The following is a 56,229-nucleotide window of genomic DNA, read 5'->3' as shown; positions in this document are numbered from 1 at the left end:
AGGACGTACCGGTCGTCGCCGTGCTGGTCGCGGTGGGCGACCGGGTCGAAAAGGAAGACCCGCTGATCGAACTCGAATCCGACAAGGCCACGATGGAGGTGCCGTCGCCCAATGCCGGCACCGTGACCGAGATCCGGGTCAAGGAAGGCGACGCCATCAGCGAGGGCGACGTGATCCTCGTCATGGACGTGTCGCAGGACGCCGACACCCCAGACAGCGGCGCCCCCGAGGGCGGCGCGGTCAAGCCCGATGCCCGCGACGAGGATCACACCCCCGCACCCATCGCCAGCGACGGCATCCGCGCCACGGGCGAGGGCGATCTGCATGGCGAGGTGGTCGTGCTGGGCTCGGGGCCGGGCGGCTATACCGCCGCCTTCCGCGCGGCCGATCTGGGCCGCAAGGTCGTGCTGATCGAACGCTACGCGTCGCTCGGCGGGGTCTGCCTGAACGTGGGCTGCATCCCCTCCAAGGCCCTTTTGCACGCCGCGCGCGTCGTCTCGGAAACCGAGGAGATGTCCGATCACGGCATCTCGTTCGCGGCGCCCGAGGTCGATGCGGACAAGCTGCGCCGCTGGAAGGACGGGGTCGTGGGCCAGTTGACCGGCGGGCTTGCGGGGCTGGCGAAACAGCGCAACGTGACGGTCGTGCAGGGCGAGGGACGGTTCACCGGGCCCAACGCCATCGCCGTGACGGGCGAGGGGGGCACGCGCAACGTGACCTTCGACCAGTGCATCATCGCCGCGGGCAGCCAGGCGGTGAAACTGTCCTTTATTCCGCATGACGATCCGCGCGTCGTCACCTCGACCGGCGCGCTCGAACTCGACCCGATCCCCGAGACCATGCTGGTGCTGGGCGGCGGGATCATCGGCTTCGAGATGGCGACCGTCTACCAGGGGCTCGGCGCGCGCGTCACGGTGGTCGAGATGATGGACCAGATCCTGCCCGGCGCCGACAAGGACATGGTCAAGCCGCTGCACAAGCGGATGGAGAAACGCCTTGCCGCGATCCGGCTCAAGACAAAGGTGACGGCGGTCGAGGCGAAATCCGACGGGCTGCACGTCACCTTCGAGGACGAGAAGGGCGACACCAGCACCGAGACCTTCGACAAGATGCTGGTCGCCGTCGGCCGCACCCCCAACGGCGGCAAGATCGACGCCGAGCGCGCGGGCGTCGCCGTGACCGACCGCGGCTTCATCGAGGTGGATCACCAGCAGCGCACCAACGTGCCGCATATCTTTGCCATCGGCGACGTGGTCGGTCAGCCGATGCTGGCGCACAAGGCCGTTCACGAGGGCAAGGTCGCGGCCGAGGTCGCCGCCGGCGAGAAACGCGCCTTCGACGCGCGGGTCATCCCCAGCGTCGCCTATACCGACCCCGAGGTGGCATGGGTCGGCCTGACCGAGGCGCAGGCCAAGGCGCAGGGGATCAAGTACCACAAGGGCGTCTTCCCATGGGCGGCCTCGGGGCGGGCGCTGTCCAACAGCCGCTCCGAAGGCGTGACCAAGCTGCTCTTCGACCCCGAGGACGACCGCGTGATCGGCGGGGCCATCACCGGCACCAGCGCGGGCGACCTCATCTCCGAGGTGGCGCTGGCCATCGAGATGGGGGCCGATGCGACCGACCTGGCGCATACGATCCACCCGCACCCGACCCTGTCCGAGACGGTGAACTTCGCCGCCGAGATGTTCGAGGGCACGATCACCGACCTCATGCCGCCCAAGCGGAAATAGACGCGCATCGGGCGGGCGGGGGGCAGCCCCGCCCGCCCGCCTTGATCGGCGCCGCCGAGTCCCTAGGATGTCGCGACAGGCGCGGGCACGACGCCCGCCGATGATCGGGAGATCGAGATGGCGCAGAACAACCCTTGGGACATGACCGAGATGATGAAGGCGTTCGACCCCGAGCGCATCGCCCGCATGTGGAACCCGCAGGCGATGATGACGATGTTCCAGCAGCCGCAGGCGCAGATGTTCGACCTCGAAGGCGTGATCCGCGCCAACCAGCGCAATTTCGAGGCCATGCAGGAGGCGAACAAATCCGCCGCCGAGGCCTACAAGGATCTTCTCGACAAGCAGATGGAGATCTTTGACAAGATGACCCGCGCCGCGCGCCAGCAATACGAGTGGGCCGAGGAAACCGCCGGCCCCGAGACGATGACGGCGCGCACCAAGGCGATGAACGACGCCGTCGAAGAGGCGCTGGGCCTCATGCGCCGCATGGCCGAACAGGCGCGCGAGGCCAATCGCGAGGCCTATGCCCAGATGCAGGGCCAGATCGACGAGACCGTGTCGCGGGTCGAACGGCAGGCGCAAAAGACCGCGCAGCAGGCAAAGGGCGCGACGGGGGGCTGAGCGCCCCGCGCCTGCGGCATATCGCGACCCCGCGCCGATGGGCTGGCCCGGCGCGGGAATTGCCGGTAACGCGGATGTGTGGCAGACTGGGCCGCGCCCTGCCGGAGGGGCTTCATGCCCGCGATCACCGACCATCCGCTGCGCTACATGCTCGCCAACGAGTTGCACGCGCGGCCTTTTCCCTCGCTCGCCGCGCCCTGCTTTGCCGCCTATCTCGCGCTCAAGCCCGCGCAGGACGCGGCGCGGCGCGACCGCGGGGCGGACCGGGCGCATCTGATCGCGCTGCTCGACCGGTTCGGCGCGCAGCACCCGCAGCCCGACGCGACCCACTGGTTCGGCGAGATCGGGCGCTATCGCCTCAAATGGGAACAGCATACCGAGTTCACGACCTATACCGTGTTCGGCGACGGCGTGGGCGAACGGCCTTTCGATCCCGATATCTTTGCGGTCTTTCCCGATGACTGGCTCGAACGGGCGAACGGGGTGCGCGTCACCTCGGCGCTGATCCGCGTCGAACGGCGGCCGGACGACGCCACCGTCGCGGCCGCCCTGTCGGACTGGTTCGTGCCCGAAAGCCTGGCGGTCAGCACGGTGCTCGACGACAGCGCGCTCGTGGCCAGCGATTTCCGCATCGACCCGGCGGGGCACATGCGCATGGCGGTGTTCCTGTCCGACGGCACGGGCGAACGGCGCACCGGGCGCATCGTGCAGCGCCTCTGCGAGATCGAGACCTACAAGGCCATGTCGATGCTGGGGCTCGCGCGGGTGCGCGATCTAGGCCCCAAGATGGCCGCGCTCGACGTCGATCTGGGGCGGCTGATGGATGACATGGTGGCCGCCGAGGCCCAGCCCGAGGAAACGCTGCGCGCACTGCTCAAGGTCTGGGCCGAGCTCGAGACGGTGCTGGCGCAATCCTCGTTCCGGTTCGGCGCGACCGAGGCCTACGAGGCGCTTGTCGACCAGCGCATCGGGGTGCTGCGCGAATGCCGCTTCGAGGGGCGGCAGACCTTTGGCGAGTTCATGACGCGCCGCTACGAGCCGTCGATGCGCACGGTCGTGTCGACCCGCCAACGCCTGCGCGAGATGTCCGACCGGGCGCTGCGCGCGGGCGACCTTCTGCGCACGCGGGTCGATGTCGCGCGTTCGGCCCAGAACCAGGAATTGCTGGCCAGCATGGACCGGCGCGCCGATCTGCAACTGCGCCTGCAACGCACGGTCGAGGGGTTGTCGGTCGTGGCGATCAGCTACTACGCGGTGAGCCTCGCGACCTACGCGCTGGCGCCCGCGATGGGCATGGCGGGGGTGTCGAAACCCGTCGGCACGGCGATCCTGACCCCGATCGTCGTCGGGCTGGTCTGGTATCTCGTCCGCCGCATCCGCAACCGCATCGAGTGACGCCTCACTGCCCGGTCAGCCGCCCCAGCCCGCGGGCCGGCGCCTCGGCCGGGCCGGGCAGGCGGCCCAGCAGCCCCACCGCGCGCACCGCGATCACGGCCGCCAGCGCCGCGCCGACATTGGCGACCGCCGCGGCGATGGCGATGCCGGTGAACCCCATCGCGAAGACGAGCGCCCAGGCCAGCGGCAGATAAAGTGCAAAGATCCGGCCGAGGCTCAGCCACATCGACCACACGGCCCGCGACCGGGCGTTCATCGCCGCGTTGCTGGTGATGACGACACCGTAGCCGAAAAGGGTAAAGCCCACGATCCGCAGATAGGTGGTGGCGATGGCCGCATCCTCGGGGCCCGAGGCGATGAGCGCGCTGATCTCGGGCCCGAAGACCAGCAGCACCAGCCCCACCGCCGTGCCGTAGCCCGCGCATAGCGCAAAGGTAAAGCGCAGCGCGCCCGCGGCCCGGTCGGTGCGGCCCGCGCCCCAGTTCTGGCCAATCACCGGCCCGATCCCCGAGCTCAGCCCCAGCAGCGGCACGATGGCGAGCGTCTGGATGCGCGTCGCCGCGCCGAACCCAGCCACCGCCGCCTCGCCCAGCGTCGCGACCGCCGCCGTCACCGCCGCCATGCCGGCGGGGTTGATCGCGTTCGAGAACGCCGCCGGAAGCCCCACCCCCCCGATCCGCCGGACCGAGGCGATCACGCCGCGCCACACGTTGGCGCAGGGCGTGAGATAGCCGCAGCGCCACGCCCAGAGCAGCCCGCCCACCGCCGCGAGCACCCGCACGATCAGCGTGGCCAGCCCCGCGCCGCCCGTCGACATGGCCGGGATCGGCCCCATGCCGAAGATCAGGACCGGGTCGAGCGCGATGTTCAGCACCGCCTGGCTCGACATCACGACCGCCGCCGTCACGCCGTCTCCGCGCGCCCGGAACAGCGCGCCGATCAGCATGACCAGCACGAGGAACGGGAAGGATATCGCCCAGTAGAACACGTAATCGGCGATCTCGGGCAGCACCTCTTCGCCCGCGCCGATCAGCCCGAACAGCGGGAATGTTACGGCCCAGAGCCCGACGCCCATCAGCGACCCCATCACCACCCCCAGCGCCAGCGCGTGCAGGCCGGTGCGCTCGGTCTCGGATTGCGCCTCGCCGCTGCCGATGCCTTGCGACAGCGCCGCGTTGGCCCCCGCCGACAGCCCGATCGACAGCGACGTGACGGCCGTGGTCACGGGATAAATATAGCCCACGGCGGCCAGTTCGGTCTGCCCGACGCGGCCGAGGAAATAGGCATCGGCCAGACCGACGGCGATCACGCCCAGAATGCCGATCACCATCGGCGCCGACACGGCCAGCACGGCCCGCGAGACCGGGCCCTCGGTAAGTTGACGTTCGCTCATCGGGGCCGAGATAGCGCCCCGCGCCGCCGGGGCGAGCGGGCTGCGGCGAAATCGCCGCGGGCGGGCGGCTTGACCTTACCGCGCGCGCGTCGGATCGTCGCGCGCCAGAACCGGAGAGACCGCCCATGCCCGTCCGAAACCGCTTTGCCGAGTGGCTGCCCGAACTGACCGAATGGCGGCGCGATTTCCACGCCCATCCCGAACTGCTCTACGACACCCACCGCACCGCGGCCAAGGTGGCCGAACGGCTGAGGGCCTTCGGCTGCGACGAGGTGGTCGAGGGGATCGGGCGCACCGGGGTCGTGGGCATCATCGAAGGCCGCGCCAAGGGTCCGACCGTGGGGCTGCGCGCCGATATGGACGCATTGCCCATCGCCGAGGAAACCGGCGCGCCCCATGCCTCGACCGTGCCCGGCAAGATGCATGCCTGCGGCCATGACGGCCACACGACCATGCTGCTCGGGGCCGCGCGCTACCTGGCCGAGACGCGCAATTTTGCGGGTCGCGTCGCGGTGATCTTCCAACCCGCCGAAGAGGGCGGCGGCGGCGGCCTCGCCATGGTCGAGGACGGCCTGATCGAGCGGTTCGACATCGCCGAGGTCTATGGGCTGCACAACTGGCCCGGCATGGCGCCCGGCAGCTTTGCCATCCGTCCCGGTGCCTTCTTTGCCGCGACCGACCTGTTCGAGCTTGTCGTGCACGGGCGCGGCGGGCACGCGGCCAAGCCGCACGAGACGGTGGACCCGGTCTTTATCGCGTCTCAGATCGTCGCGGGGCTTCAGGGGATCGCCGCGCGCCAGACCGACCCGGTCGATCCGGTCGTGGTGTCGGTCACGTCGATCCAGAGTTCGTCCGAGGCGTTCAACGTGATCCCCTCGCGGGTGACGATGCGAGGCACGGTGCGGACCGTGTCCGACAGCGTGCGTGCCGCGACCGAGGCCGCGCTGGGCCGGATCGCGCGCGGCATCGCCGAGGCGCATGGCGCGAGGGCCGAACTCGATTACATGCGGGGATATCCGGTGATGGCCAATGCCGAGACCGAGACCGGCTTTGCCGCCGGGATCGCGCGCGAGGTGGGCGGCGGCTGCGACGCGGCGCCGATCATCATGGCGGGCGAGGATTTCGCATACATGCTGCAAAAGCGTCCGGGCGCCTATATCCTGCTCGGCAACGGCGATTCCGCGCCCGTTCACCACCCCGAATACGATTTCGACGACAGCGTGATGCCCGCAGGCTGCTCGTTCTGGGTCGAACTGGCCGAACGGCGCCTGCCCCTGGGCTAGGGGCGCGCCTCAGCCATCCAGCAGGTCGCGATAGACGCGGTCGAGCGCCTCTGCCTCGGCCTCGAGCGAGAAAACGGCCCGCGCCCGCGCCAGCCCCGCCGCGCCCATATCGGCGCGGTCCGGGGCATCCAGCACGGCGAGAATAGCCGCGGCAAGGGCATCGGCATCGCCGGGCGGGACCAGCCGACCGGTGCGCCCATCCTCGACGATCTCGTCAAAGGCGCCGGTACGCGTCGCCACCACGGGCAAGCCGGCCGCCATCGCCTCGAGCGGGGTGAGGCCGAACCCCTCCCATCGCTGCGGCGCGACATAGAGATCGAGCGCGGCGTAGTATCGCGGCGTCTGGTGGGTCTCGACCTCGGGCAGGAACACGACCCGTCCCTCCAGCCCCGCCTGTGCCACCCGTGCCACCAGGTCGTCGCGAAACGCCTCGTCCCGTCCGACGGCGCGCCCCATCACCAGCGCGGTGACGCCAGGCCGCGCGCGCGCCACGGCGATCATCGCATCGACGAAGATATCCGTGCCCTTGCTGGCCCTGAGCCGCCCGAAACAGCCCACGAGCTCGCCCTCGGGGGGGATGCCCAGCCGGGCGCGGACCACGTCACGCGCACCGGGCTCGGGGTGAAAGGCGTCGCAGTCGATGCCATGGCGGATCACCGTCGCGGGCCTCGCGAGATAGGCGGCTGACTTGTCCGAGGTCGCGACCACCCCGTCCATCCGCGCGATCAGCCAACGCGTGAGCCCGGTGTGATGCCGTTGCGAGGCCGAGGTGAACAGCAGCCTGAGCCGCCGCCGCGCGATCTGGCGCAGCGCCATACCGGCGATCATCTCGACATTGCGGCGCGCGTGCCAGACCCGCGTCATGTCGCGCGGCAAGAAGGCGAGGCGCCCCAACGGGATCTGCGGCACATGGGGCGGCAGGGCCGGACCCGAGGCGCGCACCGGCCGCAGCCGCGACTGCACCGGAACGAGCCGCACGACCGTCGCCGTCACGCCCGACAGCCGCCTCTTGAGGTTCGGCGCGAGGATCTCGGGCGGCGCGGGATCGTGCAGGAACGGCGCGATCCGCGCCGCGATATCGCGGGGGTCGGGCGCGAGGCCGGGCGGAAGCGGCGGTGCCGCACCCGCATCCAGCGCGTCGCGCAGGGCAGCGGCCAGATCGTCCGGGTCGGACACGACCCTCGCCCCGCCCGTCGCCTCGAGCGCGGCGTAGATATCGGTGAAATTCGCGATATCGGGCCCCGAGACGACCCGCAGCCCGGCCTGCGCGGCCTCGAACGGGGTATGCCCGCCGCGCGGAGCAAAGGACCCGCCGACAAAGGCCGCGCGCGCGATCCCGTGCCAAAGCCCCATCTCGCCCAGCGTATCGGCGAGGTATATCCGGGTGTCGGGCGCGATCGCCTCGCCCGCGGATCGGCGGGCGACGCGCCACCCGCCTTTCCGCAGATCGGCCGCGATGGCGTCAGCGCGGTCGGGATGGCGCGGCGCGAGGATCATCAGCGCATCGGGGATATCGGCGCAGATCCGCGCGTGGGCGGCGGCGGCGATGGCCTCTTCGCCCTCGTGGGTCGAAGCGGCGAGCCATGCGGGGCGCGACCCCACCGATGCGCGCAGCGGCGCAAGCGCGGCCGGATCGACCGGCCGGGGCGCGGACGCGAATTTCAGCGATCCCGTGACCTCGGCGCGGTCGGGGGGGAGCCCCAGCGCGACCAGCCCGTCACGGGTCCGCGCGTCCTGCGCAAGGACCAGCGCCAGCCGTTCGGTCATGTGACGCGCCAGCGGGGCGAGCTTGCGCCAACGCGCCAGCGACCTGTCCGACGCGCGAGCGTTGACGAGGATCACCGGGCATCCGCGCCAATGCGCGGCGGCGATCTGGCGGGGCCAGAGTTCGCTTTCGGTCAGCACCATGGCCCAGGGTTGCCAATGCTCGAGGAACCGCCGCACCGCGCCGGGCGTGTCGAGCGGGGCGAACTGGTGGATCGCGGCGCCGGGCAGCTCGCGCGACATGAGCTCGGCCGAGCTGGCCGATGTTGTGGTGACAAGCGGCGTAACGTCGTCCGGCAGCACACCGAGCAAGGGCAGGATCGACCGCGCCTCGCCGACGCTGACGGCATGGATCCAGATCAGCCGCCCCGCCGGACGGGGGCGCGTGGCATTGCCGCGCCGTTCGGCGATACGGTCGGGAGCGACCCCGGCCGCGCGCAGGCGGCGGGCGTCGCGGGTGGCAAAGATCGGCCCGGCGACTGCGGTCAGCCCGGCATAGATCGCGTAGGCGAGGCGCGAGGCGACGCTCATCCGGGGCGGGGCGCGGGACTAGCCGCCGGTATGGCTCATGTGGCGGGAGACCTGGCCCGCGACCTCTTGCCGGGAATAGTCGAAATCATGCCCCTTGGGCTTGAGCGAAATGGCGGCGCGGATGGCGTTTTGCAGGATCTCGTTATTGTCAGAGGCACGCAGCGGTTCGCGCAAATCGACCATGTCCTCCTGCCCGAGGCACATGAAAAGCTGGCCGGTGCAGGTCAGGCGCACGCGATTGCAGCTTTCGCAGAAATTATGGGTAAGCGGCGTGATGAAGCCGATATTCTGCCCCGTCTCGGCAAGGGTCACATAGCGCGCGGGGCCGCCCGTGCGCTTGGCCGAATCGATCAGCGTGTAGCGGGTCGCAAGATCGCGCCGCAGATCGCTGAGCGCCCAGTACTGGCCGATCCGGTCCTCTTCGCCCATGTCGCCCATGGGCATGACCTCGATGAAGGTGAGGTCCATGTCGCGGCCGGCGCACCAGTCGACCAACGTGAACAGCTCGTCCTCGTTGAAGCCCTTGAGCGCCACGGCGTTGATCTTGACCCGCAGCCCGGCATTCTGCGCGGCGTCGATCCCCTTCATCACCTGGGGCAGGCGGCCCCAGCGGGTCACGCGGGCGAATTTCGCCTCGTCCAGCGTGTCGAGGGACACGTTCACCCGGCGGACACCGGCGGCAAAGAGGTCGTCGGCAAAGCGCGCCAGCTGCGAGCCGTTGGTCGTCAGCGTCAATTCGTCAAGCGATCCATCCTCGAGATGGCGGGACATGGCGTGGAAAAACGTCATGATCTCGCGCCGCACCAGCGGCTCGCCGCCCGTGATTCGCAGCTTGCGCACGCCCATCCCGATGAAGGTCGAGCACATGCGATCGAGTTCCTCGAGCGTCAGCAATTCCTTTTTCGGCAGGAACTGCATCGCCTCGGACATGCAATAGACGCAGCGGAAATCGCAGCGATCCGTGACCGAGACACGGAGATAGCTGATGGCACGCTGGAACGGATCGACGAGCTTTTCGGTCATGTCCCGAACCTAGGCCCCGTTCGACCCCGCCGCAAGCCTCGCCCGCCCTTTTGGTTAAGGCCCCCGTTCATGATTCGTTAGCGAATCGGGTGCTATAGCGGTGGCCGGGCATCGAGCGATCGGAACCGGAAGAGGGAGGGTGCGATGCAATGACACGACAGGCCGTTCGGGCGGTGGCGAAAGGGTTTGGCAAGCGGTGGCGCCGTTCCTATTGTGGCGCCATGACATACCGTTTCGCGATCACCGCTCCCGTTTTCCTGCTCGCTGCACTGTCCGTCGCGGGTTGTGCCCAGATGCGCGGCGACATGGCGCCGCAGGGTGCCGAGGCAACCGCGCCGGGCGCGGCGCCGCATGCGCCGGGCGCGGCGCCGTCGGGCGCCCCGGCCGAGATCGCCGCGGTGGTCAGCGCGCCCGAACCCCCGGCCGCGGCCCGCACCGCCGCCGATTTCGACACCGTGACCGACGCGCAGAAAGCCGCGGCCACGGCCGCGCCGACCGGGGGCGAGGAACGGCTGGGCGAGGTGGTGGCGTCGCTCGGCGATCCGACCGAGCCGGGGCTGTGGCTCAAGACCGGGCTGGTGACGGAGCCGACCTCGGGCAGGGTCGAGGTGGTCGGATCGGGGGCGAGCGGCGTGGTCGAACTGCGCCCCGATCCGGGCGACGGCGCGCAGCTTTCCATCGCGGCGATGCGGCTCTTGAACCTCGGGCTGACGGACCTGCCCACCATCGCGGTCTATCGCAACTAGCCCGCCTGCCAACCTGCGCGGCGGTGCAGGACGGGGCGCCGGTCCGGGCTATTCGACCGTGACCGATTTCGCGAGGTTGCGCGGCTGGTCCACATCGGTGCCCTTTGCCACCGCGGTGTGATAGGCCAAAAGCTGCGCCGGCACGGCATAGACGATGGGCGCCCATGTCGGCGACAGCGCCGGCATCTCGACCGCCGCCCATGGCGCGGGCGCGGCGGAAAGCCCCGCGGCGTCCGAGATCAGGACGACCCGGCCGCCGCGGGCCATGACCTCCTGCATGTTCGAGACGGTCTTGCCGAAAAGCGGGTCCGACGGCGCGAAGACGATGATCGGCACATGCTCGTCGACAAGCGCGATGGGCCCGTGCTTGAGCTCTCCGCTGGCATATCCTTCGGCGTGGATATAGCTGATTTCCTTCAGCTTCAGCGCCCCCTCGAGCGCGAGGGGATACATCGCGCCGCGGCCCAGGAACAGGATGTCGCGCGCCTCGGACAGGTGGCGGCCGATCTCGCCCAGCCGGTCCTCGATGGCCAGCGCCTGCGAGATCATCGCCGGGACGCGGCGCAGCTCGTCCAGCCGCGCGGCGATCTCGGCCGGGGGCAGGGCGTCGCGGTCGCGTGCGGCGGCCAGCGCCAGCAGCGCCAGCACCGTCAACTGGCAGGTAAAGGCCTTGGTCGAGGCGACCCCGATCTCGACCCCCGCAAGGATCGGCAGGGCCGCGTCGGCCTCGCGCGCGATCGACGAGGTGGTGACATTGACCACCCCGAGCGTGCGCGCCCGCCCCGTGCAATAGCGCAGCGCGGCCAGGGTATCGGCGGTCTCGCCCGACTGGCTGACGAAGATGGCAAGCGTGCCGTCCTCGATCGGGGGTTCGCGATAGCGGAACTCGGACGCGACGTCGATCTCGCATGGGATGCGGGCGAGGGTCTCGAACCAGTATTTCGCCACCGCGCAGGCATAGAACGCCGTGCCGCAGGCGACGAGAACGATGCGGCGGACCCCGTCGAGCGTCCCGGCCGCCTCGGGAAAGGCGATGGCGCCGCCCGGCCCGATATAGTGGCGCAGGCAGCCGTCGACCGCGCCGGGCTGCTCGGCGATCTCCTTGGCCATGAAGTGGCGATACCCGCCCTTGTCGATCTCGCCCGCCCCGGCGGCGACGGCCACGGCGGGCCGCGCGACCGGCGCGCCCTCCGCATCGCGGATCGTCATCCCCGCGCGCGTCAGAACGGCAAGGTCGCCCTCTTCGAGATAGACGATCCGGTCGGTGAGCGGGCCCAGCGCGATGGCGTCCGACCCCACGAAGGCCTGCGCCCCGTCATGGGCGACCGCCAGGGGCGAGCCGCGGCGCGCGGCGATCATCAGGTCGCTTTCGCCCTCGAAGAGAAAGGCCAGCGCAAAAGCCCCGTCGAGCCGCGCCAGCGTGGCGGCCACGGCGTCCTCGGGCGCGGCGCCCGCATCCATGTGGCTTTGCACCAGCAGCGCCACGATCTCGGTATCGGTGGCCGAGTCGGGGACATAGCCGCGCGTGGCAAGCTCGGTCGCGATGGCGGCGTGGTTCTCGATGATGCCGTTATGCACGACCGCGACCGGTCCGGCGCGGTGGGGGTGGGCGTTGACCTCGGCCGGGGCGCCATGGGTGGCCCAGCGCGTGTGCCCGATGCCCGATTGCCCACGCAGCGGCTCGCGCACCAGCCGGTCCGAGAGGTTGACGAGCTTGCCCACCGCGCGCCGCGTGTCGAGCGTGCCGTGCTCGACCGTGGCGATCCCGGCGCTGTCGTAGCCGCGATATTCCAGCCGGCGCAGCGCCTCGAGGATCACCGGAGAGACCTCGTAACTGGCGAGGATGCCCACGATTCCGCACATCTCAGTTGGTCCTTTTCGCCTTGGCCGCGCGCAGCCTGTCCATCATCCGCCGCGCCAGCCCGTCCTTGACGACCTGTCGGGCGCGTCCGATCGCCAACGCGCCGTCGGGCACGTCGGAGGTGATGACCGAGCCCGATCCGGTCATCGCCCCGGCGCCGATGCGGACCGGCGCGACCAGCATCGTCGACGACCCGATGAAGGCGCCCGCCCCGATCTCGGTGCGGTGCTTGAACACGCCGTCATAGTTGCAGGTGACGGTGCCGGCGCCGAGATTGGCCGCCTCGCCCACCTGCGCGTCGCCGACATAGCTGAGGTGGTTGACCTTTGCGCCCTCGCCGATCTCGGCGGCCTTCACCTCGACGAAATTGCCGATCTTCGCGCCGTTGCCGATCTCGGCGCCGGGGCGCAGCCGCGCATAGGGGCCGATCACCGCGCGGGCGCCGACATGCGCGCCCTCGAGATGGCTGAAGGCGCGGATGACGGCGCCCGATTCCACGGTCACGTCGGGGCCGAAGACGACGTTCGGCTCGACTACGGCATCGCGGCCGATATGGGTGTCGTGGGCAAAGAACACCGTGTCGGGCGCGACCAGCGTGACCCCGTCCGCAAGCGCCTCGGCACGGCGGCGCGCCTGCCACAGCGCCTCGGCGCGGGCAAGCTCGGCGCGGGTGTTGATGCCCATGGTCTCGGCCTCGGGGCAGGTGACGGCGGCGGCGTGCAGGCCGCGCGCGCGGGCGATCCCGACGATATCGGTGAGGTAGTATTCGCCGCTGGCATTCTCGCAGCCGACCGCGTCGATCAGGTCGAACAGCAGCGCGGCATCGGCGCAGACGACGCCGGAGTTGCAAAGCGTGATGGCTTGCTCGGCCTCGGTGGCGTCCTTGAACTCGACGATGCGTTCGAGCGTGCCGCCCTCGACCACGAGCCGCCCGTAGCGCCCCGGATCGGCGGCCTCGAATCCCAGCACGACCACATCGGCCCCGCCCGCGCGGGCGGCGGCCAGCCGCGCCAGCGTCTCGGGCCGGATGAAGGGCGTGTCGCCGTATAGCACGATGACATCGCCGCCGGCGCCTTGCAGCGCGGGGCGGGCCTGGGCCACGGCATGGGCCGTTCCGCGCCGCTCGGCCTGTTCGACGATCTCGAGATCGGGCAGGGCGTCGGCGGCGGCGGCGCGCACCTCGTCGGCGCCGTGGCCCACGACCAGCACCCTGCGTCCCCCGTCCAGATCGCGCGCGGCACCCAGCGCGTGAACGAAGAGCGGCGCATGCGCGATCTCGTGCAGCACCTTGGGCCGGTCCGAGTTCATGCGCGTGCCCTGGCCCGCCGCGAGGCAGACGATATGCGTGGTCATGGCTGCTTTCCTTCTGCCTCGCGCCGTTCTACCCCCAAGAGCGCGGCGCGCAAGGCCGCGGCGCGGTCACATCGGGTTGCCGCGCGTTTCACTTCCTCGAAAGGATCGGCCGATGCGAATCGTCGTTTTCGACCTCGACGGAACGCTGGTCGATACCGGCGCCGACCTGATCGCCGCGGCCAATGCCTGTTTCGACGCGATGGGGGCGGGCCATCCGCTGGACCCGGTGGCGGACAAGGCGGTGGCGTTCCGCGGCGGACGCGCGATGCTGCGGCTGGGGTTCGAGCGGATCGGGCGCGGCGACGAGGCCGCGGTGGACGCGCATTACGGCCCCTTGCTGGAGCATTACGGCGCCAATATCGACACCCATTCGCAGGTCTATCCCGGCGCGATGGAGGCAGTGGACGAGATGGCGCGCGCGGGGATCGTGTCGGTCATCTGCACCAACAAGCCCGAGGGTCTGGCCGAGACGCTGATGGCGCGGATGGGGCTGCGCGACGCCTTTGCCGCGCTGGTGGGGGCCGACACGCTGCCGCTGCGCAAGCCCGACCCCGCGCCCTTTCGCGAGGCGGTGACGCGGGCGGGGGGCGATCCGGCGCGTGCGCTCATGGTGGGCGATACCGAGACCGATCATTTGACGGCGCGGGCGGCGGGTGTGCCCAGCGTGCTGGTGCGGTTCGGCCCCGAACCCGAGCGGCTGGCCGAGCTCGGCGCGGATGCGATTCTCGACGCCTATGCCGACCTTCCCGATTTGGCCGAACGGCTGCTCGGCCGGGGCTGAGCGCCGGTTCTTGCATATATCGCGCAATCTGGCCTCAAGGTGACGCAGCGTCCGCAGGGGTTTCCCCGGCGACGGCTTGCACAAAGGCGACATTCGGGGCGCCCCTGCCGATCTGGGCCGGAGGGTCTGGCCCGAGCGCTTGCCGGGGCGTTATAGCTGGGCCTGCGAGGATGCAGGGGGTGCCGTCATGAGCCGTCGGCTGCTGTTCGCGCCGGTCGCGGCGCTGATCGTCCTGGCGGCCGTGCTTGGGCTGCGCTGGGGCATGGGGGTCGCCCGCCTGGCCGAGGGCGACGTGGTCGCCGCCATGGCCCGCCGCTATGTCGCGGCCGAGCCGGCGGGCGACCCGGCCACCTGCGTCGCGCGCCCCGGCACCGGTCGGGCCTGGGTCGTCGTCACCTGTGGCGCGCAAGGCGCGCGGATGACGTGGCGGGTCGACCGGCTGGGCCGGGTGATCGCGCCGCGTGCGGGCGGGATCTGAGCGCGCGTTGCACGGCCCCGCCCCCGCGTCTAGGATCGCGCGCGACAGCGAACCGGATCGGGGCAGGGCCGCGCGGGATGGATGACGACTACGAGGATCTCAACGACACCTATCCGGGTGCCGGCACGTTCCGCTTCGGCGATTCGCGGGAGATGTGCCGCCGGCTGACGGCGCTGGTGATCGCGGGCAAGAAGACGGCGACCTGCGGCGCGCTGCGCGATTTCCCCGAGGGCGAGCCCGGCCGCCCCGAGGTCGGGCGCCGCGATATCGCGACGGATTGGGATGGCACGCCCCGCGTCGTGATCGAGACCACCGAGGTGTTCGAGAGCCCGTTCCGCGATGTGCCCGAGGATTTCGCCCTAGCCGAGGGAGAGGGCGATTTCGCGCGCTGGCGCGCCGATCACGCCGCGTTCTTTGCCCGCAACGGCGGCTTTGCCGAGGACATGCCGCTCTTATGCGAGCGGTTCCGCGTGATCGAGGTGCTGGAGTGAGGCGGCGCGGCGCGGCGGGACGCGCGCGGTGATCGTGCTGCATCATTGCCACGGCACGCGGTCGATGCGGGTGCTGTGGCTGCTGCACGAGCTGGGGGTGGAGTTCTCGCTCAGGGTGCGCCCCTTCGACCGGACGCTGCGCGATCCCGAATATCTCAGCATCAACCCCTCGGGGCGGGTGCCCGCGCTCGAGATCGACGGCGAGACGGTCTGGGAATCGGGCGCCATACTCGAGATCCTGTGCGAGCGTTTCCCCGAGCGGGGGCTGGGCCGGCCGCCCGGCGATATCGACCGCCCCGATTTCCTGACCTGGCTGCATTTCGCCGAGACGATCAGCCAGTCGAGCACGGCGCTGACGCAGCAGCATATCGTTCTGCGCGAGGATGCGATGCGCTCGCCCACGGTGATGCGGCTCGAGGCGGCGCGGCTGGGCAAGCTCTTTGCCGCCATCGAGGGGCGCCTTTCCACCCCGGTCGAGAATCGCGACTACCTGCTGACCAGCGGCTTTTCGGCGGCCGATATCGCGGTCGGGCAGGCGGTGTGGATGGCGCGCCATTTCGCGCCGCTCGACCCGTTTCCCGAGGTCGCGCGCTGGTATCGCGAGATCACCGAGCGCGAGGCGTTCCGCCGGTCGCTGCCGCCAGCGGATGCCGAGCCGCTTTATGCAAGCGATTTCTACCCCGCGTGGCCCGACGCGGACACCGTGCCGCGTTGACCGCGGGCGGCCGAGGCGGTAGCCCAAGCCAATCCCGACCGGAGCCGATGCGATGAACGACATTCTGCGCGACTACCTGCCGATCCTGATCCTGCTGGGCCTTGCCGTGGCGCTGGGCGTGATCCTGATCCTGGCGGCGGTGATCGTCGCCGTGCGCAACCCCGATTCCGAAAAGGTGTCGGCCTATGAATGCGGGTTCAACGCCTTTGACGACGCCCGGATGAAGTTCGACGTGCGCTTTTACCTCGTGTCGATCCTGTTCATCATCTTCGATCTCGAGATCGCGTTCCTGTTTCCCTGGGCCGTGACCTTTCACGCGATGACCGACGCGGCCTTCTGGTCGATGATGGCGTTCCTGGGCGTGCTGACCATCGGGTTCGCCTATGAATGGAAGAAGGGCGCGCTCGACTGGGAGTGACGCCCGCCGGGCGGAGCGCGCCCGCCCGACGCGAGGGGGCGCGCGTTGACGCCGGGCCGCGGCGATAATAGGTGAATGCGACGGTCCGGGCGCGCCCTTGGCGCCCCGCCGACCCATGAGGAGAATTCGTCATGTCCGTGACCCCCGGAGCGACCCCCTACGGTGCCCTGACGGCCGGCCCCGACCCCGAACACGCCACGCAGGCGCTGAACCGGGAGCTGACCGACAAGGGTTTCCTGCTCACCACGTCCGAGGACATCATCAACTGGGCGCGCACCGGCTCGCTGCACTGGATGACCTTCGGGCTGGCCTGCTGCGCGGTCGAGATGATGCATACCTCGATGCCGCGCTACGATGCCGAGCGGTTCGGCGTCGCGCCGCGCGCGAGCCCGCGCCAGTCCGACGTGATGATCGTCGCGGGGACGCTGACCAACAAGATGGCCCCCGCGCTGCGCAAGGTCTACGACCAGATGCCCGAGCCGCGCTACGTGATCTCGATGGGCTCCTGCGCCAATGGCGGGGGGTATTACCACTACAGCTATTCGGTGGTGCGCGGCTGCGACCGCGTCGTGCCGGTCGATATCTACGTTCCCGGCTGCCCGCCGACCGCCGAGGCGCTGCTTTACGGCATCCTCCAGTTGCAGCGAAAGATCCGCCGCACCGGCACCATCGTCCGCTGAGACCTCAACCAGGATTAGCCCATGCCGCTGACCGAACTGGCCGACCACATCAAGACCTCGCGGCCCGATTGCGTGCTCTCGACCGAGATCGCCTTTGACGAGCTGACGGTGAATGTCGCGCTGGCCTCGATCCCGTCGCTGGTCGAGTTCCTGAAAAGCGACCGCAACTGCCGCTTCACGACGCTGATCGACATCACCGCCGTGGACCGGCCCGAGCGCGAGGCGCGGTTCGACCTCGTCTATCACTTTCTCTCGATGCACGAGAACCAGCGCATCCGCCTCAAGGCCGAGGTGCGCGAGGACGAGATGGCGCCCTCGATCACTTCGATTTTCCCGGCCGCCAACTGGTTCGAGCGCGAGGTGTTCGACATGTTTGGCGTGCTGTTCACCGGCCACCCGGACCTGCGGCGCATCCTCACCGATTACGGTTTCCGCGGCTATCCGCTGCGCAAGGATTTCCCGACCACCGGCTATGTCGAGCTGCGCTATGACGAGACGGTCAAGCGCGTGGTCTACGAGCCCGTGAACCTCGTGCAGGAATACCGGCAGTTCGACTTCCTCAGCCCCTGGGAGGGCGCGGAATACGTGCTTCCGGGCGACGAGAAGTCCGGCGACGCCCCGGCCTGAGCGGGTGGAGCCGCGCGTCGACCCCGCGGGCGCCCTGCGCGTGATGATCTGCGCCGGCGCGACCAAGGCCGGTACGACCTGGCTTTTCGAGACGCTGCGGGGCCATCCCGAATGCCATTTGCGCGGCGTCAAGGAGCTGCATTTCTGGGATGCGGGGATCGAGGTTTCGCAGGCGTCGATGCTGGACCGGCTGGGCGCCTCGGCCGCGCGCAAGCTGACCCGCATCGCCGACGAGGGCGACCCCGAGGGGCGGCTTCGGGCCGAGTTGGCGGATATGGACGCGGTCGCGGCGCTGCACGAGGACGGCGCCACGGCGGATGACTGGCTGGCCTACCTGTCGCATGGCCGCGGGGGCCGCGCGGTGGTTGGAGAGGCCAGCCCCAGCTATGCGCTTTTGCCGCGCGAGCGGCTGGCCGAGATGGCCCGTGCGACGCCGGGCCTGCGGCTGATCTATCTGATGCGCGATCCGGTGGCGCGGCTCTGGTCGAATCTGCGCATGGTCGAAAGTGCCGGGCGGGACGGCGATGACGGGCTTGCCGCGCGGGTCGATCGCGCGATGCACGCCGTTTTCGCCGGCAAGCGGGCCGGCGTCGCGCGGCGCTGCGACTATCGCGGCGCGCTGGGCCGGCTCGATGCGGCGATCCCGGCCGGGAACCTGCTGGCCATGACCAGCGAAGAGGCGTTCACCGATGCGGGGCTCGCGCGGATCTGCGACTTTCTCGGCATTGCGCCCGTGCCCGCGCCGCCCACTCGCCATCACGAAGGCGTGGCCTTGCCCGCCACGCGGCAGCAGCGCGACGCCATGCGCCGTTTCCTTCGCCCGCAATACGAGTATATTCGCCTGCGCTTCGGATCGCTGCCCGAGGCATGGCTGCCCGAGACCCATGGGGACCCGAGATGAAAGACACGGCATTCGAAGACGCCCAGACGGGCGAGCAGAAGATCCGCAACTTCAATATCAACTTCGGGCCCCAGCACCCGGCGGCCCATGGCGTGCTGCGACTGGTGCTGGAACTCGACGGTGAGATCGTCGAGCGCTGCGACCCCCATATCGGGCTGCTGCACCGCGGCACCGAAAAGCTGATGGAGACGCGGACCTATCTGCAGAACCTGCCCTATCTCGACCGGCTCGACTACGTAAGCCCGATGAACCAGGAACACGCCTGGGTTCTCGCCATCGAGCGGCTGACCGGGACCGAGGTGCCGCGCCGCGGGCAGCTCATCCGCGTTCTGTTCTGCGAGATCGGGCGCATCCTGTCCCATCTGCTGAACGTGACCACGCAGGCGATGGACGTCGGCGCGCTGACCCCGCCGCTCTGGGGGTTCGAAGAGCGCGAAAAGCTGATGATTTTCTACGAACGGGCCTGCGGCGCGCGGCTTCATGCCAATTATTTCCGCCCCGGCGGCGTCCACCAGGATCTGCCGCCCGAGCTGATCGAGGATATCGACGACTGGATCGACCCGTTCCTGGGTGTGCTGGACGATCTCGACGGGCTTCTGACCGAGAACCGGATCTTCAAGCAGCGCAATGTCGATATCGCCATCATCTCGCAGCAGGAGGTGTTCGACTGGGGCATGTCGGGCGTCATGGCGCGCGGCTCGGGGCTGGCCTGGGACCTGCGCCGCGCCCAACCCTACGAGTGCTATGACGAGTTCGAGTTCGAGATCCCGGTGGGCGTGAACGGCGATTGCTACGACCGCTACCTGATCCGCATGGCCGAGATGCGCGAATCCGCCAAGATCATGCGGCAGGCGCTGAAAAAACTGCGCGACGAGCCCGGCCCCGTCATGCATCGCGGCAAGCTGAGCCCGCCGACGCGGCGCGACATGAAGACCTCGATGGAGGCGCTGATCCATCACTTCAAGCTCTACACCGAGGGGTTCCACGTCCCCGAGGGCGAGGTCTATGCCGCGGTCGAAGCCCCCAAGGGGGAGTTCGGCGTCTATCTCGTGGCCGACGGCACGAACCGGCCCTACCGCGCCAAGCTGCGCGCGCCGGGCTATCTGCACCTGCAGGCGATGGACCATATCTCCAAGGGCCACCAGCTTGCCGATGTGGCCGCGATCATCGGGACGCTCGACGTCGTGTTCGGAGAGATCGACCGCTGATCCGCAGCCCTGCGCGCGGCCCGACCGGCTGCGCGCGCGGCGGTCGGGAATGAGTATTTGAGGAAACAGAGACGGCAGGGCCGCGCAGCCGCAAGCGATCTTTCGCTTGGGAAAGCGATGCGCTAGGTGCTGCCGCGATCGAGACGAAAGAGGTCTGCCCATGCTGCGCCGCCTGTATCACGACCAGCCCGAGAGCTTTGCCTTTACCGAGGCCAACCGCGAATGGGCCGAGGCGCAGATCACCAAGTATCCCGAGGGGCGGCAGGCCAGCGCGGTCATCGCGCTTTTGTGGCGCGCGCAGGAGCAGGAGGGCTGGCTGACCCGGCCCGCCATGGAAGAGGTCGCGCGGATGCTGGGCATGGCCTATATCCGCGTGCTCGAGGTCGCGACCTTTTACTTCATGTTCCAGCTCCAGCCGGTTGGGCGCGTGGCGCATATCCAGGTTTGCGGGACGACTTCCTGCATGATCTGCGGCGCCGAGGATCTGATCTCGGTCTGCCGGCAGAAGATCGCGCCGCGCCCGCACGAGATCAGCGCGGACGGCAAGTTCTCGTGGGAAGAGGTCGAATGCCTCGGCGCCTGCGCCAACGCGCCGATGGCCCAGATCGGCAAGGATTACTACGAGGACCTGACGGCCGAGACGCTCGGGAAGCTGATCGACCGCATGGCGGCGGGCGAGGTGCCGGTGCCCGGCAGCCAGATCGGCCGCTTTGCCTCGGAGCCCGCGGCGGGGCTGACCTCGCTCGAGATGGAGCGGCATCACGAGGGCAATGCCAGCGTGAGGCTCGCCACCGAAATCGGCGATACGCTCAAGCGCATCGACGGCACCGAGGTGCCGCTGCGCGCGCCCTGGACGCCGGTCGCCGACAGCGCGGCGGCGGTGCCGCCCTCGATCAACGACGACCTGCTGCCGCCGCGTGGCGCGGTGGACAAGCCCACGCCAGGCGCGCAGCCCGGCCGGGGCAAGCCCGTGAGCCCCAAGGCGACCACGCGGCAGGAGACCGACGCCGACAACAAGGCCCGCCCCGACGAGGGCGAGGTGATGGGCGGCGACGCCACCATCGGCGAGGGGCAGGGCCGCACGCCCGGACATGCACCCGCGGGCGACACGGGCGATCACCAGGCGCCGGGCCGCGAGACCAGCAGCCATGACGGCGCGGGGCCCCTGTCGGGCGGGGATGACACCGAGGGCCGCGCCGCGGGCCAGCCCGCCCGCGCGGGCGACGATGCCGACCCGGCCAACGAGGCCGCCGCCGCCATCCCCGAGGGCGAGGAGCGGCGACCCGAGACGCTCGAAGCCCCGCGCGAGGGCGGGGCCGACGATCTCAAGCGGGTGCGCGGAATCGGCCCCAGGCTCGAAGAGGCGTTGAACGCCATGGGCATCTATCACCTCGACCAGATCGCAAGCTGGCAGGCGGCGGAGCTGGCCTGGGTCGACCGCAACATCGAGGGCTTTCGCGGCCGCGCGATCCGCGACGACTGGGTCGGGCAGGCCAAGGTATTGTTGCGCGGCGAGGAATAGCCCCGCGATAATCGCCACGCGATTGCAGACAAACCCCCATCGGCGCGCTAGGTTCGGGCGTAACGGGGGCGTGATGCCCCCTGTCTGACAGTGCGGGGGGCATGTCGGCCCCCCCTTTCAACGGGAAGGGTCGTCATGTCGAAACAATCTCAGGGCTCCATTTTGATCGTCGCGGCTATCGCCGGCGGCATCGGTTTCGTCGCCTTCGTCGCGCTGATGGTTGTCGGCGGGTTCAGCTTTTCGCCGGCGGCCTTCCTCGCGATCGTTGTCGCGGCGGCGGCGATCGCCTTTCTGTTCATCGGCTTCCACGAGCGCAGCCCGCGCGAGCGTCCCGACCTGTCGCCCAAGGACGGCAAGCTGGGCGACCGCACGGTTCCGGCCGGCACCGCCGGTGTGACGCCCGGCTCGGCCGGGGTGACGGGCGGCGCGGTCGGCGTGCCGATGGGGGCCGCTGGCGGCACGATGGCCGTGGCCCGTGGCGGCGCCGACGGCACGGGCGATCACGCGGGCACGGCCGGCCGCCCCGAGACCGGCGGGATGCCGACGGTGGGGCAGAAGGCGGATACGACCGAGCCCGAGACCGGCGCCTCGGCCCGGCCCGACGAGACGGGGCAGGGCGTGGGCGCGACCTATTCACGCGAGGGTGAGGGCGGCAGCGGCGCGCCGGTCAAGGATCACGGCGCGGCGCCGGGCCAGACCGAGGACGCGGCCCGCGCCAAGGAAGGCGACGACGACAGGTCGGGCGGGTCGGCCACGGGCGGCTCGGCCACGGGCGGGTCGGACACCGCGCGGGGCGGCGGCTCGGACACGCAGCCGGGCGGGATCGCCCATGGCAGCGACCTGCCCGGCGGCACGGCCGGCGCGGTGGGCGCGGGCTCGAGCGGATCGGGGTCGGGCGGCGGGACCGCCCACGGCGATGCCGGGGAGGACACCGCCTCGGGCGGGGCGCTGGCGGGGCGCAACTCGGACGCGGCGCGGGGCGGCGCGGCCGGGATCGCGGGCAATGCCGAGATCGCGGGCGGCACCGTGGTCGGCGGCTCGGCCGCCGATGCCGCCACGGATGCGGGGGCCGTCGCGACCGGCCCCGCGCCCGACACCGCCCCCGCGACGACGGCGGGCACGAACGGCGCGCCCGATCCGACGGTCGGCAAGCGGCCGCCGCTGCGCGACGCGCCGCGCGAGGGCGGTGCCGACGATCTCAAGCGGATCAAGGGCGTGGGCCCCAAGCTCGAGGATGTGCTGCACGGGCTCGGCGTCTATCACTACGACCAGATCGCGGCCTGGTCCGATGACGAGCTCGACTGGATCGACGAGCATCTCGAGGGGTTCCGCGGCCGTGCCTGGCGCGACGACTGGATCGCGCAGGCCGGTCGGCTCGCCCGTGGCGAGGATGCCGGCGACGCGTCCCAGGCCGATCGCGGCGACGCCGAATGAGCCCAGCCGCGAATGAGCGCGGGGCGGTGCCGCCGCCCCGCAGAGACGCCCGCGCCCCGGCATGAGCCGCGACGACAGGCAGCTTGCGCGCGCCCGCCGGGCGCGTAACGTGGGCGTCGTCATGGCGATCACGATGATCGCGTGGTTCGGCGCGCAACTGGTCGGCGGCGCGCTGGGATTGCCGCCGCGCGCGGTCTTCGTGGTGGACCTCGCGGCGCTGGCCGCGTTCGTCTGGGCGCTTGTCGCGACATTTCGCATCTGGCAAAGCGGCCGCGAAGACGACAGATAGTGCGCTACAGCCGAACCGAACCTGCCGAGGGGCCGACCATGCTGGACGACAAGGACCGCATATTCACCAATCTCTACGGGATGGGCGACCGCTCGCTCGCGGGGGCCAAGTCGCGCGGACATTGGGACGGGACGGGCGACCTCATCAAGAAGGGGCGCGACTGGATCGTCCAGGAGGTCAAGGATTCGGGCCTGCGCGGCCGTGGCGGCGCGGGATTTCCGACCGGGCTGAAATGGTCCTTCATGCCCAAGGAGTCGGACGGCCGGCCGTCCTACCTCGTCGTCAATGCCGACGAATCCGAGCCGGGCACCTGCAAGGATCGCGAGATCATGCGCCACGATCCGCATACGCTGATCGAGGGCTGCCTGATCGCGTCCTTCGCGATGAACGCCCATGCCGCCTATATCTACATCCGCGGCGAGTATATCCGCGAGCGCGAGGCGCTTCAGGCGGCCATCGACGAGGCCTATGACGACGGGCTGCTCGGCCGCAACGCCGCCGGGTCGGGGTGGGATTTCGACATCTACCTCACCCATGGCGCGGGCGCCTATATCTGCGGCGAGGAAACCGCCCTGCTCGAAAGCCTCGAGGGCAAGAAGGGCATGCCGCGGATGAAACCGCCGTTTCCCGCCGGCGCGGGGCTTTACGGCTGCCCGACCACGGTGAACAACGTCGAATCCATCGCGGTGGTGCCGACCATCCTGCGGCGGGGCGGGTCGTGGTTCGCGGGCTTTGGCCGCGACAAGAACGCGGGCACCAAGGTTTTCGCGATCTCGGGCCACGTCAACAATCCCTGCGTCGTCGAGGAGGCCATGTCGATCAGCTTCGAAGAGCTGATCGAGCGCCATTGCGGCGGCATCCGCGGCGGCTGGGACAACCTCAAGGCGGTGATTCCCGGCGGCTCATCGGTGCCCTGCCTGCCCGGTTCGGTGATGAAGGACGCGATCATGGATTTCGACTGGCTGCGCGAGCAGAAGTCGGGCCTTGGCACCGCGGCGGTGATCGTGATGGACAAGAACACCGATATTATCAAGGCGATCTGGCGGCTTGCGGCGTTCTACAAGCACGAAAGCTGCGGCCAGTGCACGCCCTGCCGCGAAGGCACCGGCTGGATGATGCGGGTGATGGAACGGCTCGTGCGCGGCGATGCCCACCCCGAAGAGATCGACATGCTGCTCGACGTGACCAAGCAGGTCGAGGGGCACACGATCTGCGCGCTGGGCGACGCGGCGGCCTGGCCGATCCAGGGGCTGATCCGGCATTTCCGCGACGAGATCGAGGATCGCATCAGGCACAAGCGCCCGTCCATGGCGGCCGAGTGACGGGCGGCGCCTTTCCCCAGCCGCCCGGCACGCATCTGGCACAGCTTAACGTGGGCGTGCTGGCCGCCGATACCGACGATCCGCGCGTCGCCCCCTTCATGGATGCGCTGGACCGCGTCAACGGCATGGGCAAGCGGATGCCGGGATTCGTCTGGATGATGGAGGGGTCGGGCGAGCCCGGTACCGGCAACACCGAGGCCAAGATTGACGGCGATTTGCGGGCGATCTCGAACCTGACGGTCTGGACGGATGTCGCCGCGCTCGAGCGGTTCGTCTGGGACACGGTGCATCGCCAGTTCTACACCCGCCGGGCCGAGTGGTTCACCGCGCTGGCCGAGCAGCACCTCGTGCTGTGGTACGTGCCGCAGGGCCATCGCCCGACGCTGGGCGAGGCGTTGGAGCGGCTGGACCTGCTGCGCCGCCTCGGCCCCACCGCCGAAGCCTTCGACTGGGCGGGCGCGGATGCGCGGCGCACCGCGGCCGAGCGGTGCGCGCCTGCCCTGGGCGCCTGAACCCGCAAGCCGCCGGGTTTTGCAGCGAAATCCCCCGGTTAAGCGGTCACACGGGGTTTGCCGGGGCCGGGTCGATCCGCTATAGCCGGACCGGGGACGCGGGGTTCCGGCGGTGTGGAGGGTGCAGTGCGCGCGGGCAGACTGGCAATCATGGCGATGGCGGGGGCGGTGACGGCCTCTTGCGGCAGCCTTCCCTCGATCCCCTATCCGGGCAGCGACCGCCTGCTGCGCATGGTTCCCGAACGGCAGCTGCCCTTTGCCGCCGAGATCGCGGCGGATCGCGCGCAGCCCGAGTTCCAGGTTCTCGTCGATGCGCGCGGGGCGGGCCTGCCCCAACTGCGCGAAAGCGTCCGCCACCCCGCGACCATGCATTGCATCCGCTATTTCGGCACCTCGGATATCGACTGGACCACGGTTGGCGGCCCCGACGACTGGAGCGTCGGTCAGGCGCCGGACGGGCGGCTGGTGTTCTCGGGACGCTGCACGGGGCGGTGAGTGAGCGGCCGCTCACCTCTTGGTGACGCTCTTTGCCCTGCGCCGCCTTGCCCCGAGGGGGCGGGCGCGACATATTCCCCCCGAGCGGGCCGCGTTTCCTGCGCCCGCGACCGGAGTTCTGACAATGCCGCGAAGCTCGATCCTTGCCGCCCTTCTTGCCCTGATGCCGACGCTTGGCGGGGCCGCGCTGGCGCAACATGCGCTGGTCAACGACCCGACCGTGCGGCAGGGGTTCTATGCCATCGGGCTGGCCGACGAGATCCGCAAGAACTGCCCGCAGATCTCGCCGCGGCTCGTGCGGGCCTATACCTTTCTCAAGTCGCTCGAAAGCTACGCACTCGAGGCGGGCTACAGCCAGGCCGAGATCAAGCAGCTGACCGATAACGATGCGGCCGAGGACGCGCTGCGCGCCGAGATCCGCGCCGACCTGGCGGCGCGCGGGGCGACGGCGGGCAACACCTCGGGGTTCTGCGCCGTGGGGCGCGAGGAAATGGCGCGCGGGACGCAGGCCGGCCGCCTGCTCAAGGCCAATTGATGCGCGGGGTCCTGATCCTCGCCGCGCTCGTGCTGGCCGGTTGCGCGTCGAACACGGTGCCGCCGATCCCGCCCGGCGGGCCGGTGCCCGACGGCCACCATCCGGGCTACATGCCCGATTTCAAGCCGGAACAGGCCATCATCGCGGCCGTTCCGGGCCAGAGGCTGACGGTTTACGTGGGCGAGAACATCGCCCCCTACGAGCCCGCGCTGCGGCGCGCGGTCGAGGTCACGTCGGCCTATTGCGCGCGCGAGACCGGCTATGCGGGCGCGCATCTCGACACGATCCGCCGCTATTCCGAGGCGGATCTGGCCTATTATGCCTTCGCGGGCCGCTGCGAACGCTGGTAGGCGCGGGGCCTCGGGGTCCGCGACAAAACGAACGGATTTCCGAAGAAGCGGTTTTCGCGGCCCGTCGATCGGTCTAGACGGGGCGCGATCTCAGACGAGCTACGGAGTGGCGCAATGGGCGATCTGCGTAAAATCATCATCGACGGGCACGAGGTCGAGGTCGATCCGGCCATGACGCTGATCCAGGCCTGCGAAGTGGCCGGGATCGAGATCCCGCGGTTCTGCTATCACGAACGGCTCAGCATCGCGGGCAACTGCCGCATGTGCCTCGTCGAGGTGGTGGGCGGCCCGCCCAAGCCCGCCGCGTCCTGCGCCATGCAGGTGCGCGACCTGCGCCCCGGCCCCGACAACGCGCCGCCGCAGGTGCGGACCAACTCGCCCATGGTGAAAAAGGCCCGCGAAGGCGTGATGGAGTTCCTGCTCATCAACCACCCGCTCGACTGTCCGATCTGCGACCAGGGCGGGGAGTGCGACCTTCAGGACCAGGCGATGGCCTACGGCGTCGATTTCTCGCGCTATCGCGAACCCAAGCGCGCGGTCGAGAATCTCGACCTCGGGCCGCTGGTGGGCACGCATATGACGCGCTGCATCTCGTGCACGCGCTGCGTGCGCTTCATCACCGAGGTCGCGGGCGCGCCCGAGCTTGGCCAGACCGGGCGCGGCGAGGATGCCGAGATCACGTCCTACCTGGGCGAGACGCTCGATTCCGAGCTGCAGGGCAATATCGTGGATCTGTGCCCGGTGGGCGCGCTGACCTCCAAGCCCTATGCGTTCACCGCCCGCCCGTGGGAGCTGACCAAGACCGAATCGATCGACGTTATGGATGCGCTCGGCTCGAACATCCGGGTCGACACCAAGGGGCGCGAAGTCATGCGCATCCTGCCGCGCAACAATGACGGCGTGAACGAGGAATGGCTGTCGGACCGCTCGCGCTATGTCTGGGACGGGCTGCGGCGCCAGCGGCTCGACCGGCCCTACCTGCGCGAAAACGGAAAGCTGCGCCCCGCCACATGGCCCGAGGCGCTCGCGGCCGCGGCCGAGGCGATCAAGGGCCGGAAGGTCGCGGGATTGGTCGGCGACCTCGCCCCGACCGAGGCGATCTTTGCGCTCAAGGCCCTGATCGAGGGGCAGGGCGGCCGGGTGGAGTGCCGCACCGATGGCGCCAAACTCCCGGCGGGCAATCGCGGCGGCTATGCCGGCACCGCCCGGATCGAGGATATAGATTTCGCCCGGCTCGTCGTGCTGGTGGGCGTCAATCCGCGCCGCGACGCGCCGGTTCTGAACGCGCGCATCCGCAAGGCGTGGCTGCGCGGCGGCGATGTGGTCGTCGTCGGCGCGGCCGAGAACCTGAGCTATGACTATGCCCATGCGGGCGACAGCCCGGCCGAACTGACGCGGCTGGCCGATGCCGGGGTCAGCGACGAGCTGCGCGAGGCGTCCTCGATCGTGATCGTGGGTCAGGAGGCGCTGCGCCGCGACGACGGCGCGGCCATCCTCGCCGAGGCGCATCGCTATGCCGAGGCGACCGGATCGGGCGTGCTGATCCTGCACAACGCGGCAAGCCGCGTGGGCGCGATGGATGTGGGCGCGGTCTGCGACGGCGGCATGGCGGCCGCGTTGGCCGGTGCCGAGACGGTGTTCTCGCTGGGGATGGACGAGGTCGAGATCCCCGCCGGCCCGACGGTGATCTACCAGGGCAGCCATGGCGACCGGGGGGCGCACCGCGCCGACATCATCCTGCCCGCCGCCTGCTACACCGAGGAAAACGGTCTTTTCGTCAACACCGAGGGGCGACCGCAGATCGCGCTGCGCGCCAGTTTCGCGCCCGGCGAGGCCAAGGAGAACTGGGCGATCCTGCGCGCGCTTTCGGCCGAGATCGGGGCGGTCCTGCCCTACGATTCGCTGCCCGCGCTGCGCCGCGCCATGGTCGCGGCGCATCCCGTTCTGGGGGCCGTGGACGATGTGCCCGAAAACGAGCTTCACCCGCTCGAGCCGGGCGAGATCGCCGATACGCCGCTCAAGGCGTCGTCGACATCGCATTATCTGGCCAACCCGATCCTGCGGGCCAGTGCGCTGATGGGCGAGCTGGCGCAGCGCGCGCGCGACCGCGCGGCGCCGCAACTGGCCGCGGAATAGGCGATTGCGGGGGGGGTGGGTCCTGGCGCTGGCGCTCGTCTCGGGCGGCTGCACGGCCGCGCCGCCCCCGCCCGACCCGGTGGCCGAGGCGGCGCGGATGGGCCTGCCCCCTCAGGGGGCGCGCTGGCTCGGGGCGCAGACCCGGCTGCTCGACGACGATCTCGTGAATTTCCTCGTCGAGATGCGCGGCGCGCGCGGCCCGGCCGATGTCGAGGCCTATGCCGAATGCGTCGCGGCGCAATATACGCTGATCCGGGGGTTCGGTTTCGCCCGGCTCGTGCGCACGAATGTCAACGAGGAGGGTGGCGTTTGGCGAGGAGATGCGGTTTACACCGTGTCGCCCGCGCTGCCCCCCGGCGCACGCACGATCGACGCCGAGGTGGTGGTCGCGCGCTGCGGCGAAGACGGTATTCCGACGGTCTGAGAATGGTTGAGGTGGATCGCTGATGTCAGGCTTTTTCGAGACATCCCTTGGAACCGGGGTGATCCTCGTCGCGCAGGCGCTCTTGATCGTCGCCTTCGTGATGATTTCGCTGCTGTTCCTGGTCTATGGCGACCGCAAGATCTGGGCCGCCGTTCAGATGCGGCGCGGCCCCAACGTGGTGGGCTTCTACGGGCTGCTGCAATCGGTGGCCGACGCGCTGAAATACGTGCTGAAAGAGGTGGTCGTGCCCGCGGGCGCCGACCGCGCGGTGTTCTTCCTCGCCCCTCTGTTGAGCTTCGTGCTCGCGATGCTGGCCTGGTCGGTGATTCCGTTCAACGACACCTGGGTTCTGGCCGATATCAACGTGGCCATCCTGTTCGTCTTCGCGATCTCGAGCCTCGAGGTCTATGGCGTCATCATGGGCGGCTGGGCCTCGAACTCGAAATACCCGTTCCTGGGCAGCCTGCGTTCGGCCGCGCAGATGATCTCCTACGAGGTGTCGCTGGGGCTCATCATCATCGGCGTCGTCATCACGACCGGGTCGCTCAACTTCGGCGATATCGTGCGGGCGCAGGACGGGGATTTCGGCCTGTTCAACTGGTACTGGCTGCCGCATCTGCCGATGGTGTTCCTGTTCTTCATCTCGTGCCTGGCCGAGACGAACCGCCCGCCCTTCGACCTGCCCGAGGCCGAGTCGGAACTCGTCGCGGGCTACCAGGTCGAATACAGTTCGACCCCGTTCCTTCTGTTCATGGCGGGCGAATATATCGCGATCTTCCTGCTTTGCGCCGTCATCAGCCTGCTGTTCTTCGGCGGCTGGCTGAGCCCGGTGCCGTTCCTGCCCGACGGGGCGTTCTGGATGGTGCTCAAGATGGCGTTCTTCTTCTTCCTCTTCGCGATGGTTAAGGCGGTCGTGCCGCGCTACCGCTACGACCAGCTCATGCGGCTGGGCTGGAAGGTGTTCCTGCCCTTCTCGCTGATCTGGGTGGTGCTGGTGTCGTTTGCCGCGCATTTCGAACTCTTCGGCGGGGCCTATGCCCGCTGGGCCGTAGGAGGCTGACAATGGCGACGATAGATTATGTGCGCATGGGGCGGTACTGGCTGCTGCTCGACATGTTCAACGGGCTGAGGCTGGGGCTCAAATATTTCTTCGCCCCCAAGGCGACGGTGAACTATCCGCATGAAAAGGGTCCGCTTTCCCCGCGGTTCCGGGGCGAGCACGTGTTGCGCCGCTATCCCAACGGCGAGGAACGCTGCATCGCGTGCAAGCTGTGCGAGGCCGTGTGCCCCGCTCAGGCCATCACCATCGACGCCGAGCCGCGCGCCGACGGCTCGCGCCGCACGACGCGCTACGACATCGACATGACCAAGTGCATCTATTGCGGTCTCTGCCAGGAGGCCTGCCCGGTCGATGCCGTGGTGCAGGGCCCCAATTTCGAATTCGCCACCGAGACCCGCGAGGAGCTGTTCTACGACAAGGCCAAGCTGCTCGAGAACGGCGACCGCTGGGAAGTCGAGATCGCCCGCAACCTCGAAATCGATGCGCCCTATCGCTGAGGATGACATGACCGCTGCCACCGACGGCATCGCGCGGCCCGCTCGCCGCCGGCCAGACCCTGCGAAGGACCACGCGAAATGATCGTTCCCGTCGTCGCCTTCTGGATGTTCGCGATCCTCGTCATCATGGCGGGGCTCATGACCGTGATCGCCCGCAACCCGGTCCATTCGGTGCTGTGGCTCATCCTCGCGTTCCTCAGTTCGTCCGGCCTGTTCGTGCTGGTCGGGGCGGAATTCGTCGCGATGCTGCTCATCATCGTCTATGTGGGCGCGGTCGCGGTGCTGTTCCTGTTCGTCGTGATGATGCTCGACGTGGATTTCGCGGCGCTCAAAGCCGAGATGTCGAAATACCTGCCCATCGCGCTGCTGATCGGCGTCGTGATCCTGATGCAGCTCGGCATCGCCTTCGGCGTATGGCAGGCCTCGGATCTCGCGCCCGACAATATCGCCGCCGCGACGCCTGCCGCCGGGATCTCGAATACCGAGGCCATCGGCCTGCTCGTCTACGAGCGTTACTTCCTGCTGTTCCAGCTTGCCGGGCTGATCCTTCTGGTGGCGATGATCGGGGCGATCGTGCTGACGCTGCGCCATCGCGGCGACGTCAAGCGGCAGAACGTCGTCGCCCAGATGATGCGCGACCCGAAAAAGTCGATGTCGATGCAGGATGTCAAACCCGGACAGGGGCTGTGAGCCGCGGCGCCTGGATCGCCGTTGCCATCGGGATAGCCACGGCCGTCGCCGTGGCGAACGGATACTTTAGCGGGCACTAGACCCGGAGGAACGAGAGTGATGATCGGTTTGGAACATTACCTGACGGTGGCGGCGATGCTGTTCGTCATCGGCATCTTCGGCCTTTTCCTGAACCGAAAGAACGTCATCATCATCCTGATGTCGATCGAGCTGATGCTGCTGGCGGTGAACATCAACTTCGTGGCGTTCTCGGCCTTTCTCGGCGACATGGTGGGACAGGTCTTTACCCTCTTCGTGCTGACGGTGGCGGCGGCCGAGGCGGCCATCGGGCTTGCCATCCTGGTCTGCTTCTTCCGCAACCGCGGCACCATCGCCGTCGAAGACGTCAACGTGATGAAGGGCTGAACGTATGACCACGATCATCCTCTTCGCGCCCTTGCTGGGCGCGCTGATCTGCGGGTTCGGCTGGCGTCTGATGGGCGAGAAGGCCGGCCAATGGACGGCCACGGGCCTCTTGTTCCTGGCGGCGCTGCTGAGCTGGATCGTCTTTTTCTCGTTCGACGGCGAGGCCGAGCGGGTGCAGGTGCTGCGCTGGATCGAGAGCGGGACGCTGTCGACGGACTGGGCCATCCGGCTCGACCGGCTGACGGCGATCATGCTGATCGTCATCACCACGGTCTCGGCGCTCGTGCATCTCTATTCCTTCGGCTACATGGCCCATGACGAGAATTTCCGCGAGAACGAGCCCTATCGCGCCCGGTTCTTCGCCTACCTGTCGTTCTTCACCTTCGCGATGCTGATGCTGGTGACGGCCGACAACCTCGTGCAGATGTTCTTTGGCTGGGAGGGGGTTGGCCTCGCCTCATACCTCCTGATCGGGTTCTATTTCCGCAAGCCCTCGGCCAATGCCGCCGCGATCAAGGCCTTCGTGGTCAACCGGGTGGGCGATTTCGGCTTTTTGCTGGGCATCCTCGCGCTTTACCTGCTGGTCGACTCGGTCCAGTTCGACACGATCTTTGCCGCCGGGCCGCAGCTCGCCGAGACGCAGCTCACCTTCCTGTGGCGCGACTGGACGGCGGTCGAGGTCGTCGCGGTGCTCCTCTTCATCGGGGCGATGGGCAAATCGGCGCAGCTTTTCCTGCACACCTGGCTGCCCGACGCGATGGAGGGGCCGACCCCCGTCTCGGCGCTGATCCATGCCGCGACCATGGTCACGGCGGGCGTGTTCCTCGTCTGCCGCATGTCGCCGATAATGGAATACGCGCCGAACGCGATGATGTTCGTCACCGTCATCGGCGCCTCGACCGCGTTCTTTGCCGCGACCGTGGGCCTGGTGCAGACCGACATCAAGCGCGTCATCGCCTATTCGACCTGTTCGCAGCTTGGCTACATGTTCGTCGCGGCCGGGGTGGGCGTCTATTCGGTGGCCATGTTCCACCTGTTCACGCATGCCTTCTTCAAGGCGATGCTGTTTCTCGGCGCGGGCTCGGTCATCCACGGGATGCATCACGAGCAGGACATGCGGAACTACGGGGGCCTGCGCAAGAAGCTGCCCTACACGTTCTGGGCCATGATGATCGGCACGCTGGCCATCACCGGCGTCGGCATCCCGCTGACCCATATCGGTTTCGCGGGGTTCCTGTCCAAGGACGCCGTGATCGAAAGCGCCTGGGGCGCGCAGTCGGGCGTGGGCAACTATGCCTTCTGGTTGCTGGTGCTGGCCGCGGCGATGACCAGTTTCTACAGCTGGCGGCTGATGTTCCTGACCTTCTACGGCAAGCCGCGCGGCGATCGACACACCCACGAGCACGCGCATGAAAGCCCCATGGTCATGCTGGCGCCGCTGGGCGTGCTGGCGCTGGGGGCGGTGTTCTCGGGGATGGTCTGGTACGGCTCGTTCTTCGGCGATCATGCGCAGGTGAACCGGTTCTTCGGGATCCCCGCCCATGCCGAGGCGGCGGCGGCCGACGATCACGGCGCGGAAAGCGGCGGGGCCGGCGACGATATCGGCGAGGGGCTGGGCCAGGCGCTCGAGGAAGTGGCTGAGGGCGACGCGGCCGCCGCGCTCGAGGACATCACCGAGCCGACCGCCGACGGGCATGGCGGCGAGGGCACCCATGCCGAGGTCATGGCCGGCGGCTGGGAGGCGGGCGCAATCTACATGGCCCCCGACAATCACGTCATGGACGAGGCGCACCATGCCCCGGCGTGGGTCAAGGCCAGCCCGTTCTTTGCCATGCTGATCGGGTTCGTCCTGGCGTGGCTGATGTATATCCGCCGCCCCGACACCCCGGCCAAGTTCGCCGCCGCCGCGCGCCCCGCCTACCTGTTCCTGCTGAACAAGTGGTATTTCGACGAGATCTACGACTTCGTCTTCGTGCGCCCGGCCAACTGGGTGGCGCGCACGCTGTGGAAACGCGGTGACGGCACGATCATCGACGGGGCGATCAACGGGATCGCGCTGGGGATCGTGCCGTTCTTCACGCGGCTCGCCGGCCGCGCCCAGAGCGGATACCTGTTCCACTACGCTTTCGCGATGGTGCTGGGGATCGCGATCCTCATCACCTGGATGACGCTGGCCGGAGGGGCCAACTGACCATGAACAGCCTTCTTTCCATCGTCTGCTTCATCCCGATGCTGGCGGCCATCATCCTCGCGCTTTTCCTGCGCGGCGATGACGAGGCCAGCCGCCAGAACGCGCGCTGGCTGGCCCTGATCGCGACCACGGCGAGCTTCCTTCTGTCGCTTCTGATCCTTGCCGGGTTCGAGCCCGGCGGTGGGTTCCAGTTCGTCGAAGAGCGCGAGTGGATCGGCGGGCTGACCTACAAGATGGGCGTGGACGGCATCAGCGTGCTTTTCGTCATGCTCACAACGTTCCTGATGCCGCTGGTCATCCTCTCGACCTGGGAGGTGCAGGTCCGCGTCAAGGAATACATGATCGCCTTCCTGCTGCTCGAAACGCTCATGCTGGGCGTATTCATGGCGCTCGACCTGATCCTGTTCTACCTCTTCTTCGAGGGCGGCCTGATCCCGATGTTCCTCATCATCGGGATCTGGGGCGGCAAGGACCGCATCTATGCCGCGTTCAAGTTCTTCCTCTACACCTTCCTCGGCTCGGTGCTGATGCTGGTCGCCATGCTGGCGATGTATGGCGATGCGGGCACGACCGATATCGTGGCGCTGCTCGATCATACCTTCGACTTCGGCACGATCGAGGTGCTGGGCATCCAGATCGTGGGCGGGTTGCAGACGCTTCTCTGGCTGGCCTTCTTTGCCAGTTTCGCGGTCAAGATGCCGATGTGGCCGGTCCATACCTGGCTGCCCGACGCGCATGTTCAGGCGCCGACCGCGGGTTCGGTCGTGCTGGCCGCGATCCTGCTCAAGCTCGGGGGCTACGGCTTTCTGCGTTTCAGCCTGCCGATGTTCCCGGTCGCGTCCGAGCTGCTCGCGCCCTTCGTGCTGTGGATCAGCGCCATCGCCATCGTCTATGCCTCGCTCGTGGCGCTGGCCCAGACCGACATGAAAAAGCTCGTCGCCTATTCGTCGGTCGCCCATATGGGCTATGTCACCGCCGGGATCTTTGCGGCGAACCAGCAGGGGCTCGACGGGGCGATCTTTCAGATGATCAGCCACGGCTTCATCTCGGGGGCGCTGTTTCTGTGCGTGGGCGTCATCTACGACCGGATGCATACCCGCGAGATCGACGCCTATGGCGGGCTCGTGAACCGGATGCCGCAATACGCGCTGATCTTCATGCTGTTCACCATGGCCAATGTCGGCCTGCCCGGCACCAGCGGGTTCGTGGGCGAGTTCCTGACGCTGATGGGCATGTTCCAGGCCAATACCTGGGTCGCCGCCGTGGCCACCACGGGCGTCATTCTCTCGGCCTCCTACGGGCTGTGGCTCTATCGCCGGGTGGTGATGGGCGATCTCATCAAGGAAAGCCTGCGCTCGATCACGGACCTCACGGCGCGCGAGCGCTGGATATTCGCACCGCTGGTGGCGATGACGATCCTGCTCGGCGTCTATCCCGCCCCCGTTCTCGACCGGATCGGCCCCGCCGTGGCCGAGCTTCTGCAAGACCGCAACCTCGCGCTCGACGCGGCGGGCCTGACCGGCCCGGCCGAAGTCGCGCAGGCCAATTAAGGAGCCGCGGTTATGACTTCCGCCGATTTCTCCACGATCCTGCCCGAGATGCTGCTGGCCATATTCGCCATGCTGGCGCTGGTGGTCTGCGTCTATGGCGGCAAGGATCGCTGGGCGAGCCCGCTGGTCTGGATCACCGCCGCCGTCTTTGCCGTCACGGCCTTCTGGGTGGGGCTGAAATCGGGCGGGGGGATCGCCTTTGGCGGGATCTTCGTCGACGATGCCTTTGCCCGCTTTGCCAAGGTCACGATCCTGCTCTCGGCGGCCGTCGTCCTGGTGATGAGCGAAAGCTACATGGAGCGGCGCGGCATCCTGCGTTTCGAATACCCAGTGCTGGTGACGCTGAGCGTGGTCGGCATGATGGTCATGGTATCGGCCGGGGATCTCATGACGCTCTACATGGGGCTCGAGCTCCAGTCTCTCGCGCTCTATGTCGTCGCGTCGCTGCGGCGCGAGAGCATCAAGTCGACCGAGGCGGGGCTCAAGTATTTCGTGCTGGGCGCCCTGTCCTCGGGGCTGCTGCTCTACGGTGCCTCGCTGACATACGGCTTTGCCGGGACGACGCTGTTCACCGGCATCATTGCCGCCGTGGGCGAGGGGCAGGCGCCGCTGGGGCTGCTGTTCGGCCTCGTCTTCATCGCGTCGGGGCTGGCCTTCAAGGTGTCGGCCGCGCCCTTCCACATGTGGACGCCCGACGTCTACGAGGGCGCGCCCACCCCGGTCACGGCCTTCCTCGCCACCGCGCCCAAGGTCGCGGCCATGGGCCTGCTGGCGCGGGTGCTGCACGATGCCTTCGGCGGCGTCACCGGGGACTGGCAGCAGATCGTCGCGGCGCTGTCGGTGGCCTCGATGTTCCTCGGCGCCGTGGCGGCGATCGGGCAGAAGGACATCAAGCGCCTGATGGCCTATTCCTCGATCAACCATATCGGCTTTGCGCTGATGGGCCTCGCCGCGGGCGGCGTCTATGGCGTGCAGGCGATGCTCATCTACATGGCGATCTATGTCGTGATGAATGTCGGCACTTTCGCCTTCATCCTGGGGATGGAGAAGGACGGCAAACCCGTGACGCGGATCGACTCGCTCAACCTTTATGCGCGGCGCGACCCGCTGCGGGCGCTGGCGATGCTGGTGCTCATGTTCTCGATGGCGGGGGTTCCGCCGCTGGTCGGGTTCTTCGGCAAGTTCTACGTTTTGTCGGCGGCCATCGAGGCGGGGCTGGGGTGGCTGGCGGTGCTTGGCGTGATCGCCTCGGCCATCGCGGCCTATTACTACCTGCGGATCATCTACCTGATGTATTTCGGGTCCGAGTCCGAGGCGCTGGACGCGGGCGGCCCGCCGGTCCTGTGGGGCGTGCTGATGGGATCGGCGCTGATCATGGTGGTGGGGATCGTCAACCTTTTCGGCATCGACGGGGTCGCAGCGGCCGCGGCGGCCACCCTTGTCAACTGATCCCGCACCGCATTGGCCCGAAGGCTATGACCTGATCGCGCTGGAAAGCTGCGACAGCACCAATGCCGAAGGGCTGCGGCGCGTCCCCGAACTGGTCCGTCCGACCTGGATCTTCAGCCGCGCGCAGACGGGGGCGCGCGGCCGGCAGGGCCGCCCATGGGCCATGCCGCCGGGCAGCTTTGCCGCGACGCTGATGATGCGCCCCACGGGCACGGCGGGCTGGGCGGCGCTGCGCAGCTTCATGGCGGCGAACGCGTTGTTCGAGACGCTGACCCACTACGTCGCGCGGGGGCGGCTGTCGCTGAAATGGCCCAATGACGTGCTGCTCGACGGCGGCAAGCTGGCCGGTATCCTGCTCGAGACGCGGGGGGGCGCGGGGGGCGTCGATTGGCTGGCCATCGGCATCGGCGTCAATCTCGGCACGGCGCCCGAGATGCGCGACGCGGCCTTTTCGCCCGTGGCGCTCGATCCCGCGCCGGACCCGCGCGCCGTGCTCGACCGGCTGGCGGGCTATTACGCGACGCAGGAATCCATCCTCGAACGGCTGGGGTTCGAGCCCATCCGCGAGAAATGGCTGCGCCATGCCGCGCGGCTGGGTGAAATCGTCACCGCCCGCACGCCCCGCGGCGAGATAACGGGCCGTTTCGTCACGCTGGACGAGGGCGGGCGGCTGGTGCTCGACACTGCCCATGGCGAACGGCGCATCGCCGCGGCCGATATCCATTTCCCGACGGGCTGAGCGGGGTATGCCATGCTGCTGACCATCGACGTGGGCAACACGAACACCGTTTTCGGCATCTGGGACGGAGAGCGGTTCCTGGCAACCTGGCGCACCGCGACCGAGGTGCAGCGGACCGCGGATCAATATTACGTGTGGCTCAGCACGCTGATGGCGCTGCAAAAGATCGACGTGACCATCGACGCGGTCATCGTCTCGTCGACGGTGCCGCGCGTCGTGTTCAATCTTCGGGTGCTGTGCAACCGCTATTACGATTGCCGGCCGCTGGTCGTGGGCAAACCCGATTGCGCGCTGCCGGTCGATGTGCGGGTCGATCCGGGCACGCAGGTGGGCCCCGACCGGCTTGTAAACACGGTGGCCGGGTACGACCTGCACGGTGGCGATATCATCGTCGTCGATTTCGGAACGGCGACGACATTCGACGTGGTGGCTGCCGACGGGGCCTATATCGGGGGGGTGATCGCGCCGGGGGTGAACCTGTCGCTGGCCGCGCTGCACGAGGCTGCGGCGGCACTGCCCCTTGTCGACGTGACCATGCCGCCCCAAGTCATAGGACGCAACACGGTGGACTGCATGCAGTCCGGCGTATTCTGGGGATATATCGGCCTCGTGAGCGGCATCGTCGCGCGCATCCGCGCAGAGCGCGAGCGCCCCATGAAGGTCATCGGAACCGGCGGGCTGGCGCCTCTTTTCCAGCAGGGGGACGCGTTGTTCGACGTGTTCGAAGACAATCTGACGATGCACGGGCTGACCGTGATCCATCGCCACAATATGGAACTGGAAACAAATTGAGCGAAGAACGACTGATCTACCTGCCCCTCGGCGGGGCGGGTGAAATCGGCATGAACTGCTATGTCTACGGCTACGGCCGTCCGGGGGCCGAACGCCTCATCGTCGTCGACATGGGCGTGACCTTTCCCGACATGGACACGACGCCCGGCGTCGACCTGATCTTTCCCGACATCGCCTGGCTCGAAGAGCGCAAGGACCGCGTCGACGGGATCTTCATCACCCACGCGCATGAGGATCACGTCGGCGCCGTGGGCCACCTCTTCGGCAAGCTCGATTGCGCGGTCTATGCGCGCAGCTTTACCGCGCATCACGCGCGCCGCAAGATGGACGAGCACGGGCACAACCCCGACAAGGTGCAGACGCGCGGCGCCTGGCCCGAAACGATCACCGTGGGGCCGTTCACCGTCGGCTTCCTGCCCGTGAGCCACTCGATCCCCGAAAGCTCGGCCCTGGTCATCGACACCGCCGCGGGCCGCGTCATCCACACGGGCGATTTCAAGATCGACTACCAGCCGGGGGTGGGCGAGGCGTTCGACCGCGATCTCTGGGCCTCGGTCGCCAGGGATGGCGTCAAGGCGCTGGTCTGCGACTCGACCAACGTGTTCAGCCATCACGAAGGGCGGTCCGAATCCTCGGTCGGTCCCGAGATCCGGCGCTTCGTGTCGGAACAGGACGGGATGGTGGTCGCGACGACATTCGCCTCGAATGTCAGCCGGGTGCGCACACTGGCACAGGCGGGCGTCGATGCGGGGCGGTCGGTCTGCCTGCTGGGCCGGGCCATGAGGCGCATGATCGAGGCGTCGGTCGAAACCGGCGTGCTGACCGATTTCCCCTCGACCATCACCCCCGAAGAGGCGCGCGACTTGCCCCGCGACAACGTCATGCTGATCGTGACGGGCAGCCAGGGCGAGCGGCGCGCGGCCTCGGCGCAGTTGAGCCGGGGCAAGTATCTCGGGCTCGAACTCAAGGACGGCGACACCTTCCTGTTCTCGTCCAAGACCATCCCCGGCAACGAGCGCGAGGTGATCCGCATCATGAACGCCCTGTCGGAAAAGGGCGTCGACGTGGCCGATGACGATAACGGGCGCTACCACGTCTCGGGCCATGCCAACCGGCCCGACCTGATCGCGATGCAGGACCTCGTGAACCCGCAGATCGTCGTGCCGATGCATGGCGAACATCGCCATCTGCGCGAACACGCCAAGCTGGCCGAATCGCGCGGGCGGCTCGGGGTTCTCGCGCCCAACGGCACCTGCATTTCGCTGTCGGGCAACAAGCCCGAGGTGGTCGAATATGTCGAGACGGGCCGCACCTATCTCGACGGCTCGGTGCAGATCGGCGCGATGGACGGGGTGGTGCGCGACCGTATCCGGCTGGCGCTGAACGGGGCGGTGATCGTCACGCTCATCATCGACGAGGACGACACGCCGCTGGGCGATCCCTGGGTCGAGCTGATGGGCCTGCCCGAAACCGGACGCTCGGGCGATCTGGTCGAAACGATGGAGGCCGACCTGGCCCAGTTCATGCAGCGCGCCGACGACCGGACGCTCCGCGACGACGACAAGCTCGACGAGGCGCTGCGCCGCATCGCGCGCCAGACCGCGGTGAACGAGATCGGCCGCAAGCCCGAGGTGCGGGTGGTGGTCAGCCGGCTGAGCTGACCGCCCGCCGCGGCCCGCGCGGGCGGATAAGCAAAACGCCCGGCCTTTCGGCCGGGCGTTGTCGTTCGGAGGGCGCGTCGGGCTGGTTCAGCCCGTCATCCGCTCTTCGAAGGATTTCTCGATGAAGGTCGGCATGTGGTCGCCCATGCCCACGACGGGCTTGCCGCGGCCGCGGTCGTCGCGTCGGGTGTCGTCGCGTCGGGTGTCGTCGCGCACGGGGGCCGTGGCCTGGCTGTCCTCGGCGGGCTTGCGGCTGCTGCGTCCGCCCCTGCCGCGGCTGCGCGGCTCGCGCTCGGTCGTCTCAACGCGGGGCGTGTCGTGATCGGCATCCACCGCCTCGACCTCGGGCGCGGCCTGCGGCGCCGGGGCCTCCGATGGCGCGGTCTCGGCGGTTGTCGCGGGCGCGGCCTCGTCGGTCGCCGGTTTGGCGCGGCTGCGCGTGCGGCGGGCGCGGGGCTTGGGCGCCTCGGCATCGGCCTCGGGGGCATCGGCGGCGGGCGCGGTGTCGGCGGACGGGACAGGGGTCTTGCCGGGCAGCGCCATGCGCGGGATCGTCTTTTCGAGCAGCGCCTCGACATCCTCGAGATTGCGCTCGTCCGCGGTCGAGCAGATCGTGATCGCCTTTCCGTCGCGCCCGGCGCGGCCGGTCCGGCCGATGCGGTGGACGTAATCCTCGGCATGGCTCGGCACGTCGAAGTTGAACACATGGCTGACGCTGGGCACGTCGAGCCCGCGCGCGGCCACGTCCGAGGCGACGAGGATCTTGAGATCGCCGGCCCGGAACTGGTCGAGCGTCGCCGTCCGCTGCGACTGGTCGAGATCGCCATGGATCGGCGCCGCGTCATAGCCGTGCTTTTTCAGGCTCTTGGAGACGGCATCCACGTCGATCTTGCGGTTGCAGAAGATGATGCCGTTGGTCAGCTTGTCGCCCTCTCCGTCGAGAACGGCCCGAAGCGCGGCGCGCTTTTCCGAGGCCGCGCGGTCGCGGCGCGACGGCTCGAAGGGCACGACGAACTGGTCGATGCTTTCCGAGGCCGTCGCCTGGCGCGCGACCTCGACCCGGTGGGGGTTCGACAGGAAGGTGTTGGTGATCCGCTCGATCTCGGCCGCCATGGTGGCCGAAAAGAACAGCGTCTGCCGGGTGAACGGCACGAGGCTGAAGATCCGCTCGATATCGGGGATGAACCCCATGTCGAGCATCCTGTCGGCCTCGTCCACGACCATGATCTTGACGTCGGTCAGCAGCAGCTTGCCGCGCTCGAAATGATCGAGCAGGCGGCCCGGCGTGGCGATCAGCACGTCGACGCCCTTGTCGATCAACTGGTCCTGTTCCTTGAACGAGACCCCGCCGATCAGCAGCGCCTTGGTCAGCTTGACGTGCTTGGCATAGGTGTCGAAATTGGCCGCCACCTGCGCGGCAAGCTCGCGCGTGGGGGCCAGCACCAGGCTGCGCGGCATCCGCGCCTTGGCGCGGCCGCGGGCCAGCAGGCTGATCATGGGCAGGGTGAAGGACGCGGTCTTGCCCGTCCCGGTCTGCGCGATGCCGAGGATGTCGCGCCCTTCGAGCGCGGCCGGGATCGCCTGGGCCTGGATGGGGGTGGGCGTCTCGTAGCCCGTTTCTTCGATTGCACGCAGGACCTTCGGTCCCAGCTTGAGGTCGCTGAATGTCGTCATGTACGTCCGTTGGATATGCGGCGGTGTTCCGCAAGATCGGGACGTCGTCCAGCGCCCCCGTTCGAGATCGCGCGCATCGCGACCCGGCCACTGTCTATCCGGGCCGGGCCGTTGCGTCAATCTTTGCCCCCGGACATGCCGCGAACGTGTCGCGGCGGGATCAGACCATCATTTCCTTGGTCGAGGACAACGCGATATCGGGCCAGTCGCGCCCGACGCGGTCGATATCCCATTGAAGGCGGGTGAGAAAAACGAGGTCGTCGTCATTGTCGAGCGCCATGTGCCCCTTGTTGGCCTCGGCAAAAGCCTCGACCTTGTCACGGGGGCCGTGGACCCATCGCGCCGAGGTGAATTGCGACGGCTCGAATCGCACCGGCAGGCCGTATTCAAGCTCGATCCGGCTGGCCAGCACCTCGAACTGGAGCGCGCCGACCACGCCCACGATGAACCCCGCGCCGAGCGTCGGCTTGAACACCTTGGCCGCGCCTTCCTCGGCGAATTGCATCAGCGCCTTGTCGAGATGCTTTGCCTTCATCGGGTCGCCCGCGCGGCAGTTCTGCAACAGCTCGGGCGCAAAGGACGGGATGCCCGTGACGCGCAGCGCCTCGCCCTCGGTCAGGGTGTCGCCGATGCGCAACTGCCCGTGATTGGGAATGCCGATGATGTCGCCGGCCCAGGCCTCTTCGGCGAGTTCGCGGTCCGAGGCGAGAAACAGCACCGGGTTCGTCACGGCCATCGGTTTCTTGCTGCGCACATGGGTCAGCTTCATCCCGCGGGTGAAATGCCCCGAGGCGAGCCGCAAGAAGGCCACCCGGTCGCGATGGCGCGGGTCCATGTTGGCCTGCACCTTGAAGACGAAGCCCGAAACCCGGCTTTCGTCGGGCGCGATCTGGCGCGGCTCGGCGGCGGTGGGCTGGGGCGGAGGGCCGTAGCGGCCGATCCCGTCCATGAGTTCCTTGACCCCGAAGGAATTGATGGCCGAGCCGAACCAGATCGGCGTCATCGTTCCGTCGAGCAGCGCCTGCGCATCGAAGGCGGGCAGCAGCTCGCGCGCCATCTCGACCTCTTCGCGCAGCGTCGCGAGCTGGGCGGGGGGGATGTGATCGGCCATGCGGGGGTCGTCGAGCCCCTTGAGCCTGACGGTCTCGGCCACGCGGTTGCGGTCGGCGCGGTCCATGAGCTCGAGCCGGTCGTTCAGGATGTCGTAGCAGCCGAGGAAGTCGCGCCCCATGCCGATGGGCCAGGACGCCGGCGTCACGTCGATGGCGAGGTTTTCCTGGATCTCGTCGATGATGTCGAAGGTATCGCGGCTTTCGCGGTCCATCTTGTTGCAGAAGGTCAGGATGGGCAGGTCGCGCAGGCGGCAGACCTCGAAAAGCTTGCGGGTCTGGCTTTCGACGCCCTTGGCCCCGTCGATCACCATCACCGCCGCATCGACCGCGGTCAGGGTGCGGTAGGTGTCTTCGGAGAAATCCGAGTGGCCGGGCGTATCGACCAGGTTGAACCGCAGCGCCTCGCCCGATTCCGCGTGGAAATCGAAGGACATGGCCGAAGCCGAGACCGAGATGCCGCGATCCTTTTCCATCTGCATGAAATCCGAGCGCGTGCGCCGCGCCTCGCCCTTGGCGCGGACCTGTCCCGCCATCTGGATCGCGCCGCCGAAAAGCAGGAACTTTTCGGTCAGGGTCGTCTTGCCGGCATCCGGGTGCGAGATGATGGCGAAGGTCCGGCGCCGCGCGATCTCGGGCGGCAGGGCGGGGGCGTTGTGCGAACGGTCTGACATGGGGCGGCATATACGGGCGCCGCGCCGGGCGCGCAATCTGGCCCCGCGCGCGGTCGGGGTTGACCGGGGCGCGACGGATCGGACAAGGTGAGTCGAACAGAGGGGGAACGCAAATGATGTCACGCGATGAGATCGCCGCCGAGCTGATCGCCGGCTGCCACGAGGGGCGGACGCGCGAGAATATCGACCGCCTTTATGCCACGGATGCCGTCAGCGTCGAGGCCATGGATATGGGGCAGGGTCGCGAGACGCGGGGCCGCGACGCCATAAAGGGCAAGCACGATTGGTGGGACGGCGCGATGGAGACGCTGTCGCAACGCATCGACGGCCCCTATCCGCACGGGCCGGACCGCTTTGCGCTGGTGTTCCATGTCGAGGCGCGGAACAAATCGGGCGGCGATGTCATCCGCAGCGAAGAGGTCGCCGTCTATCACCTGGCTGACGGCGCCATCGTGCGGGAAGAGTTTTTCTATCGCCCCGACTGATGCGCTTGCCGCCGGGGGCGCGCCATCCGGGTATTTGGAAAGAGAAGAAACAGGCCGCCGCTCAACCGACCGAGGCGCGGCGCAGGATGTCGGCGGCGGTGCGCGCGTCGATCATCCCCTCGGAGAGCTCGATCGCGCGGGCGCCGGGGTCGGAGCGTCCGAGCGTGTCGGCGAGGTGGCGCGGCAGGGTCGGGCGGGTGTGGTGATCGACCATGAGCGTCTCGGCCGCGATGCCCTCGGCATAGATGATTTCGTGCCGGTCGAAGAGAAGCTGGTAGTAATCGACGAACCCCCCTTCGGTCCGGGTGACGGTGTCGCCGTTCAGAAGGTACTTGGCCTTGATCAGCACCTCGGCCCGGCCCGCGCCCAGCCGGTCGCGGCGTTGATAGACGAAAAGGCGGTGATTGGGGCTGACCACGAGGTCGCCCGCGTTGTTGAGCGCACCCGCCGCGATGCGGATCGGCGAGAACGCCCCCAGCGCGCGCACCGTCTGCTGCCCGATCCAGCGGATTTCCTGCACGCCGTGGTCGCGGGTCAGGACGCGGTCGCCGACGGCGAGATCCTCGATCGGGACCTGCGTTCCGCGCGCCGTGGTTATGTGCGTGCCGCGCGTGAACGACACGCTGGCCGTCTCGGCAAAACGCATCCGCGCGCGCCGGCGGTCGATGGCGACGAGCGCGTAATCGACCCGCGCCGCCATCTCGGCCAGCGGAAAGACATGCACCGCGGCGATGGTGGCGCCCTCGGGCGCGATCTCGACCAGCACCATCACCTCGAGCGTGGTGCCGTCGGGCGACATGAAGGTGCAGCAGCAATCGATATGAAGGGGCGCGCCGGGCCGCCCCGTATCGGTGTCCTGCGCCACCTCGAGATGGGTGCGGCCGGGCAGGGCCAGGACCGACAGCCGCGTGCGCGCGGCGCCGGGCCCGAGCTGGTACACGTCGCCCGGCAGCAGATCGTCGGCCACGCCCAGCGGATCGCCCAGGTTGGCGCCATCGACGGCGACGAAATCCTGCGCGGGATAGACCGGCAGGCTCTGGGCGGGTGTGGGACCGGGCGGGGCGGGGGCAGTCATCTGGCGGCTCGTTGCGGGGCGGTAGAGGGCGGTATCGTGCGCGGCGCGCGGCGGCGGCCGCACCCGCCGGTGTGTCGCGAGGCAAGGCGGGGCGCGAAACGGGCGTGCGGCATCGTCGCGATCCTATGCGGGTTGGGCGATCCGGGCAATCGTCGCGCGTCAAGATGGCGAGAGCGCGGAGCCGCGATGGCCGCATCGGGGCCATCGCGTGACGGGGCGGTGCAAAGGCCGCTTTCGTGGGCGGCGCGCCGATGCTAGGCAAGCCGAAACGACGGGGATGACGCATGGATCTGGGACTGAAGGGCAAGCGGGCGCTGGTGACGGCCTCGTCCAGGGGGCTCGGGCTGGGATGCGCCGCGGCGCTGGCCGAGGCGGGGTGCGACCTGGTGATGAACGCGCGCGGGGCCGAGGCGCTCGAGGCCGCGGCGGACGACCTGCGCGCGCGTTTCGGGGTCGAGATCACAGCCGTTGCCGCCGATATCACGACCGGGGACGGCCGGGCCGAGGTGTTGGCGGCCGCGGGATCGCCCGATATCCTCGTCACCAATGCGGGCGGCCCCCCGCCCGGCATGTGGAGCGACTGGGACCGCGACGATTTCATCGCCGCGCTCGACGCCAACATGCTGACCCCCATCGCGCTGATGAAGGCCTGCCTGCCCGCCATGATCGAGCGCGGCTGGGGGCGGGTGGTCAACATCACCTCGCAATCGGTGAAATCGCCCATCGCCGTGCTGGGCCTGTCCAACTCGGCCCGCGCGGGGCTGACGGGCTATGTCGCGGGCACGGCGCGGCAGGTCGCGCCCCATGGCGTCACGATCAACAACCTGTTGCCGGGCATCCACGACACCGACCGGGCGACATCGCTCGACCGCGGGGTGAGCGAGGCCAGGGGCATCGGCCTCGACGCGGCGCGGGCCGAGCGCGAGGCGACGATTCCCGCCCGCCGCTACGGCACCGCGCAAGAGTTCGGCGCCGCCTGCGCCTTTCTGTGCTCGACCCATGCGGGGTTCATCGTCGGTCAGAACCTGCTGGTCGATGGCGGCGCGGTGAACCTCACGCTTTGAGCCTTTGGCTTGAAGACCGGGCGCGGCGCTGCTAGGCCATCTACCCGACAGCTTTGCTCAGGATTGCAGATGCCCGATGCCCCCAGGGTCCAGATCGCCGGCCTGACGCGCCGGTTCGGCGGACGGGCCGTGGTCGACGATGTGTCGCTTTCGATCGCGCCGGGGCAGGTCACCTGCCTGCTGGGGCCGTCGGGCTGCGGCAAATCGACGACCTTGCGCATGATCGCCGGGGTCGACCGACCCGATGCGGGCGAGATCCGGCTCGACGGGCGGCTCGTTTGCGATGCCGCGCGCTCGGTCCCGCCCGAGGATCGCGGCGTCGGGCTGATGTTCCAGGATTTCGCGCTGTTCCCGCATATGTCTGTCGCCGATAACGTGGCCTTCGGCCTGAGCGGATCGCGGGCCGAGAAACGGGCACGGGCGCAGGCGCTGCTGGGGCGGGTGTCGCTCGACCGGCATATCGACGCCTATCCGCACGAGCTGTCGGGCGGCGAACAGCAGCGCGTGGCGCTGGCGCGGGCCATCGCGCCGCGCCCCCGCGTCATGCTGATGGACGAGCCGTTCTCGGGGCTCGACGACCGGCTGCGCGACGAGATCCGCGACCAGACGCTCGAGGTGCTCAAGGAAGAGGGCACCGCCGTCCTGCTCGTTACCCACGAGCCGCAGGAGGCGATGCGCATGGCCGACGAGATCGCGCTGATGCGCGAGGGCCGGATCGTGCAGACGGGTGCGCCCTATAACATCTACAACAATCCCGTCGATCGCGAGGCCGCCGGGTTCTTCAGCGATATCAACGTCATATCCGGCGAAGTGAACGGGGCGCTGACGCAGACCCCCTTTGGCCAATTCCTGGCGCCGGGCGTGCCGGACGGCACGCGGGTCGATATCGTGATCCGGCCCCAGCATCTCAGGATCGATTTCGACCGGGCCGGGCGCGGGCCCAACCCGACCCCGCAGGACGGCACGCCCGCCCGCGCCGTGGTCGAACGCGCGCGGTTCATCGGGCGCGAAAGCCTGGTCGAGTTCCGGCTCGAGGCCGGGCCGTGCCTGACCGCGACGGTGCCATCGGTGTTCCTGCCCAAGCCGGGGACGCCGATGTGGCTGGCGATCCGGCGCGACCGGTGTTTCGTCTTTCCGCAGGCAAAAGAATCCTGATCTAAACAATCAGGATTGACCGGCCGGCACGATCGTGGTTCCCTGCGGTCATGTTTTCCATGACGGAGCCTGTCCCGTGCCCGGCAATCCCCCCCTTTCCGACGCTGCCACCCGCGGTGCCATCGCCGTGACCCGTATCGAAGCGATGTCCGCGATGGAGCGGCGCGCGATCCTCGCGATGCGGCTCTGGTGCGCGGGCGGGGTGCATCGCGACGAGATGGATGCCGATTTCGCGCGGCTCGGCCCCGAGGCGGGTCGGCGCACGGCGCGGGCCTTTCGCGACCTCGTGACCATCCTGGCCGAGATGGGGCGGCGTCCGCTGATGACCCATGCGCCGGGATGTGCCTGTGTCGGATCGGACGAGGCCATCTTTGCCCATTTCGTCGCCCAGTCCGCGACGGGCGAACGCGACGAGGCGCTGTTGATCGCGTCTTTGCTGATGCGGCTCGACATGGCGCCGCTTGCCGTTTCGCTGGCCCAGCAGGTGGGGCTGGCCTTGCTGCGCGGCCCGGCCGATCTGCGCACCGAACCCGCGGCGCCCCGGCCGAGGACGGCCCGGCTGCACTGACCGGGTGCCGTTGCGCGCCTGCCGTTATTCGGCCGCCGTCGCGTGGGGCAGGGCGATGACGTTCTCGCGCGGGGTGCGGCTGCGCGAAAAGCCGAGCTCTTCGAGCAGGTCGCCGAACTCTTCTTCCATGTGGGCGAGACGGCTTTCCATCGCATCCTCTTCGATCTCGATTTCCTCGCGCTGGCGCTTGAGCTCGTAGGAGATCGTCAGCGCGCGGTCGATACGCTCGGCGAAAAGCTCGATCTCTTCCTGCCTGTGCTTGAGGAAACCCTTGGCGCGGCTCACGTTCTCGTCGCTGTAGGTCTGCGCCAATTCGCGCGAGGCGAACGACATCTCGGCCGCGGCCTCGAGGATATCGGGTTCGAGATGGCCGAGATCGGGGTGCTGGTGCAGGAACTGGATGCGTTCCTTGACGGCGTCGAACTCGGACGCGAGGTTGAACACGCCCTCGCGGTCGGCACGATGGGCGGCGTAATAGGCCTCCATCACGTCGGACATGCTGATGCGGAAATCGCGATGCGTCCGTTCGAGCCGGGTTACGCGAAAGCCCGAGGGCAGGGCCGCGAGGATGGCCACGAGGATGAAGGTCAGGGCGATTTGTACGTAAAGCCCGGCATCGGGCAGGACGGTATCGCCGAAGGTCAGGCTCAGCGAGAGGTAGGGCAGGTATCCCAGCGCCCCGGCAAGGGTTGCCGCGGCGAGGGCGAGCGTGGCCAGCCCCAGGATGATCGCCGAGATCATCTGCAAGAGGGCGGTCGTGTCGATCGTTCCGTTGCGCGCTTTCGGCGTCATCGTTTCGGTCTCCGGTTCACAAGTCGGCGGCGTTTCGCTTATGGCCTCAATCGCAGGGGGGCCGTCTGGTTCCGCGAAGGCGCGGCGCGTCCCATCACGAATCGCGCCGCCGGGCGTGCGAAAGCGCCGCGAACCCGTCGGATCGGCGCGGCTCACGGGGGAAATCCGGTTGCGTTATCAACCCGTGGCGGGGCCGGACCGCGCGGCCGCGATCAGCGGTAGTCGCGGTGATACCGGCCGCCGAGGGACGTCAGGATTTCGTACCCGATCGTCCCGGCGGCGGTCGCCAGATCGTCGATGCCCTGTTCGGGGCCGAGGATATCGAGCCGGTCGGGAATGTCGGGCAGGTGGCTGACATCGACGGTCAGGAGGTCCATCGAGACGCGCCCGACCAGCGGGCACGGCGTCGCGCCGTGAAACAGCACCGCCTCGTTGCCCATGGCGCGAATCAGCCCGTCGGCATAGCCGGCCGAGACCGTGGCGATGCGCGCATCCTCGTCCGCGATCCAGGAGGCGCCGTAGCCCACGGTTTCGCCCGCCGCGACCTCGCGGACCTGCACGACGGGGGCCGACAGCGCCACCACCGGGCGGGCCTCGGCAAAGGGCAGACCGCCATAAAGCCCGATTCCCGGCCGCGTCAGGTCGAAATGATACTCGGGCCCGAGCCCGATCCCCCCCGTCGCGGCCAGCGAACGCGGCACCTCGATGCCATCGGTCATCTCGTGGAACACGGCAAGCTGGCGGCCGTTCATCGCGTCCTCGGGATCGTCGGCGCAGGCGAGATGGCTCATCACGAGCCGGGGCCGCTGCGCCAGCACCAGATCGCGCGCCGCCGCCCATTCGGCCGGTTCCAGCCCCAGCCGGTTCATCCCGGTATCGAGCTGGATGCCGAAGGGGTGGTCGCCCAGCGTTTCGAAATGGCGGGTCAACTGCTCGATGGAATTGAGCAGCGGCACCATGTCCGCCGCGGCGATGGCATCGGCATCGCCCGCCATATGCCCCGAAAAGAGCAGGATCTCGGCCTCGGGCAGGGCCGCGCGCAGGGCGGCGCCCTCTTCGGCGACGGCGATGAAGAAACGCCGCGCACCGGCCTCCCACAAGGCGCGGGCGACGGGGGCGATCCCCAGGCCGTAGGCATCGGCCTTGACCACCGCGCCGGTGGCGCAGTCCGCCCCGCTCAGCGCATCGAGCGCGCGCCAGTTATCGGCGAGCGCGGCGAGATCGACGGTCAGATGTGCGGTTCCCATGGGGCCGTCATTTTCCGGCGCGCCCCGAAGGTCAAGCGCCAAGCCGCCGCGCGGGCCCCTGCGCGGCGGGTTGTTGCCGCCCGCGCTCAGCGCAGTTCGTTCGCGCCGTCCTGATAGGGCTTCACGAGGTTGCCGAAGCGGGTGAACTGCCCCTCGAAGCTGAGATGGACGGTGCCGATGGGGCCGTGGCGCTGCTTGCCGATGATGACCTCGGCGCGGCCGTGCAGCCGCGCCATCTCGTCCTGCCATGCGGCCATCTTGTCGAGCTCGTTCTCGCCCGGCTTCTCGCGTTCCTTGTAGTACTCCTCGCGGAACACGAACATCACCACGTCCGCATCCTGCTCGATCGAGCCGGATTCGCGCAGATCGGAAAGCTGCGGGCGCTTGTCCTCGCGGTTCTCGACCTGCCGCGAAAGCTGGGACAGCGCAACGACGGGGATGTCGAGCTCCTTGGCGATCGCCTTGAGACCCTGCGTGATCTCGGAGACCTCGTTCACGCGGCTGTCCTTGGCCGAGGCCGGGCGCACGAGCTGGAGGTAGTCGACGATCAGCACGTCGAGTCCCCATTCGCGCTTGAGCCGGCGGGCGCGGGCGGCGAGCTGGCTGATCGGCAAGGCCGGGGTGTCGTCGATATAGAGCGGGCAGGCCTCTAGATCCTTGGCCGCGTCGATGAAGCGGCGGAACTCGGCCTCGGTCATGTCGCCGCGGCGGATGCGTTCCGACGGCACCTCGGCCGCCTCGGACAGGACGCGGGCGGCAAGCTGCTCGGCGCTCATCTCGAGGCTGAAGAACCCGACGACGCCGCCATTCTGGGGCGAACGGTCCCCGCCGGGCCCCTCGCGATAGGCCTTGGCGATGTTGAAGGCGATGTTGGTGGCCAGCGAGGTCTTGCCCATCGACGGGCGCCCGGCGAGGATCAGCAGGTCGGAGCGGTGAAGCCCGCCCAGCTTGGCGTCCATGTCGGCCAGACCGGTGGACAGCCCGGCCAGACCGCCCGCGCGGCCATGCGCGGCGTTCGCGTTCTCGACGGCCTCGGTCACGGCGCGCAGGAAGGACTGAAAGCCCTGGTTCACCTGCCCAGCCTCGGCCAGCGAATAGAGCCGCTGCTCGGCCTCGACGATCTGGTCGCGCGGCTCGTTCGTCTCATCGACCCGCGCGGCCTTGCCGGCGATGTCGCGGCCGAGCTCGATCAGTTTCCGCCGCACGGCGAAATCATAGATCATCTGCGCATAGTCGCGCGCCGCATAGGACCCCACCGCCGCGCCCGCCAGCCGCACGAGGTATTCCGGCCCGCCAAGCTCGTCGATGCCCGGCATGTCGGCGAGGAACGCCTTGAGCGTCACCGGCGAGGCCAGCGTGTTGATGGCGATCCGGTTGGCCGCCACCTCGAAGATGCGGCGATGCACCGGGTCGTAGAAATGCTCGGCCCCGATGATCTGGGCGACCCGGTCGTAGAGATCGTTATTGGTGAGGATCGCGCCCAGAAGCTGCTGTTCGGCCTCGATGGAATGGGGCAGCACCTCGGTCCGCGCCGCGTCGCCCGCGGCACCGGGGGCCGCCCCCGGACCGCCCGGACGTATCACTGTAACCTGCGTCATCGCCCTGCCATCCCCGGTTTGGGTTCATTCGTCGCCCGTGGATCTACCGCGGGATGCGGCGCCCCTTCAACGGGTGAGATGGGGGATAACTCGCGGGCGTGAGCCACCCTATCATGGGTGCCGGTCGATTGCGCCCCCAAGATACGGTGGCCGCCCGGCAGGCATGGGGGGCGAAGTTATCCCCCGCCGTCCCCGCGCCGCGCGTCCTGCCAGGCGCGCGGGCTGACGAGGAACGACTCGACCTCGCGCAGCGTCCCGGCGTCGAAGGCCGCGCGGGCGCGCGCCTCGGCCAGCACGTCCCACCAGGTGCAGAGCGCATGCAGCCGGACGCCGTGCCCCTCGAGCGTCGGGACCGTCTCGGGAAAGATGCCGTAGGAAAAGATGACCGCGGTATGGGCGCAGGTCGCCCCGGTGTCGCGAATCGCGTCGACGAAGCTCAGCTTGGAGCCGCCATCGGTGGTCAGGTCCTCGATCAGCAGAACGCGCTGTCCCTCGCGCATCAGCCCCTCGATCCGCGCGTTGCGCCCGTAGCCCTTGGGCTTTTTCCGCACATAGGCCATGGGCAGGGCCATCCGCTCGGCCACCATGGCGGCAAAGGGGATGCCGGCCGTCTCGCCGCCCGCCACGATGTCGAATGCTTCGAACCCCGCGTCGCGCATGACGGTGACGGTCAGGAAATCCATCAGCGTGGCGCGCAGCCGCGGAAACGAGATCAGCCGCCGGCAGTCGATATAGGTCGGCGAGGGCAGGCCGCTGGCCAGGGTGAACGGCTCGGCCGCGTTGAAATGCACCGCCCCCACCTCGAGCAGCATGCCCGCCGACAGCCGCGCGATCTCTTCGGCGGGGGGAAAGCCCGTGGGGATCATGCCGGCGCGCCGGGGCTGTAGGCGACGGGGTTGCGATAGGTCATGCGCCGCACCGACCCGGTCTTTGAGCGCATGAGGATCGTCTCGGTCGTGAGATAGCCCGGCTCGCGGCGAATGCCGGGCAGGATCGAGCCGTCGGTGACGCCCGTCGCGGCAAAGATCACGTCCTGCGTCACCATGTCGTCGCGGGTGTAGACGCGGTCGAAATTGGTCACGCCGGCCTTGCGCGCGCGGTCGCGTTCGTCGTCGTTGCGAAAGATCAGCTTGCCGAAGATCTGCCCGCCCATGCATTTCAGCGCGGCGGCGGCCAGCACGCCCTCGGGGGCGCCGCCCGAGCCCATATACATGTCGATGCCGGTCCGCTCGGCCTCGGCGGTGTGGATCACGCCGGCCACGTCGCCATCGGTGATGAGCCGGATCGCGCAGCCGGTGGTGCGCAGCTCGGAGATCAGCGCCTCGTGGCGGGGGCGTTCGAGGACGCACACGGTGATGTCGCGGGTCGAGACGCCCTTGGCCGCGGCCAGCGCCGAGACGCGTTCGGCGGGGCTCATCGCCATGGTGACGATCCCCGACTTGAAGCCCGGCCCGATGGCCAGCTTGTCCATGTAGACGTCGGGTGCATGCAGCAGCGATCCGCGCGGCCCCATGGCGATCACGGTCAGGGCGTTGGGCATGTCCTTGGCCGTCAGCGTCGTGCCCTCGAGCGGGTCGAGCGCGATATCGACCTCGGGGCCCTTACCGGTCCCCACCTCCTCGCCGATATAGAGCATCGGGGCCTCGTCGCGCTCGCCCTCGCCGATGACGACCGTGCCCGCGATGTCGAGCTTGTCGAGCTGTTCGCGCATGGCGTTCACGGCGGCCTGGTCGGCGGCTTTCTCGTCGCCGCGGCCGATGAACTGCGCCGAGGCGAGCGCCGCGGCCTCGCTGACGCGGGCAAGCCCGAGGGACAGCATACGGTCGTTGAAATCGGGCCTGGCCATCGGCGGGCACTCCGTTCTGGCGCGGCCGGGGTGGCGCGGCGCGTTCGGGGCCGGGTCTAGCGCGCGCGCCGCGCCGCGCACAAGTCCGTTACCGGAACCATGACGCAATGGGGCGCGCGGGGTCGCCTGGGCGCATCGCGAGCCGGCTCAGACGGCAAGCGTCTCGATCCGCAGGGCGACCGGGTCGCCGGCCAGAACGCCGGTCCGCCCCATGCTCTCGATGGCCTCGTCGAGCGAGGCCCGCGCCGCCTTGTGCGTCACGATCAGGACCGGGGCGACGGTCTCGGCGTGGTCGTACTGGCGCATCCGGTCGATCGAGATGCCCGCCTCGCCGAGGCAGGCGGCGATCTTGGCCAGCGCGCCCGGCTTGTCGTGCAGATCCATCCGCAGGTAATAGGGCGAGGGCGTGCCGGCCGTGGCGCGGAACGGCCGCGCGAGCGTCCCGGCGGGCTGGCCGAAGACCGGCATCCGCGTGCCGCGCGCGATATCGGCGACGTCGGCCATCACCGCGCTGGCGGTCGGGCCTTCGCCCGCGCCCGCGCCGCGCAGCACGATCTGGCCCACCGCGTCGCCGTCGAGCACGACCATGTTCGTCGCGCCCTGCAACTGGCCCAACGGCGATTTCGCGGGCACGAGGCAGGGCGCCATCCGCGCCTCGAGCCCCCGTCCCGTCATCTGCGCGACGCCCAGCAGCTTGATGCGGAACCCCAGGTCGGCCGCGTGGCGGATATCGGCGATGGATACCCGCTCGATCCCCTCGATGGCGACGCCCTCGAAATCGACCCGCGTGCCATAGGCCAGCGCGGCGAGCAGGGCGAGCTTGTGCGCCGCGTCGATGCCGCCCACGTCGAGCTGGGGATCGGCTTCGAGATATCCCAGCGCGTGGGCCTCGGCAAAGACCGTGTCATAGGGCAGCCCCGCATCCTCCATCCGGGTGAGGATATAGTTGCAGGTGCCGTTCATGACGCCCATCACCCGCTTGATGCGGTTGCCCGCCAGCCCCTCGGACAGGGCCTTGATGCAGGGAATGCCGCCCGCGACCGCCGCCTCGAAGCGGAGCGCGACCCCGGCCGCCTCGGCCCGTTCGGCCAGCGCGTGACCGTGCACGGCCAGCATCGCCTTGTTGGCGGTGACGACATGCTTGCCTGCGTCGATGGCCGCCTCGACCGCGGCACGCGCGACCCCGTCCTCGCCGCCGATCAACTCGACGAAGATGTCGACATCGTCGCGCCGGGCCAGCGCGACGGCGTCGTCCTCCCAGGCGTGGGCGGACAGGTCGATGCCGCGGTCGCGGCCGCGCTCGCGCGCCGAAACCGCCGTGACCGCGATTTCGCGCCCGGTGCGCCGGGCCAGCAGGTCGGCATGGGCGGCGACGATGCGCATCACGCCGACGCCGACGGTCCCGAGGCCTGCGATCCCGAGGCGAAGCGTGGTGGTCATGGCGGCGGTCTCCGGGGTTGGCTGAGCGGCGGGCAGTCCGCGCGACGCGCGGACCTGCGGCCGGGGCTTAGCCGCATTCGCGCCGGCCCGCCAGACCGGCGGCCCCGGCCCGGCCGGTCACGTGGCCGCGGCGGCACGGCCCTGCGCCGCGCGCAGCCGCGCCAGTGCCGCGCGCAGCCGCTCGCGATCCTCGGGGCTGAGCGCGCCGCCGCGCATCACCGCCGCGCGCGCCCGCAGATCCGCCGCCCGCGTCTCGAGCGAACGCGTCAGCGCGGGCGTCACCCGCGCGGGCGCGGGGGCTGTGGCGAGAATCCGTTCGACCGGCACGAGCAGCGGCCATTGGCCCGGCGCCGCGCGATCGATATCGGCAAAGGGCCGCCCGGTCTGGGGCAGGGCGCAGGCGGCCAGCGCGGCGGCGAGGACGAAAGGGGCGAGCGGGGGCATCGCGGCTCCGGCAGGGGAAACGGCACCGGGCGCGGGGCGCGGCGGCACCAGACTAGCCGCTTGGCCCCCGCGCGGGCAATCGCGCTTTTCCGCGGCGCGCGGTCGGGGTAGGCGAGGGGGATGGATCACGCGCCCGACACGCTCGCCCGCCTCGAGGCCTCGCCGCCGCGCCGCATCTTTGCCGCGGCCGTGCTGGGGGGGCTCGCCGCGTTGCTCGCGTGGCTCGCCGCGGCGGGGGGCGGCACGCTCGCCGGGGTGCTGGCGCTGCTGGCGCTGGCCGCGGGCTGCGCCTTTGCCGCCGTGAGCCTTTGGCGTGCGACCGGCTGCGCCATCGTGCTGACCGGCGACGCGCTGCGCGAAGAGGGCGGGCGCGTCCTCGCGCCGATCTCGTCCATCGCGGCGGTCGACCGGGGAATGTTCGCGGCCAAGCCCTCGGGGGGGTTCATCCTGCGGCTCGACCACGGGGCGGGGTTCGCCTGGGCGCCGGGGATGTGGTGGCGCATGGGCCGGCGCGTGGGCGTGGGTGGCGTCACCGCCGGGGCGCAGGCGCGCAGCATGGCCGATATCCTGGCGCTGCGCCTTGCGCGGGGCGATCACAAGGCCGGGTCATAGCCGATCTTTGCCAGGAACCGGGGCGAGGTGACGGTGATATTGCCGAAGGTCCGCTTGTCGATCCCGGTCTTGAAGGGCGGGTCGTAATCCATCCAGGTCTCGAGCACGATGATCCGGTCGCCGTCGAACAGGGTCGGCACGCGCGGCAGCACCGTCGATAGCGTCTCCTGGGTCAGCGGCGGCTGGCCGCCATCGGTGCTGTCGGACCAGTCGAGGTAGTGCTTGTCGTCGCTCTTGTTCCAGTGCAGCAGCGTCACCCGCAGCGAGGTGCTGGATCTGCCGCCCGAAAGATGGTCGTAGATCCGCCCCAGCCCGTCGACGTAGTTCGGCCCGAGCGAGGTGCGCGTGCGCGAGATCATGTCCGACAGCGAATAGGAGATCCTGAGATTGGCCG

General features: G+C 69.1%; 55 protein-coding genes and 1 pseudogene (2 of these 56 only partly in view). 39 read left to right on the top strand and 17 right to left on the bottom strand.

Annotated elements, in window-relative coordinates; translation table 11 throughout:
- The 3 genes from lpdA to E2L08_RS02005 form a co-directional block, all read left to right on the top strand.
- Positions 1-1,730, top strand: partial view of a dihydrolipoyl dehydrogenase gene (gene lpdA, locus E2L08_RS02015; RefSeq protein WP_133395363.1) — the 3' portion only. 34 nt of this gene lie to the left of the window's left edge; 1,730 of the gene's 1,764 nt are visible here — the last part of the coding sequence; the start codon falls outside the window, past its left edge; it ends in the stop codon at positions 1,728-1,730.
- Between the two features lie 117 nt (positions 1,731-1,847).
- Positions 1,848-2,351 (top strand): phasin family protein, encoded by a 504-nt coding sequence (locus E2L08_RS02010; RefSeq protein WP_133395362.1) that lies wholly within the window; start codon positions 1,848-1,850, stop codon positions 2,349-2,351.
- Positions 2,352-2,465: 114 nt separating this feature from the next.
- Positions 2,466-3,746: a DUF3422 family protein gene (locus tag E2L08_RS02005; protein ID WP_133395361.1), complete on the top strand. Its 1,281-nt coding sequence runs from the start codon at positions 2,466-2,468 to the stop codon at positions 3,744-3,746.
- 4 nt (positions 3,747-3,750) lie between these two features.
- On the opposite strand, the gene E2L08_RS02000 is transcribed toward E2L08_RS02005, so the two are convergent.
- Positions 3,751-5,139, bottom strand: coding sequence for an MATE family efflux transporter (locus tag E2L08_RS02000; RefSeq protein ID WP_133395360.1), 1,389 nt, complete (start codon positions 5,137-5,139; stop codon positions 3,751-3,753).
- A 125-nt stretch (positions 5,140-5,264) separates the two neighbouring features.
- Here E2L08_RS02000 and E2L08_RS01995 point away from each other — a divergent pair, with 125 nt between their 5' ends.
- Positions 5,265-6,422: a M20 aminoacylase family protein gene (locus E2L08_RS01995; RefSeq protein ID WP_133395359.1), complete on the top strand. Its 1,158-nt coding sequence runs from the start codon at positions 5,265-5,267 to the stop codon at positions 6,420-6,422.
- A 9-nt stretch (positions 6,423-6,431) separates the two neighbouring features.
- Here the strand turns inward: E2L08_RS01995 and E2L08_RS17190 are convergent, their stop codons facing one another.
- The 3 genes and pseudogenes from E2L08_RS17190 to moaA form a co-directional block, all read right to left on the bottom strand.
- On the bottom strand, positions 6,432-7,475 hold the full coding sequence (locus E2L08_RS17190; RefSeq protein WP_240757976.1) for a glycosyltransferase family 4 protein: 1,044 nt from the start codon (positions 7,473-7,475) through the stop codon (positions 6,432-6,434).
- 612 nt (positions 7,476-8,087) lie between these two features.
- Positions 8,088-8,717, bottom strand: a pseudogene (locus tag E2L08_RS17185) (3-deoxy-D-manno-octulosonic acid transferase); the annotation flags it as partial.
- An 18-nt stretch (positions 8,718-8,735) separates the two neighbouring features.
- Entirely contained in the window at positions 8,736-9,740 is a 1,005-nt protein-coding gene (gene moaA / locus E2L08_RS01985) for a GTP 3',8-cyclase MoaA (RefSeq protein WP_133395357.1), read from the bottom strand.
- 221 nt (positions 9,741-9,961) lie between these two features.
- On the opposite strand from moaA, the gene E2L08_RS01980 reads away from it, so the two are divergent.
- The gene (locus tag E2L08_RS01980) at positions 9,962-10,486 is read left to right on the top strand and encodes a hypothetical protein (protein WP_168771020.1); all 525 of its coding nucleotides are present in this window, start codon (positions 9,962-9,964) and stop codon (positions 10,484-10,486) included.
- A gap of 48 nt (positions 10,487-10,534) precedes the next feature.
- On the opposite strand, the gene glmS is transcribed toward E2L08_RS01980, so the two are convergent.
- Both glmS and glmU read right to left on the bottom strand, forming a co-directional pair.
- On the bottom strand, positions 10,535-12,349 hold the full coding sequence (gene glmS / locus E2L08_RS01975) for a glutamine--fructose-6-phosphate transaminase (isomerizing) (protein ID WP_133395356.1): 1,815 nt from the start codon (positions 12,347-12,349) through the stop codon (positions 10,535-10,537).
- Between the two features lies 1 nt (position 12,350).
- Complete coding sequence (gene glmU, locus E2L08_RS01970) at positions 12,351-13,700, bottom strand: bifunctional UDP-N-acetylglucosamine diphosphorylase/glucosamine-1-phosphate N-acetyltransferase GlmU (RefSeq protein WP_133395355.1); 1,350 nt, start codon at positions 13,698-13,700, stop codon at positions 12,351-12,353.
- Positions 13,701-13,812: 112 nt separating this feature from the next.
- Between glmU and E2L08_RS01965 the strand changes: the two genes are divergently transcribed.
- From E2L08_RS01965 to E2L08_RS01825, 29 genes are all read left to right on the top strand, one after another.
- Positions 13,813-14,481 (top strand): HAD-IA family hydrolase, encoded by a 669-nt coding sequence (locus E2L08_RS01965; protein WP_133395354.1) that lies wholly within the window; start codon positions 13,813-13,815, stop codon positions 14,479-14,481.
- 187 nt (positions 14,482-14,668) lie between these two features.
- Entirely contained in the window at positions 14,669-14,959 is a 291-nt protein-coding gene (locus tag E2L08_RS01960) for a hypothetical protein (protein ID WP_133395353.1), read from the top strand.
- Between the two features lie 77 nt (positions 14,960-15,036).
- Positions 15,037-15,450 carry an ASCH domain-containing protein gene (locus tag E2L08_RS01955; protein ID WP_133395352.1) on the top strand — a complete coding sequence of 138 codons (414 nt, stop codon included), beginning with the start codon at positions 15,037-15,039 and terminating at the stop codon, positions 15,448-15,450.
- A 28-nt stretch (positions 15,451-15,478) separates the two neighbouring features.
- Positions 15,479-16,165: a glutathione S-transferase family protein gene (locus E2L08_RS01950; protein ID WP_133395351.1), complete on the top strand. Its 687-nt coding sequence runs from the start codon at positions 15,479-15,481 to the stop codon at positions 16,163-16,165.
- Between the two features lie 52 nt (positions 16,166-16,217).
- On the top strand, positions 16,218-16,583 hold the full coding sequence (locus E2L08_RS01945; RefSeq protein ID WP_133395350.1) for an NADH-quinone oxidoreductase subunit A: 366 nt from the start codon (positions 16,218-16,220) through the stop codon (positions 16,581-16,583).
- A 131-nt stretch (positions 16,584-16,714) separates the two neighbouring features.
- Positions 16,715-17,263 carry a NuoB/complex I 20 kDa subunit family protein gene (locus E2L08_RS01940; protein ID WP_133395349.1) on the top strand — a complete coding sequence of 183 codons (549 nt, stop codon included), beginning with the start codon at positions 16,715-16,717 and terminating at the stop codon, positions 17,261-17,263.
- A gap of 21 nt (positions 17,264-17,284) precedes the next feature.
- A complete protein-coding gene (locus tag E2L08_RS01935; protein WP_133395348.1) occupies positions 17,285-17,890 on the top strand; it encodes an NADH-quinone oxidoreductase subunit C in 606 nt (201 codons plus the stop codon).
- Positions 17,891-17,894: 4 nt separating this feature from the next.
- Positions 17,895-18,791 (top strand): sulfotransferase, encoded by an 897-nt coding sequence (locus tag E2L08_RS01930; protein ID WP_133395347.1) that lies wholly within the window; start codon positions 17,895-17,897, stop codon positions 18,789-18,791.
- Entirely contained in the window at positions 18,788-19,999 is a 1,212-nt protein-coding gene (locus E2L08_RS01925) for an NADH-quinone oxidoreductase subunit D (protein WP_133395346.1), read from the top strand. Before E2L08_RS01930 ends, E2L08_RS01925 begins: the two co-directional genes overlap by 4 nt.
- A 160-nt stretch (positions 20,000-20,159) precedes the next feature.
- Entirely contained in the window at positions 20,160-21,521 is a 1,362-nt protein-coding gene (locus tag E2L08_RS01920) for an NADH-quinone oxidoreductase subunit E (protein WP_133395345.1), read from the top strand.
- A 135-nt stretch (positions 21,522-21,656) separates the two neighbouring features.
- On the top strand, positions 21,657-22,955 hold the full coding sequence (locus tag E2L08_RS01915; RefSeq protein WP_133395344.1) for a helix-hairpin-helix domain-containing protein: 1,299 nt from the start codon (positions 21,657-21,659) through the stop codon (positions 22,953-22,955).
- A 61-nt stretch (positions 22,956-23,016) separates the two neighbouring features.
- Positions 23,017-23,244, top strand: a complete 228-nt coding sequence (locus E2L08_RS01910; protein ID WP_133395343.1) for a DUF5337 domain-containing protein — start codon at positions 23,017-23,019, stop codon at positions 23,242-23,244.
- Between the two features lie 38 nt (positions 23,245-23,282).
- The gene (nuoF, locus tag E2L08_RS01905) at positions 23,283-24,566 is read left to right on the top strand and encodes an NADH-quinone oxidoreductase subunit NuoF (RefSeq protein WP_133395342.1); all 1,284 of its coding nucleotides are present in this window, start codon (positions 23,283-23,285) and stop codon (positions 24,564-24,566) included.
- On the top strand, positions 24,563-25,078 hold the full coding sequence (locus tag E2L08_RS01900) for a DUF3291 domain-containing protein (protein ID WP_133395341.1): 516 nt from the start codon (positions 24,563-24,565) through the stop codon (positions 25,076-25,078). The genes nuoF and E2L08_RS01900 overlap by 4 nt, the downstream gene beginning before the upstream one ends.
- A gap of 126 nt (positions 25,079-25,204) precedes the next feature.
- Positions 25,205-25,573, top strand: coding sequence for a hypothetical protein (locus E2L08_RS01895; RefSeq protein ID WP_133395340.1), 369 nt, complete (start codon positions 25,205-25,207; stop codon positions 25,571-25,573).
- A gap of 124 nt (positions 25,574-25,697) precedes the next feature.
- Positions 25,698-26,108, top strand: a complete 411-nt coding sequence (locus tag E2L08_RS01890) for a DUF5333 domain-containing protein (RefSeq protein ID WP_133395339.1) — start codon at positions 25,698-25,700, stop codon at positions 26,106-26,108.
- A complete protein-coding gene (locus E2L08_RS01885; RefSeq protein ID WP_133395338.1) occupies positions 26,108-26,458 on the top strand; it encodes a hypothetical protein in 351 nt (116 codons plus the stop codon). The genes E2L08_RS01890 and E2L08_RS01885 overlap by 1 nt, the downstream gene beginning before the upstream one ends.
- A 114-nt stretch (positions 26,459-26,572) precedes the next feature.
- Positions 26,573-28,594, top strand: a complete 2,022-nt coding sequence (nuoG, locus tag E2L08_RS01880) for an NADH-quinone oxidoreductase subunit NuoG (protein ID WP_133395337.1) — start codon at positions 26,573-26,575, stop codon at positions 28,592-28,594.
- A gap of 79 nt (positions 28,595-28,673) precedes the next feature.
- Positions 28,674-29,018 carry a YNQ4 family lipoprotein gene (locus tag E2L08_RS01875; RefSeq protein ID WP_502243735.1) on the top strand — a complete coding sequence of 115 codons (345 nt, stop codon included), beginning with the start codon at positions 28,674-28,676 and terminating at the stop codon, positions 29,016-29,018.
- Positions 29,019-29,040: 22 nt separating this feature from the next.
- Positions 29,041-30,078 carry an NADH-quinone oxidoreductase subunit NuoH gene (gene nuoH, locus E2L08_RS01870; protein WP_133395336.1) on the top strand — a complete coding sequence of 346 codons (1,038 nt, stop codon included), beginning with the start codon at positions 29,041-29,043 and terminating at the stop codon, positions 30,076-30,078.
- A 2-nt stretch (positions 30,079-30,080) separates the two neighbouring features.
- Positions 30,081-30,575 carry an NADH-quinone oxidoreductase subunit NuoI gene (nuoI, locus tag E2L08_RS01865; RefSeq protein WP_133395335.1) on the top strand — a complete coding sequence of 165 codons (495 nt, stop codon included), beginning with the start codon at positions 30,081-30,083 and terminating at the stop codon, positions 30,573-30,575.
- 78 nt (positions 30,576-30,653) lie between these two features.
- The gene (locus E2L08_RS01860; RefSeq protein WP_133395334.1) at positions 30,654-31,265 is read left to right on the top strand and encodes an NADH-quinone oxidoreductase subunit J; all 612 of its coding nucleotides are present in this window, start codon (positions 30,654-30,656) and stop codon (positions 31,263-31,265) included.
- A 99-nt stretch (positions 31,266-31,364) separates the two neighbouring features.
- A complete protein-coding gene (gene nuoK, locus E2L08_RS01855; RefSeq protein WP_133395333.1) occupies positions 31,365-31,670 on the top strand; it encodes an NADH-quinone oxidoreductase subunit NuoK in 306 nt (101 codons plus the stop codon).
- 4 nt (positions 31,671-31,674) lie between these two features.
- Positions 31,675-33,861: an NADH-quinone oxidoreductase subunit L gene (gene nuoL / locus E2L08_RS01850; RefSeq protein ID WP_133395332.1), complete on the top strand. Its 2,187-nt coding sequence runs from the start codon at positions 31,675-31,677 to the stop codon at positions 33,859-33,861.
- 2 nt (positions 33,862-33,863) lie between these two features.
- Positions 33,864-35,411: an NADH-quinone oxidoreductase subunit M gene (locus E2L08_RS01845; RefSeq protein ID WP_133395331.1), complete on the top strand. Its 1,548-nt coding sequence runs from the start codon at positions 33,864-33,866 to the stop codon at positions 35,409-35,411.
- Positions 35,412-35,423: 12 nt separating this feature from the next.
- Positions 35,424-36,860: an NADH-quinone oxidoreductase subunit NuoN gene (gene nuoN, locus E2L08_RS01840; RefSeq protein ID WP_133395330.1), complete on the top strand. Its 1,437-nt coding sequence runs from the start codon at positions 35,424-35,426 to the stop codon at positions 36,858-36,860.
- On the top strand, positions 36,850-37,599 hold the full coding sequence (locus tag E2L08_RS01835) for a biotin--[acetyl-CoA-carboxylase] ligase (protein WP_133395329.1): 750 nt from the start codon (positions 36,850-36,852) through the stop codon (positions 37,597-37,599). The genes nuoN and E2L08_RS01835 overlap by 11 nt, the downstream gene beginning before the upstream one ends.
- Positions 37,600-37,611: 12 nt before the next feature.
- Positions 37,612-38,391, top strand: a complete 780-nt coding sequence (locus E2L08_RS01830) for a type III pantothenate kinase (protein WP_133395328.1) — start codon at positions 37,612-37,614, stop codon at positions 38,389-38,391.
- Entirely contained in the window at positions 38,388-40,052 is a 1,665-nt protein-coding gene (locus E2L08_RS01825) for a ribonuclease J (protein ID WP_133395327.1), read from the top strand. Before E2L08_RS01830 ends, E2L08_RS01825 begins: the two co-directional genes overlap by 4 nt.
- Positions 40,053-40,139: 87 nt before the next feature.
- On the opposite strand, the gene E2L08_RS01820 is transcribed toward E2L08_RS01825, so the two are convergent.
- Together E2L08_RS01820 and E2L08_RS01815 are read right to left on the bottom strand one after the other, a co-directional pair.
- The gene (locus E2L08_RS01820) at positions 40,140-41,726 is read right to left on the bottom strand and encodes a DEAD/DEAH box helicase (RefSeq protein ID WP_133395326.1); all 1,587 of its coding nucleotides are present in this window, start codon (positions 41,724-41,726) and stop codon (positions 40,140-40,142) included.
- A gap of 160 nt (positions 41,727-41,886) precedes the next feature.
- Positions 41,887-43,509 carry a peptide chain release factor 3 gene (locus tag E2L08_RS01815; protein ID WP_133395325.1) on the bottom strand — a complete coding sequence of 541 codons (1,623 nt, stop codon included), beginning with the start codon at positions 43,507-43,509 and terminating at the stop codon, positions 41,887-41,889.
- A gap of 113 nt (positions 43,510-43,622) precedes the next feature.
- Between E2L08_RS01815 and E2L08_RS01810 the strand changes: the two genes are divergently transcribed.
- Positions 43,623-43,994 (top strand): SnoaL-like domain-containing protein, encoded by a 372-nt coding sequence (locus E2L08_RS01810; protein WP_338069515.1) that lies wholly within the window; start codon positions 43,623-43,625, stop codon positions 43,992-43,994.
- Positions 43,995-44,055: 61 nt separating this feature from the next.
- Here E2L08_RS01810 and E2L08_RS01805 read toward each other — a convergent pair whose 3' ends face one another.
- Positions 44,056-45,069: a Hint domain-containing protein gene (locus E2L08_RS01805; protein ID WP_133395324.1), complete on the bottom strand. Its 1,014-nt coding sequence runs from the start codon at positions 45,067-45,069 to the stop codon at positions 44,056-44,058.
- 284 nt (positions 45,070-45,353) lie between these two features.
- On the opposite strand from E2L08_RS01805, the gene E2L08_RS01800 reads away from it, so the two are divergent.
- The 3 genes from E2L08_RS01800 (at position 45,354) to E2L08_RS01790 (ending at position 47,856) form a co-directional block, all read left to right on the top strand.
- Positions 45,354-46,133, top strand: a complete 780-nt coding sequence (locus E2L08_RS01800) for an SDR family oxidoreductase (RefSeq protein ID WP_133395323.1) — start codon at positions 45,354-45,356, stop codon at positions 46,131-46,133.
- 69 nt (positions 46,134-46,202) lie between these two features.
- Positions 46,203-47,288: an ABC transporter ATP-binding protein gene (locus E2L08_RS01795; RefSeq protein ID WP_133395322.1), complete on the top strand. Its 1,086-nt coding sequence runs from the start codon at positions 46,203-46,205 to the stop codon at positions 47,286-47,288.
- A 127-nt stretch (positions 47,289-47,415) separates the two neighbouring features.
- Entirely contained in the window at positions 47,416-47,856 is a 441-nt protein-coding gene (locus tag E2L08_RS01790; RefSeq protein WP_133395321.1) for a hypothetical protein, read from the top strand.
- Between the two features lie 24 nt (positions 47,857-47,880).
- Here the strand turns inward: E2L08_RS01790 and E2L08_RS01785 are convergent, their stop codons facing one another.
- From E2L08_RS01785 to E2L08_RS01755, 7 genes are all read right to left on the bottom strand, one after another.
- A complete protein-coding gene (locus E2L08_RS01785; protein WP_133395320.1) occupies positions 47,881-48,648 on the bottom strand; it encodes a DNA repair protein in 768 nt (255 codons plus the stop codon).
- A gap of 212 nt (positions 48,649-48,860) precedes the next feature.
- The gene (alr, locus tag E2L08_RS01780; RefSeq protein ID WP_133395319.1) at positions 48,861-49,895 is read right to left on the bottom strand and encodes an alanine racemase; all 1,035 of its coding nucleotides are present in this window, start codon (positions 49,893-49,895) and stop codon (positions 48,861-48,863) included.
- 86 nt (positions 49,896-49,981) lie between these two features.
- A complete protein-coding gene (locus tag E2L08_RS01775; protein WP_133395318.1) occupies positions 49,982-51,493 on the bottom strand; it encodes a replicative DNA helicase in 1,512 nt (503 codons plus the stop codon).
- Positions 51,494-51,669: 176 nt separating this feature from the next.
- Positions 51,670-52,359, bottom strand: coding sequence for an orotate phosphoribosyltransferase (locus E2L08_RS01770; protein ID WP_133395317.1), 690 nt, complete (start codon positions 52,357-52,359; stop codon positions 51,670-51,672).
- On the bottom strand, positions 52,356-53,339 hold the full coding sequence (gene glpX / locus E2L08_RS01765; protein WP_133395316.1) for a class II fructose-bisphosphatase: 984 nt from the start codon (positions 53,337-53,339) through the stop codon (positions 52,356-52,358). Before glpX ends, E2L08_RS01770 begins: the two co-directional genes overlap by 4 nt.
- Positions 53,340-53,486: 147 nt before the next feature.
- Entirely contained in the window at positions 53,487-54,779 is a 1,293-nt protein-coding gene (locus tag E2L08_RS01760) for a homoserine dehydrogenase (protein ID WP_133395315.1), read from the bottom strand.
- 117 nt (positions 54,780-54,896) lie between these two features.
- Positions 54,897-55,223 (bottom strand): hypothetical protein, encoded by a 327-nt coding sequence (locus E2L08_RS01755; RefSeq protein ID WP_133395314.1) that lies wholly within the window; start codon positions 55,221-55,223, stop codon positions 54,897-54,899.
- 120 nt (positions 55,224-55,343) lie between these two features.
- On the opposite strand from E2L08_RS01755, the gene E2L08_RS01750 reads away from it, so the two are divergent.
- Positions 55,344-55,835 carry a hypothetical protein gene (locus E2L08_RS01750; protein ID WP_133395313.1) on the top strand — a complete coding sequence of 164 codons (492 nt, stop codon included), beginning with the start codon at positions 55,344-55,346 and terminating at the stop codon, positions 55,833-55,835.
- Here the strand turns inward: E2L08_RS01750 and E2L08_RS01745 are convergent.
- Positions 55,817-56,229, bottom strand: the 3' portion of a protein-coding gene (locus E2L08_RS01745) for a TadE/TadG family type IV pilus assembly protein (protein ID WP_133395312.1). It continues 151 nt past the right edge of the window; the window shows 413 of its 564 coding nt (coding positions 152-564); its start codon lies beyond the right edge, outside the window; the stop codon is at positions 55,817-55,819. The genes E2L08_RS01750 and E2L08_RS01745 overlap by 19 nt on opposite strands.

The sequence above is a fragment of the Palleronia sediminis genome (assembly GCF_004358695.1).
GTDB classification, from domain to species: domain Bacteria; phylum Pseudomonadota; class Alphaproteobacteria; order Rhodobacterales; family Rhodobacteraceae; genus Palleronia; species Palleronia sediminis.
Note: the sequence above shows the minus strand (reverse complement) of the source record. Positions and strands in the feature narration are given on the sequence as shown.

Excerpts from the sequence above, each read along its gene's own strand:
- E2L08_RS02010 (WP_133395362.1), top strand. The coding sequence starts at position 1,848 with ATGGCGCAGAACAACCCTTGGGACATGACCGAGATGATGAAGGCGTTC.
- E2L08_RS02005 (WP_133395361.1), top strand. The coding sequence starts at position 2,466 with ATGCCCGCGATCACCGACCATCCGCTGCGCTACATGCTCGCCAACGAG.
- E2L08_RS02000 (WP_133395360.1), bottom strand. The coding sequence starts at position 5,139 with ATGAGCGAACGTCAACTTACCGAGGGCCCGGTCTCGCGGGCCGTGCTG.
- E2L08_RS01995 (WP_133395359.1), top strand. The coding sequence starts at position 5,265 with ATGCCCGTCCGAAACCGCTTTGCCGAGTGGCTGCCCGAACTGACCGAA.
- moaA (WP_133395357.1), bottom strand. The coding sequence starts at position 9,740 with ATGACCGAAAAGCTCGTCGATCCGTTCCAGCGTGCCATCAGCTATCTC.
- E2L08_RS01980 (WP_168771020.1), top strand. The coding sequence starts at position 9,962 with ATGACATACCGTTTCGCGATCACCGCTCCCGTTTTCCTGCTCGCTGCA.
- glmS (WP_133395356.1), bottom strand. The coding sequence starts at position 12,349 with ATGTGCGGAATCGTGGGCATCCTCGCCAGTTACGAGGTCTCTCCGGTG.
- glmU (WP_133395355.1), bottom strand. The coding sequence starts at position 13,700 with ATGACCACGCATATCGTCTGCCTCGCGGCGGGCCAGGGCACGCGCATG.
- E2L08_RS01965 (WP_133395354.1), top strand. The coding sequence starts at position 13,813 with ATGCGAATCGTCGTTTTCGACCTCGACGGAACGCTGGTCGATACCGGC.
- E2L08_RS01960 (WP_133395353.1), top strand. The coding sequence starts at position 14,669 with ATGAGCCGTCGGCTGCTGTTCGCGCCGGTCGCGGCGCTGATCGTCCTG.
- E2L08_RS01955 (WP_133395352.1), top strand. The coding sequence starts at position 15,037 with ATGGATGACGACTACGAGGATCTCAACGACACCTATCCGGGTGCCGGC.
- E2L08_RS01945 (WP_133395350.1), top strand. The coding sequence starts at position 16,218 with ATGAACGACATTCTGCGCGACTACCTGCCGATCCTGATCCTGCTGGGC.
- E2L08_RS01940 (WP_133395349.1), top strand. The coding sequence starts at position 16,715 with ATGTCCGTGACCCCCGGAGCGACCCCCTACGGTGCCCTGACGGCCGGC.
- E2L08_RS01935 (WP_133395348.1), top strand. The coding sequence starts at position 17,285 with ATGCCGCTGACCGAACTGGCCGACCACATCAAGACCTCGCGGCCCGAT.
- E2L08_RS01925 (WP_133395346.1), top strand. The coding sequence starts at position 18,788 with ATGAAAGACACGGCATTCGAAGACGCCCAGACGGGCGAGCAGAAGATC.
- E2L08_RS01920 (WP_133395345.1), top strand. The coding sequence starts at position 20,160 with ATGCTGCGCCGCCTGTATCACGACCAGCCCGAGAGCTTTGCCTTTACC.
- E2L08_RS01915 (WP_133395344.1), top strand. The coding sequence starts at position 21,657 with ATGTCGAAACAATCTCAGGGCTCCATTTTGATCGTCGCGGCTATCGCC.
- E2L08_RS01910 (WP_133395343.1), top strand. The coding sequence starts at position 23,017 with ATGAGCCGCGACGACAGGCAGCTTGCGCGCGCCCGCCGGGCGCGTAAC.
- nuoF (WP_133395342.1), top strand. The coding sequence starts at position 23,283 with ATGCTGGACGACAAGGACCGCATATTCACCAATCTCTACGGGATGGGC.
- E2L08_RS01890 (WP_133395339.1), top strand. The coding sequence starts at position 25,698 with ATGCCGCGAAGCTCGATCCTTGCCGCCCTTCTTGCCCTGATGCCGACG.
- E2L08_RS01885 (WP_133395338.1), top strand. The coding sequence starts at position 26,108 with ATGCGCGGGGTCCTGATCCTCGCCGCGCTCGTGCTGGCCGGTTGCGCG.
- nuoG (WP_133395337.1), top strand. The coding sequence starts at position 26,573 with ATGGGCGATCTGCGTAAAATCATCATCGACGGGCACGAGGTCGAGGTC.
- nuoH (WP_133395336.1), top strand. The coding sequence starts at position 29,041 with ATGTCAGGCTTTTTCGAGACATCCCTTGGAACCGGGGTGATCCTCGTC.
- nuoI (WP_133395335.1), top strand. The coding sequence starts at position 30,081 with ATGGCGACGATAGATTATGTGCGCATGGGGCGGTACTGGCTGCTGCTC.
- E2L08_RS01860 (WP_133395334.1), top strand. The coding sequence starts at position 30,654 with ATGATCGTTCCCGTCGTCGCCTTCTGGATGTTCGCGATCCTCGTCATC.
- nuoK (WP_133395333.1), top strand. The coding sequence starts at position 31,365 with ATGATCGGTTTGGAACATTACCTGACGGTGGCGGCGATGCTGTTCGTC.
- nuoL (WP_133395332.1), top strand. The coding sequence starts at position 31,675 with ATGACCACGATCATCCTCTTCGCGCCCTTGCTGGGCGCGCTGATCTGC.
- E2L08_RS01845 (WP_133395331.1), top strand. The coding sequence starts at position 33,864 with ATGAACAGCCTTCTTTCCATCGTCTGCTTCATCCCGATGCTGGCGGCC.
- nuoN (WP_133395330.1), top strand. The coding sequence starts at position 35,424 with ATGACTTCCGCCGATTTCTCCACGATCCTGCCCGAGATGCTGCTGGCC.
- E2L08_RS01830 (WP_133395328.1), top strand. The coding sequence starts at position 37,612 with ATGCTGCTGACCATCGACGTGGGCAACACGAACACCGTTTTCGGCATC.
- E2L08_RS01820 (WP_133395326.1), bottom strand. The coding sequence starts at position 41,726 with ATGACGACATTCAGCGACCTCAAGCTGGGACCGAAGGTCCTGCGTGCA.
- E2L08_RS01815 (WP_133395325.1), bottom strand. The coding sequence starts at position 43,509 with ATGTCAGACCGTTCGCACAACGCCCCCGCCCTGCCGCCCGAGATCGCG.
- E2L08_RS01810 (WP_338069515.1), top strand. The coding sequence starts at position 43,623 with ATGATGTCACGCGATGAGATCGCCGCCGAGCTGATCGCCGGCTGCCAC.
- E2L08_RS01805 (WP_133395324.1), bottom strand. The coding sequence starts at position 45,069 with ATGACTGCCCCCGCCCCGCCCGGTCCCACACCCGCCCAGAGCCTGCCG.
- E2L08_RS01800 (WP_133395323.1), top strand. The coding sequence starts at position 45,354 with ATGGATCTGGGACTGAAGGGCAAGCGGGCGCTGGTGACGGCCTCGTCC.
- E2L08_RS01795 (WP_133395322.1), top strand. The coding sequence starts at position 46,203 with ATGCCCGATGCCCCCAGGGTCCAGATCGCCGGCCTGACGCGCCGGTTC.
- E2L08_RS01785 (WP_133395320.1), bottom strand. The coding sequence starts at position 48,648 with ATGACGCCGAAAGCGCGCAACGGAACGATCGACACGACCGCCCTCTTG.
- alr (WP_133395319.1), bottom strand. The coding sequence starts at position 49,895 with ATGGGAACCGCACATCTGACCGTCGATCTCGCCGCGCTCGCCGATAAC.
- E2L08_RS01775 (WP_133395318.1), bottom strand. The coding sequence starts at position 51,493 with ATGACGCAGGTTACAGTGATACGTCCGGGCGGTCCGGGGGCGGCCCCC.
- E2L08_RS01770 (WP_133395317.1), bottom strand. The coding sequence starts at position 52,359 with ATGATCCCCACGGGCTTTCCCCCCGCCGAAGAGATCGCGCGGCTGTCG.
- glpX (WP_133395316.1), bottom strand. The coding sequence starts at position 53,339 with ATGGCCAGGCCCGATTTCAACGACCGTATGCTGTCCCTCGGGCTTGCC.
- E2L08_RS01760 (WP_133395315.1), bottom strand. The coding sequence starts at position 54,779 with ATGACCACCACGCTTCGCCTCGGGATCGCAGGCCTCGGGACCGTCGGC.
- E2L08_RS01755 (WP_133395314.1), bottom strand. The coding sequence starts at position 55,223 with ATGCCCCCGCTCGCCCCTTTCGTCCTCGCCGCCGCGCTGGCCGCCTGC.
- E2L08_RS01750 (WP_133395313.1), top strand. The coding sequence starts at position 55,344 with ATGGATCACGCGCCCGACACGCTCGCCCGCCTCGAGGCCTCGCCGCCG.